The following is a 57671-nucleotide window of genomic DNA, read 5'->3' as shown; positions in this document are numbered from 1 at the left end:
TACGAGAAATACGTTGAATCCCCAGGTTTGCCCGCGCCGGTGCCGATCGTTCGGTGCAACGGCTCCACCGACGAAACCAAGGGCTCGTCCACCTGCTCGATAACCGTCACGGTGGCCGTCACCTCGCCCTCGTCGCCGAGCCCCGCCACATGGCCCGTCACCGTGAAGGTACCGGCGACCTGATAGTTGGTGTAGGGAATCGCATCCCAGTCCACATCGACAAGGGACACGGAGCCGTCCGCAAGGGTCACCGGTAGCTGCATGGGCAGCGTGGGCTCCATACCCACCTCGGTGGTAATGTTGAGCACATCGGCCAGCTCGTCCTCGGAGACCAGGCCTGTCGTCTCGACCACCGTGACCGGCACGGTGGCGCTCACCGTGGAGGAACCCACCGTGAAGGAGGCCGGCACCTCGAACTCCGCGCCCGCTTCCTGGTAGAGCCCCTCAGAGATCACGTCGCGCTGGAGTGTGACCACATGCTGGGTGCCCATCGTGGTCGTGACCACCACCTGGCCGGGAATCTCGGGCACCACGCCAGGCGCCGTGCTCACGCTCGGCACGTAGACGCTCTCGATGTCCGCGACCTCGACCGTCGCCTTCACCGGCGTATCGGTGCCCTCGATGACACCCGCCACGTCAAAGGTAGTATTGACCTTATCGGGCGCATAGAGCGCGGGGTCGATGCCCTCCCACGTCACGCGCACCTCGATGGGCTCGCTTGCGTCGCGCGCCCCGATGAGGCTCATCGCAAAGCTCGCGAACATCGCGAGCGGCCCCTGGTCGCCCGGAGTGATCATGATGGTCTCGGGAAGCACCGGCTCCACGCCCGGAAGCGTCCATTCGGAGACTTCCTCCTGCTCCTGAATCGCATCGAGCACCTCGAAGGTGATCGAGACGGGCATCTCGATGCTTCCCTGGCTCCCAGAGATCCAGCACGTGACCTCTTCGGTGTAGGTACCCGCCTCCTCGAAGGTGATTGGGTCGCCTTCGTACAGGCTGTACCAGACCTCGCGCGTGCTTTCCTGGCCCGAGCCGTCATCGACCGTCGCGGTAGCGGAGCCGTCGAACGTATCGATCGCGGCCCCCGCAAGCATGGTAACCGGCTCCGTGGCCTCGACGCTCAGCACGCGCATCGAAACGACCGTCATCGTCACGTCGTGCCCGCCGGCAACGCCGGTGAACGTGTAGGTGCCCGGCGTGGTGAGAAAGCCGCGCGTGAGGTCGTTCCACGTGACAGGCAGGTCGGCGTAGCCACCGCCCTCAATCGGCACGTAGATGGATGTGCCCAGCACGCTCTCCGGCTGCATGGTCCCGGCAGACTCGAGGTCGATGAAGTACTCGCGCTCGATATCGAAGACGTCCTCAGAGGCAGCCTCGCCCACATGCACGCGCGCGGTCACCGGGACCTCGGTGCCCAGAATCCGTCCCGAGACCTCGAAATCGCCCGCCTGGGCATAGCTCGCCGGATCGACCTCATCCCACGCGACGCGCCCGAAGATGTAGAACACATCGCCGTTATCCAGGGTTACGTTGATGTCCGAGGACAGGTTGGGGGCTACGCCCACGATGGTCGAGACCTCGGTCGCTGTACCGTCCTTCGCAGCGGCGCACACGGCCACCTCGGCCGTGACCGGGTAATCGGACCCGGCGACGTAGCCCTTGGCCTCGAAGGTCGTGCCCGCCGTTGCGTATTGATCGGGCGTGGGCTGCTCCCACTGGACGACGAGCTGCTGGCGAGATCCGTCCGACATGGTCATGGGCACCGTGTACGGCAGCGCCGGCGCCACGCCGACCAGGGTGGAGACTTCCACCGGCTCGCGCGCGGGCTGGGCCCACAGCACCTCGACCTGCACCTCGACCTCACGATTGGTGCCGAAGCGTGTCTGGCCCGTGATGGTGATGGGAGAGGCATCGGAGAGAATCTCGCTCGGATCCGGCACGGACCACTCGACCTCCTCCTCGCCGCGCGACCCGTCCGTGTAGGTGACGTCCACGAAATAGGGCAACTCAGGCACGACACCCTCGACCGTGCCGATCGAATCGAGTGCGTCGATTGACTGAATATCGACCATCGTCACATGCAGGGTGACCGGGATGTCCGTGCCGCTGATCACGCCCTCGACGTCGAAGGAGCCCGCGCGGTTGAAGAGGTCCATGTCCGGCCAGATCCAATCGACCGCGATATGGCTGCTCGAACCATCGGGCAGCTCGATCGAGATATCGCCCGGCAGATACGACTCGCCCACGGTGAGTTTCACACTCTCCTCGTAGCTCGACTCCGCAGGGTCAATCACCATCACGTGGCAGACCGCCTGGTTATCCGAACCGGGAATGGCGCCGTAGATATCGAAAGTACCCGCCTGCTGCAGGCGCTCGTCGCCCTCCTCCGGCAGGTCCCACGCAGGGTCCACCCAGTTCGTGTTGCCGAGCGCGTTCGTGACGGTAACGCCCGAGAGCCACGTAATGCTCCCGCCTACCGCAACGACCATGGTCTGCTCGGATACCGAGGTGACCTCGCTCACATACACCGTCGCCACGGCACGCTGGCTCGTTCCCTGCACCGTGCCCATGACCTCGAAGACGTTCTCGTGCTCGCAGTCGCTCGGGTCGATGGCGTCCCACGTGACGGGTATGGCCTGCTCCAGCCCGGTGGAACTCACGACGTAGACGTAATCGGGCAAGGTTGGCTCGAAGCCGGGCTCGACGAACGCTGTCGCACCGCGCACCTCGCGGATCTCCTGCACGCTCACCGTAGCCTGAACCTCGATGTTGGTATTCTGGATGACGCCCGTGATGACGTACTCGCCCGGCGTGCTGAGCCCCTCCTCGGCAGCCTTGCGCTCGTCCGCATCCCACGTGATCCATGCTTGGTAGAGAGACCCATCCGAGAGGGTTACGGACGGGGCGTCGATGGTACTCAGCGTGGTTGACCCCGCGATGCAGGTGACATCCAGATTGGGAATGGACGTCACCGAGAGCACGTTGATGTCGGCCTCGAAGGTGACATCGATAAACTGCCCGATGGAGGTCTGCAGCGTTGCCGCATAGGCGCCTTCAGCGGTGAGGCACCCGTCTGCGCCAACCGGAGCGGACGACTGCCAGGAGCTCGAGAAATCGCCTCCAGGCGTCAGGTGGTACTCCTCCACCTCGCCCGTATCCGTGTTGGTGAGCTCGACGAGCACGAGGCTGCCCACCGTGCTCGCCTGCTGGCCCACGAGCGCCGTGATCTGGGGACGCTCGTAGGTCCACGTCTGGCCCTCGTACTCCAGGGTCACGATATCGCCGTCCACCTGCGTGGCGACGTCGTTCGCCGCGGGGGCGCTGGCAGCGGGCGCGCCCTCGTCCTCAGCGGGGACGGCTTCCTCAACAGGCGCGGCCTGCGCATCCTGCTCGGGAGCTGCCTGCTCGTCGGCGATGCCAGGCGCGGTCGCCGCGCTAATGGTAAGGGTGAAGGAGGGCTGCTTGTCGGTGCCCTCGACGGTACCCGCCACCGTGTACGAACCCGGTTCCAACGCATTAAAGGCATCCTGCGATGATGCACCATCGACTTGCCAGCTCACCGAGCGGTCCTCGGTGGTACCGTCCGAGAGCGTGACCGAGACCGTGCCAGGAAGGGACACCGAGCCCGCCTCACACGTAATGTTGCCGGGCGATGCGACGGCGGTAATCGTCGGAGACGCTTGCTCGTCGGTCTCAGCCGCATCCCCCTGCGACGCCTCTTCCTGCTGCGTCGAGACACCCGCCGCAGCATCTTCCGTCGCCTGGTCGCTTGAAACCCCTTGCTCTGCCTGAGTAACGCCAGAACCCGACAACGCCTCCGCAATCGCCGGCGTGGGCACCGACCCCAACGAGAGCGCTGTCACCAAACCAGCGGTGACCGCAACATGAACCGTTCTCCGATGCACGTGGACCTCCCCCAGAAACCGCCCGTAGCAGCATGCGGGCACCGACGAGCCACCGCGCAACCGTGCACGGCAGCACGTCAAAAACATACACACACGCGATTTTAGGAGATTGCCCTCCCCCGACACAACCCATTAAGCTGGGTTTTTCCGCAAACGGAAACACAATACGCCCCACCGGGGACCCGTAGCCCGCGTACGCACAATGGCCGAAGGCCGAGGGCCCGCCCACGAGCCGATGCGCGAAGCGCAAGGCTCCCACCCCAAAGCTGAGCACAAGCCCAATACACGCCCGATGCGCGCAGCGCGAGGGCCCCAGGCCCCTCAGGGACACTACATCCAAACGCGCCCTAAAGGGCGAAAACGCAGGAAGCCCCCGGTTTCCTCCTAAGCGATTCCGCAGCAGTTCAGCTCTGCTGAACTGCGAGGACCAGCGAAGGAGGAAACCGGGGGCTTCCGAAGGGAGTTACAGCCCTTTGCGCTTAGAGCTTGATCTCGATGTCAACGCCCGCAGGAAGGTCGAGACGCATGAGCGAATCGACGGTGCCAGCGGAGGGATCGAGGATGTCGATGAGGCGCTTGTGGGTGCGCATCTCGAACTGCTCGCGAGAGTCCTTGTCCTTGTGCGGCGAGCGGATGACCGTGTAGAGGTTGCGCTCGGTGGGCAGGGGGATGGGGCCGGACACGCGGGCGCCCGTCTTCTGAGCGGTCTCGACGATGAGCTTCGCGGACTGGTCGACGATCTCGTGATCATAGCCCTTGAGGCGGATCCTGATCTTCTGGGTAGACAACGTTACCTCCTTGATGTGCGCGTGATACGCGCGATTGATACCTAATCGAGCGATCGCGCGTACTTACGCGTTGCCGCCAGCCTTGCTGACGACCTCGTCGGCGACAGACTTGGGCGCCGGCTCGTACGAGTCGAACTGCATGGTGTAGGACGCGCGGCCCTGCGTCTGGGAGCGGAGGTCGGTTGCATAGCCGAACATCTCGCCCAGCGGCACCTTGGCGCGAATGACCTTGTTGCCGGAACGATCGTCCATGCCCTCGATCTTGCCACGACGACCAGAGAGGTTGCCCATAACGTCGCCCATGTACTGCTCGGGGGTCTCGACCTCGACGGCCATAACGGGCTCGAGCAGGATCGGGTCGGACTTCTTGAGGGCGTCCTTGATGGCCATGGAACCGGCGATCTTGAACGCGGCCTCGGAGGAGTCGACCTCGTGGTAGGAACCGTCGAAGAGGGTCACCTTGACATCGACCACCGGATAACCGGCGATAACGCCCGTCTGCAGCGCCTCCTGGATGCCCTTGTCGATGGAGGGGATGTACTCCTTCGGCACCACGCCGCCAACGATGCCGTTGACGAACTCGTAGCCGAAGCCCTCTTCCATCTTCTCGAGCTTAATGACGGCGTGACCGTACTGGCCGCGACCGCCGGACTGGCGGACGAACTTGCCCTCGGCACGATCAACATCGTGGCCCGGGGCCTCACGGTAGGCAACCTGCGGCTTACCAACGTTGGCCTCGACCTTGAACTCGCGGAGCAGACGGTCGACGATGATCTCGAGGTGCAGCTCGCCCATGCCGGCGATGATGGTCTGGCCGGTCTCGTGGTCGGTGCGCACCTGGAAGGTCGGGTCCTCCTCGGCGAGCTTGGTGAGCGCGAGGCTCATCTTGTCCTGCTCGGCCTTGGTCTTGGGCTCGACGGCGACGTCGATAACCGGGTCGGGGAACTCCATGGACTCGAGGATGATCTCGTGGCCCTCCTCGCAGAGGGTGTCGCCGGTGGTGGTGTTCTTAAGACCCACGGCGGCGAGGATGTCGCCGGCGAAGGCGCCGTCGACGTCAACGCGGTCGTTCGCGTTCATCTCGAGGATGCGGCCGAAGCGCTCGCGCTGGCCGTTGGTGGCGTTCACCACGTAGGAACCGGCGTCAACGTGACCGGAGTACACACGGAAGAAGGTGAGCTTACCCACGTAGGGGTCGGTCATGATCTTGAAGGCGAGCGCGGAGAAGGGCTCGTCGTAGTCGGCCTTGCGCACGTCCTCCTCGCCGGTGTCGGGGTTGGTGCCGTCCACGGGCGGGATGTCGAGCGGGCTCGGGAGGTAATCGACGACGGCGTCGAGGAGCTCCTGCACACCCTTGTTCTTGTACGCGGAGCCCACGAGAACGGGGTTGAGCTCGTTGGCGAGCACGCCGGCGCGGATGGCGTCCTTGAGCTTCTCGACGGGGATCTCCTGCTCCTCGAGGATCATCTCCATGAGCTCGTCGTCGTAGTTGGCGGCGGCGTCAAGGAGCTCCTCGCGCTTCTCGGCAGCAATCTCCTCGAACTCAGCGGGGATCGCGTCCATGGGCTCGGGATAGGTCATGCCCTTGTCGTCGGCCTTGAAGTCCCACGCGGTCATGGTGACGAGGTCGATGATGCCCCAGAAGTTATCCTCGGCGCCCATCGGGACCTGGATGGCCACGGCGTTAGCGTTGAGGCGGTCCTTCATGGTGTCGATGGCATGCCAGAAGTCGGCGCCCACGCGGTCGAACTTGTTGATGAAGGCGATGCGCGGGACGTTGTAATTGCGAGCCTGGCGCCACACGGTCTCGGACTGGGGCTGCACGCCGGCCACGGCGTCGAACACGGCAACGGCACCGTCGAGGACGCGCAGCGAACGCTCGACCTCGGAGGTGAAGTCCACGTGGCCCGGGGTGTCGATGATCTGGATGCGGTAGGCGGGACCGTTCTTCACGTCGCCGCCCTTGTGCCAGAAGCACGTGGTAGCAGCGGAGGTGATGGTCACGCCGCGCTCCTGCTCCTGGACCATCCAGTCCATGGTGGCAGCGCCCTCGTGAACCTCGCCGATCTTATGCGTCTTGCCCGTGTAGTACAGGATGCGCTCGGTCGTGGTGGTCTTGCCGGCATCGATGTGGGCCATGATGCCGATGTTGCGGGTTTCGGAAAGCTTGTACTTAGCCTTAGCCATGAGTATCTACCCTTCCTGGATTACCAGCGGTAATGTGCGAAGGCACGGTTGGCCTCAGCCATCTTGAAGAGGTCCTCGCGACGCTTGATGGAAGCGCCGACGCCGTTCGAGGCGTCGAGGATCTCGTTGGCGAGACGCTCGGCCATGGTCTTCTCCTTGCGGGCACGCGAGAAGTTCACGATCCAGCGGATCGCGAGCTGCGTGGAGCGGCGGGAGTTGACCTCGACAGGCACCTGATAGGTGGCGCCACCAACGCGGCGAGGCTTGAGCTCGAGCGTGGGCTTGACGTTGTCCATGGCCTTCTTGAAGACGGCGAGAGCGTCCTGGCCGGACTTCTCGGCCACCAGATCGAAGGCGCTGTAGACGATGCGCTCCGCGACGGACTTCTTGCCGTCGAGAAGAACCTTGTTGATGAGCTGGGTCACGAGACGGTTGTTATACACGGCATCCGGCATAACCTCGCGACGATGAGTCTTAGATGCACGACGCGGCATAGTTTAATCTCCTCTAGCGTGAAAGTGTTCATGCGACGTTCGCCAGGCGACGCCGCAGGACGAATCTGGGTGGTTGCTTACTTCTTGGGACGCTTCGCGCCGTAGCGGGAGCGGGACTGCATACGGTTCTGAACCGCAGCGCAGTCGTAGGCACCACGGATGATCTTGTAACGCACACCAGGGAGGTCGCGCACACGGCCGCCGCGAACGAGCACGATGGAGTGCTCCTGGAGGTTGTGGCCCTCACCGGGGATGTAAGCGGTAACCTCGATGCCGTTGACCAGGCGCACACGAGCCACCTTACGAAGAGCCGAGTTCGGCTTCTTGGGGGAGGTGGTGAACACGCGGGTGCACACGCCGCGCTTCTGCGGGTTGTGCTGCAGTGCCGCGTTCTTGGACTTCGCGGGCTTAGACTTGCGGCCCTTGAGGACCAGCTGGTTAATTGTAGGCAAAGCGTACTCCTTCTTTAGATGATTCCAGCTTGTACGAGGTGCAACGGCTTGAATCGAGGCGTCAGCATCCACCTTCGAAACACGCAGTTCGCTAAGATACGCGCATTGACAAGCGATGTCAACAGACCACGCCTCCGGGCGTTTCCTTCTTTTCCTACAGTTCCTGAATTTCTTCACACATTTGTGGCTGGGAGGAGTCGCGAGGCACACCCGATCGCTCGGCTCGAGACCGGATACGCTCTGTGCAGGTTGATTGGCGCCCCTAGCTTCGCACTCGCATGGCCCAGTGCGCATTTTCTTGACGAGTGCTCAGCATAACTTTGCTGATGTTACCGATTTCGTGCATTTCGACAGGTTTGTGCGGTGCATTCGTCAAGAAAATGAACCCGAAAGGGTTTAGTGCGTCAAGCTTGCATTGCCGCTGCACCGCGCCCCTGCTCCGGTCGAAGCAGGCGGAAAGCGTACACGAGGGCAATGACGTTGGTTATGAGGAGGATGAGGAACGGCGCAGGCAGATAGCTGTAGATGAGGTCACTCCCCAAGGTTCCCATGAGGTTGTAGACGAGATGCATAAGCATGGCGGGCGCGATCGATCCACTCCGATGCGTCACGTATCCAAGTGCGAGGCCGAGCACGAAGGTGTATATGCCCTGCGTAAGATTCATGTGGAAGATGCCGAATGCGAGCGCCTGCACAATGTTCGCCACCGCAAAGGGCACTCCGGCGCGCTCCAAATAGGTAAGGCCCAGGCCGCGGAACCCCGCCTCTTCCACAAGAGGTGGCAGAACGAGCGTTGAGATGACCCACATGAGCCCGTAGGTCGTGATGCCCGAGCCGTCGACGAGCGTGTTGTACTCCTCCATAACAGAAGGAAGCAGTACGTTCACCAGAACCATGATGAGGGTTGTCACGATTTGCATCCCATACCCCATGAGCGCTGCCGCGACGAAATGTCTGCGGTCAACTCCCTGGATGCGTGCGTTCACCGTGGGCCTGGAATGCACTCTCCGACTCAGCTCGGTTTGCACAGAAGAAAAGGCTTGAGCTTGGGGCGCTCCCCCATCCTGAGCTTGGGGCACGCACCCACCCTGTGATGCAAGCTGCCATGCCACCGGGCGGTCACCATAGTAGATATAGCGCGCCGGCGGGCGGGGCGGCTCCGGGAAAGACGCGGACGTGAAATCGGTAGCCGATGCTATCGGGCGCTGCGAGGAATCAGCGCCCCCGGAAAGAGGCTGTCGCCCGGGAGCGGCGGCTGGCACGAACGGCTGCTGCTCGGCATAGGTATCATGGCTTTCCAAATACTGCTGCTCCAACTGCGCGTGGCGTAGGCGAGTGCGCTCTCGGTTGCGCATACCTCGCACCCAGAACAACACGGGAATCCCGAAGACGAGGTAGACGAGCGCAGAATACAGGTTCATGTTCTCGTTCATGAACGCAACGACGCGCTCGATTGCAGGCTCTCCCCCAACGAAGCCCGCACCATAGATAATGGCATACGAAACGACATAGCTCGCAAGGGTGGGCATCACGATCATGAGCGCGAACGCCAGCGCGGCGAGCAACAGGTTCTTCCAACGCTGCGACGCGTCCATCTTGGGCATAGGGCCTCCTTCCGCCTTCACTGGCCTGTCGCTTCTGCTATTTGCACATGCCTGCTGGCACATGTTGTGTCCCAGTGTACCCGTTTGCCCCGCACATCCATACGCTCTCGGGCGACTTCTGGACGCGCCCGGCGCTCTCGGGCGACTTCTGGACAGGCCCGGTGTTGCCGGGCGCAATTCGGACACTCCAGACGTTCTCGGACGTAATATCGCCATGTCACAGCGCTGAGGCGGCAGATTTTCGCCCGAAAACGCAGCGAGCATCCGAATGTCGCCCGAAAATGAATCGCCGGAATACGGGTCCCACAGGTCATCGCCCGAAAACGAGAATGAAACACCAGAACCTGGTATCCACGAACCAAAGGCGCTGAAACACAGTTACAACGAGCAACGTGTCAAATGGGGTTGATCATCATCGCTCGAGAATGAATACGATTCACCGGTACACGGTTCCGCCGAAGCATGTCAAATGGGTAATCAACGAATGGAATATCGGGTTGGGGGCCATATCGGGGACCGCCCCAGGCCAAGTCGGGAACTGCCCCCTGACCATATCGGGAACCGATCCGAGTCAAACCGAGCCCGTTCCGCACCAAATCGGGGACCGTTCCCTTGACAAAAGGCCCGCCTCCGAAGAGACGGGCCTTGTGCGAACGTTTCGCTACGGCTTATACCGCACGGAAAGTCTAGTCCTCCGTGCTGTTGTGGCCGTTCGGATCCTCGGGCGAGTCGCCGTCGTCGGTATCCACGAGCTTGTTGAGCAGAGCCTCCAGCGAGGGCATATCCTCGTTGATGATGCCCGAGCTTGCGGTATCGGCAGAAGAGCTCTCCGCCGGAGCACCGATCATCTCCTCATCGTCCTCGTAGTGGCGCGGCGCGCTCGTGCCGAGCAGAATGTCGTCCGGACCATCCGGCGAGAACACCATCTGGAGCAGCTGGGAGAGGTCCTCTTCGTCGGCCACATCCTCGTTGTTCTCGAGGATGTAGAGCAGGTTGTGCTCCTCGAGGCCGTCACGCAGCTCCTCGATCGCCTTAGCGCCAATGCCATCGATGCGAAGCAGGTCCTCCTCGCTCTTGCCCATGAGGTCGCCCACGGTCTCGATGCCCACCTCGCTGAACTTATTGGTCCAGCGCTGCGAGACGCCGAGGTCGTCGAAGAGGTACAGGCGCGCATCCTCGGCCGAAATCGTGCGGCCGTTGCGGGTGAAGGAGCCGTCGGCGCTGCCGAACTCGTCGTAGCCGGCGTAGCTCGTCTCCTGCGGCACCTGCTCGTCGAGCTCCTTGAGCTCGGCGGGGGCCCAATCCGGAAGGCTGCGCGCGGTCGGCAGGGTGGGGCCGTCCACATCCACATAGCCCTCGGGGGTGCGGTAGGTCAGCGTCGCGTTGGCATACGGCTTGAGACCGGTGCCCGCGGGGATCTTCTTACCCACGATGACGTTGGACTTGAGGTCCATGAGGTGGTCGACCTTGCCCTCGATAGCGGCCTCGGTGAGCACGCCCGCAGTGCGGATGAACGACGCGCTGGAGAGCCAGGAATCGATGGACGAAGCAACCTTCAGCGTACCAAGGATGACCGGCTCAGCCGAGGGCGCGGTGCCGCCCAGGCGGGCGACGCGCTCGACCTCATCGGCGAACTCATAGCGGTCGACGTACTGACCGAGCAGGTACTTGGAATCGCCGGGGTTGGTGATCTGAACGCGGCGCAGCATCTGGCGCGCGAGCACCTCGATGTGCTTGTCGTTCAGGTCGACGCCCTGCGAGCTGTAGACGTCCTTCACCGAGTGCACGAAGGTGTGCATGGTGGTCTCGATGTCCGTGAGCTTGCGGAGGTTGCGGAAGTTCACGAAGCCGCGGGTGATCAGGTCGCCGGCGCGCACCTCGCAGGTCTCGCCGTCGCGGAACCCGGGGCTCAGGTGCGCGGAGGACGGGATGTGGATCTCGTCGAGCACACGGGTCGGGTCGTCCATGTCGGTGATGGTGGCCACGTAGCCGCTCTCGTCGGTTCCGATGGTGACCATACCAGAGTGCGGCGCGAGCACGGCCTCGGCACCGAGAATCTTCTCGTTCACGTTGCCGACGATGTCGAACATACGCGAAACGGTCGGCAGACCCTGGGTGATGTCCTCAACGCCCGCGACGCCGCCGGAGTGAATGGTACGCATCGTAAGCTGCGTGCCGGGCTCGCCGATCGACTGGGCGGCGATGATGCCCACCGCGGTACCGATGGCAACCGGGCGACGGGTGGAAAGGTCCCAACCGTAGCACTTCTGGCACACGCCGTGCTTGGAACGGCAGGTGAGGAGCGCCCTCAGCTTCACCTTGGTGAGGCCGGCGTCGATCATCTTCTTGAGATCGGCCTCGCGCTCGATGTACTCGTCCTTGTGGAAGAGCACGGTGCCGTCCGCCGCAACGACGTCCTCGATGAAGCAGCGGCCCACGAGGTCGGCGTTGATGTCGCCGGACTCGAGAATGAGGTCGTAGGTCACGCCCTCGGTCGTGCCGCAGTCCTCCTCGCGCACGATGACGTCCTGGCCCACGTCGACCAGACGGCGCGTGAGGTAACCGGAGTCGGAGGTGTGCGAAGCGGTGTCGACGAGGCCCTTACGAGCACCGTAGGTCGAGATGAAGTACTCGAGAGGCAGCAAGCCCTCGCGGAAGTTCGCCTTAATGGGAAGGTCGATCGTCTCACCGGACATGTCGGCCATGAGGCCGCGCATACCGCCGAGCTGACGCAGCTGGGTCTTGGAACCACGGGCGCCGGAGTCGGCCATCATGTAAAGCGGGTTCTCCTCGTCGAACATGTCGAGCATGAGCGCGGAAACCTTGTCGGTGGCGTCGGTCCACACCTGGACCACCTCGTTGTGGCGCTCGCGGCTCGTGATAAGGCCGTTCTCGAAGTTCTCGTTGATCTGGTCGGCCTTCGCCTGGGTCTCGGCCAGGATCTCGGGCTTCTCATCGGGGATGAGCGCGTCCCACAGCGAGATGGTGAGGCCGGAGCGGGTGGCGTAGTGGAAGCCGGTGTACTTGATGTTGTCGAGCATCTCGGCAACCTCGGCCTGCGGATAGCGGTCGCAGCACTCGGCCACGAGCTTCTTCACGTCGCCCGAGCCCATCTTGTAGTTGACGTACTCGTAGTCGCGCGGCAGGCACTGACGGTTGTAGATGATGCGGCCGATCGTGGTCTCGAAGCGAGCGGTCTTGTTGCCCGTCACGTCGAGCTCCAGCACGTCGCCGCCGCCGTTGTTCACGCGGAACAGGCGGGTGCCGTCCTCGTTCTCGACGTTGGCGTCCTCGCCGGCCACGCGCACCTGGATCTTTGCCTGAAGGTCGATCTCGGTGCGGGCGTCGTAGGCGTTCATGGCGTCATCGAAGCTCGCGAACACGTGCCCCTCGCCCGCCAGCCCGTCGCGGGCCTGGGTGAGGTAGTACACGCCGATGATCATGTCCTGGCGCGGGGTGTTCACAGGCTTGCCGGATGCCGGCGAGCGCAGGTTGTTGGAGCTGAGCATGAGCACGCGGGCCTCGGCCTGCGCCTGCTGCGAGAGCGGCACGTGCACCGACATCTGGTCGCCGTCGAAGTCCGCGTTGAAGGGCTCGCAGACGAGCGGGTGAAGGTGGATGGCCTTGCCCTCAACGAGCACGGGCTCGAACGCCTGGATGGAGAGGCGGTGCAGGGTAGGTGCGCGGTTGAGCAGCACCAGGCGACCGTCGATGACCTCTTCCAGGATGTCCCAGACGAAGCTCGCGTTGCGCTCGATGGCGCGCTTGGCGCCCTTGATGTTCTCGACCTTGCCAAGCTCCACGAGGCGCTTCATGACGAAGGGCTTGAAGAGCTCGAGGGCCATGGTCTTGGGCAGGCCGCACTGGTGCAGCTTGAGCTTGGGGTCGGTAACGATAACCGAACGGCCGGAGTAGTCCACGCGCTTACCGAGCAGGTTCTGGCGGAAGCGACCCTGCTTGCCCTTGAGGGCCTCGGCGAGCGACTTGAGCGGACGACCGCCGCGGCCGGACACCGGGCGCCCACGACGACCGTTGTCGAAGAGCGCGTCCACGGCCTCCTGCAGCATGCGCTTCTCGTTGTTCACGATGATCGCAGGGGCGTCGAGGTCCAAGAGGCGCTTCAGGCGGTTGTTACGGTTGATCACGCGACGATAGAGGTCGTTCAGGTCGGACGCGGCGAAGCGGCCGCCGTCGAGCTGGACCATCGGGCGCAGATCGGGCGGGATCACGGGGATCACGTCGAGAATCATGTTGGCGGGGTCGTTGCCGCCCTTCAGGAAGGCGTCCACGACCTCAAGGCGCTTCACGGCCTTCTCGCGCTTCTGCTTCTGGCCGTCCTCGTCGGCGATGATGGCCTTCAGGGTCTCGGCCTCCTGCTTGAGGTCGATCTGCGAGAGCAGGTCGCGAATGGCCTCGGCGCCCATGTCGCCGGAGAAATACATGCTGTAGTAGCGCTTCATCTCGCGGAAGAGTGGCTCATCGGAGATGAGGTCGCGCTCGGAGAGCTTCATGAAGGCCTCGAAGGCGTCCGTGCGGAGCTGCTTCTCGTCCTTCGTCTCCTCCTCGATATCGATGATGCCGGCGGCGATCTCTTCCTCGGTCAGGGGCTCCTCGTCGCTGAACTCATCGAAGTTCTCGGGGTTGCCCTGGGCCTTCAGGCTCTCGATCTGGCGGGTGCACTCGGCATCGAGCTCCTCCAGGTCGGCGGCGAGCTCTTCGCGCAGGTCGTCGGCATCGGCTTCACGAGCCTCGTAATCCACGTGCGTGATGATGTAGCTCGCGAAGTAGAGCACCTTCTCGAGGTCCTTGGACTTGATGTCCAGAAGACGGCTCATGGGGAAGCTGGTGGGGCTCTTGAAGAACCAGATGTGGCTCACGGGAGCCGCCAGCTCGATGTGGCCCATGCGCTCGCGGCGCACCTTGGAGGTGGTCACCTCGACGCCGCAGCGCTCGCAGACGATGCCCTTGAAACGGATGCCCTTGTACTTGCCGCAGGAGCACTCCCAGTCCTTGGAAGGTCCGAAGATCTTCTCGCAGAACAGGCCGTCCTTCTCCGGCTTCAAGGTGCGGTAGTTGATGGTCTCGGGCTTCTTGACCTCGCCCTTGGACCAAGAGCGAATCTGGTCGGCGCTGGCCAGCGAGATCTTTACCGCGTCAAAATCAGTAGCTTCGAAATCTGCCACAGTCAACTACTCCTTATCTGTGGTCGTGGCGGCGAGGTCGGGAAGCGAGACCTCGGCGGCATCGGCGATCAGATCGTCGTCACCGAGCACGGCCTCGTCGGCGAGGGGGTCGACGGGCAGGGCCTCATCGGCCTTATCCGCGACCTGCGCCTTCGCAGCGGGCTCCGCCTCATGCAGCGGCTCGATGTCGAGCGCGAGCGAGCGGATCTCCTTGACGAGCACCTTGAACGACTCGGGGATGCCGGCCGTGGGGATGTTCTCGCCCTTGACGATGGACTCGTAGGCCTTCACGCGGCCCACGGTATCGTCGGACTTAACGGTGAGGATCTCCTGCAGCACGTTGGAGGCGCCGTACGCGTAGAGCGCCCAGACCTCCATCTCGCCGAAGCGCTGGCCGCCGAACTGAGCCTTGCCGCCCAGCGGCTGCTGGGTCACGAGGCTGTAGGGGCCCGTCGAGCGCGCATGGATCTTGTCGTCGACCATGTGGCCGAGCTTCAGGATGTAGGAGGTACCAACCGTGATGGGCTCGCGGAACTCCTCGCCGGAGCGGCCGTCGTACAGCGTGGTCTTGCCGCGCTCGTCGAGCTGGGTCACGAACTTGGGGTCCATGTGCTCGCCATAGCGCTCGGTGGCAAGGTTGAGCATGTTCTTGTTGGCACGGCGGATGACCTCGGCGATCTCGTCCTCCTTGGCGCCGTCGAAGACGGGCGTCGAGACGAAGAACGGACCGGGCACGTACTTGTCGGAATCGGCGTCGTCCACATCCCAACCAGCGGCAGCAGCCCAACCGAGGTGGCACTCGAGGAGCTGGCCCACGTTCATACGCGAAGGCACGCCGAGCGGGTTCAGGATGACGTCCACCGGGGTGCCGTCGGCCATGTAGGGCATGTCCTCGACCGGCAGGATCTCGGAGATAACACCCTTGTTGCCGTGGCGACCGGCGATCTTGTCGCCCTGCTGGATCTTACGACGCTGGGCAACGTAGACGCGCACCTGCTCGTTCACGCCGGGTGCAAGGTCGTCGCCGTTCTCGCGGCTGAAGCGCACCACGTCGATGACGCGGCCGTAGGCGCCGTGCGGCATCTTGAGCGAGGTGTCGCGCACGTCGTGGGCCTTGGCACCGAAGATGGCCTTGAGCAGGCGCTCCTCGGCGGTCTGGGTGCTCTCGCCCTTCGGGGTGACCTTACCCACCAGGATGTCGCCCGGGCCCACCTCGGCGCCGATGCGGATGATGCCGTCATCGTCGAGGTTCGCGAGCATGTCCTCGGAGAGGTTCGGCACCTCGCGGGTGATCTCCTCGGGTCCGAGCTTGGTATCGCGCGCGTCGATCTCGTGACGCGAGATGTTGATGGTGGTGAGCAGGTCCTCGGCCACCACGCGCTCAGACACCACGATGGCGTCCTCGTAGTTGTAGCCTTCCCAGCTCATGTAGGCCACGGTCAAGTTCTGGCCGAGCGCGAGCTCGCCATGATCGGTCGAGGGGCCGTCGGCGATGGGCTCACCGGCGGCAACCGTGTCGCCCACGCGCACGAGCGGGCGGTGGTTGATGCAGGTCGACTGGTTGGAGCGCTGGTACTTGGGCAGGCGGTACTCCTCCAGGCCCGCGGAAGTCTTGATGGTGATCTTCGCGGCGTCGGCGAACACGACCTCGCCGTCGTGCTTGGCAAGCGTGACCTCGCCCGAGTCGAGCGCGGCGCGGCGCTCCATGCCCGTGCCCACGTACGGGGCGGCCGGGTGGATGAGCGGCACGGCTTGGCGCTGCATGTTCGCACCCATGAGGGTACGCTTGGCGTCGTCGTGCTCGAGGAACGGAATGAGGGTTGCAGCGACCGAGATCATCTGGCGCGGCGAGACGTCCATGTAGTCGACTTCCTCGACCAGAACGTCTGCGGGGGCGCCGAACTTTCCGTCGTAGTCACGCGTACGGGCCACGATGGTGTGCGGGCGCACGATGTTGCCGTCGATGTCGGTGGTCACGAACTCGTTGGTCTTGGGGTCGACCGGGGTGTTCGCCGGCGCGATGATGTGGTTCTCCTCCTCATCGGCGGTCATCCAGTCGATCTGGTCGGTGACGCGGCCATTCTCCACGCGGCGGTACGGAGCCTCGATGAAGCCGTACTCGTTCACGCGGGCATAGAGCGCGAGCGAGCCGATAAGGCCGATGTTGGGGCCTTCGGGGGTCTCGATCGGGCACATACGGCTGTAGTGCGAGTTATGGACGTCGCGGACGGCCGTGGGCACGTTGGTGCGGCGGCTGGAGCCGGACTTGTGGCCCGCAAGACCGCCGGGGCCGAGGGCCGAGAGACGGCGCTTGTGGGTAAGGCCCGTGAGAGGGTTCGCCTGGTCCATGAACTGGGAAAGCTGCGAGGAACCGAAGAACTCCTTGATGGCGGCCACGATGGGGCGGATGTTGATGAGGCTCTGCGGGGTGATCTCGTCGATATCCTGAGAGCTCATGCGCTCGCGCACCACGCGCTCCATACGGCTCATGCCGATGCGGAACTGGTTGGCAACGAGCTCGCCCACGGTGCGCACGCGACGGTTGCCGAAGTGGTCGATGTCATCGGTGTAGAAGCCGTCCTCCCCCGCGGCGAGCGCAAGGAGGTAACGGAGCGTGGCAACGATGTCCTCGTCGGTGAGGATCTTGACCTCTTCCTCGGTAGCGAGGCCGAGCTTCTTGTTCACCTTGTAGCGGCCCACGCGTGCCAGGTCGTAGCGCTGCGGGTTGAAGAGCAGGCCCTCGAGGAGACTGCGGGAGGCATCCACAGTGGGGGGCTCGCCCGGACGCAGGCGACGATAGATCTCAATGAGGGCATCCTCGCGGGTAAGCGCGGTGTCGCGCTCGATGGAGCGCTTGACCACGTCGGAGTTGCCCAGGAGCTCGAGAATCTCGTCGTTGGTGGTCGCGATGCCGAGCGCGCGCAGGAACATCGTGGCAGACTGCTTGCGCTTGCGGTCGATGGACACCATGAGCTGGTCGTGCTTATCGACCTCGAACTCAAGCCAGGCGCCACGGGCCGGGATGACCTGCGCCTTGAAGATGTCCTTGGGGGTCGTCTTGCCGTTGGCGTCCGTGACCACGCCGTCCTGCTCGCTCGAGAAGTACACGCCCGGCGAACGGACGAGCTGGCTCACGACGATGCGCTCCGTGCCGTTGATGATGAAGGTGCCCTGATCGGTCATCATGGGGAAGTCGCCCATGAAGACGAGCTGCTCCTTGATCTCGCCCGTCTCCTTGTTGGTGAGACGAACCTCGGTGAGGAGCGGCGCCTGGTAGGTCATGTCCTTGGCGCGGCACTCGTCCTCCGTGTGGGGAGCATCGCCGAACTGGTGATGACCGAAGGTGACCTCCAGCACATGGTTCTGGCTCTGGATGGGGCTCGACTCCTTGAACGCTTCGCGGAGACCCTCATCCATGAAGCGCTGGAAGGATTCCTTCTGCACGGAGATGAGGTTGGGAAGCTCCATGGAGGGCGCGATCTTGCCAAAGTTGACGCGAGCGCGCTCCGTCGGTGTTGCCTGCGGAATTAATGTTGCCACCAGGTTGTTCCTCCTTCTTGAAAAGGCGGGTTTGTTGGCCTCATGGGCGGCATGGCCGGAAGCGCTCGCGGGGCATGCGCGCCCGCCTTGAGCGGCATAGCCGCCCTCTCACGCTTTCCGGACCCAATCCACCTGATGGGGCCAGTTTCGCAACCTATAAGTTTACCAATCGCCTACCGTTTAGCAAGATTTTCCTTGACGCAGGCACTGTTTTGGGGTAGCAAAAAACTTCACTATTAAATCCGCAGGTTGTTGCTGATATATCGAACATTTGTTCATGAGTTTTGTGTGAGACGATGTGCCCAACGCGAACAGGACACCGCCCAGCGGCATGCGAACGGCGTGCGAACTCTTATGTCCGATGCGGCCAGAAGCGCACGCGGACTCCAGAATCCGAGGCTACGTGCGAAACACCGGCACGGCCCACAACATGAGAAGCAACACCGCGCAGGCCACGCGATACCATCGTTGACGACTCATCTCCGTCCCATCTGCCACGCGTTGCCCCCTCACACGTCGCCGCGTACTGATTCCCCTGCATCCGTCGGCGCAACTTGAGCAGGCCGAGAACTGCCATCACCTTCGAAGCTCGTGCGCTCGGAGATGATGTAACGCGGGCGTGCCTTGGTCTCGAGATAGGTCTTGCCTACATATTCCCCGATGACACCGAGGCATATGAGCTGGACGCCGCCCAAAAGGCATATCACGCTGATCGTACTCGCCCAACCGGATACAGCCCATCCAAGCAACGCATTCGCCACCGCCCATACGATACCTAAGAAGCTAGCGATAGAAATGACAATGCCCAATGCCATGACCAGGCGAATTGGCTTGATGGAAAGGCTCGTCACGCCGTCAAGCGCAAGCCCCATCATTTTCACCAAAGGATAGCGAGACCTTCCGGCGATGCGCTTCGAACGCTCGTAAACGACTTCGCAGCTTTTGAATCCCACGAGAGGGACCATTCCCCGTAGATAGATGTTCACCTCGTGAAAACCCGATAGCTCCCTCATCACCGGGGCCGAAAGCAAACGATAGTCCGCGTGATTGTATACCACCTCGGCACCGAGCCATCCAAGCAGTCGATAGAATGCCTGAGCGGTTGTGCGTTTGAGCCACGTATCGGCCTTGCGGCTACTGCGCACACCGTACACGACATCAAAGCCCTCTTGGTAGCGCGAAATCATCTCATCCATCGCATCGATATCGTCTTGCCCATCGCAATCAATGGAGATGGAAGCGTCGCAACGGTCCCTCACCTCCATAAGGCCGGCAAGCAGGGCATTCTGATGGCCGCGATTCCTGCTCTGGCGAATGCCGCGCACGCGGGAGTTATGCCGAGCGAGTGTACAGATTATGTCCCATGTCGAATCCGACGATCCATCGTCAGCGAGCATGAGGAAGCTATCTTCAGCCACCTGATTGTTACGTATGAGCTCGCCAAGCTTTGCGAGGAACCGAGGAAGCGTGTACGGAAGCACTTCCTCCTCGTTGAAACAGGGGACTACGATGGCCAGCGTGGGTTTTGTCCGCATGAGCTGCTCGAGGGCCTACCGCGTGAGGCCGCCACGCACCTCAATGGCATCCCAGAACTCGTCACGGAAACGCGGGTCGGAAGCGGCCATGAGGGCATTCGTGGCCATCCAGCCGGACGGGGTGCCCGTATCGTAGCCGCTGAGCGGGTCGATGACGACGGCATACATGGTCTCGCGGTCAAGCGAGCGCGCCATGGCATCGGTGAGCTGGACCTCTCCGCCCGCACCGGGAGCCTGATCGGCGAGCAGGTCCATCACGAGGGGCGAGAGCAGGTAGCGACCAACGATGTAAAGGTTCGAGGGGGCGTCGGCGGGATCGGGCTTCTCAACGAGGCCCGAGATGCGCCACACGGCACCGGGTTCGCAGTCGGCAACGTCCTCCGCGCCGGCAAGCGATCCCGCGCGCTCGCCCGCGATCACGCCATAACGCGAGACCTCCTCCGGAGCGCAAGCCGCAACAGCGATAACGCTCGCGCCACCATGGGCGCGGCTGACCTCGAGCATCTTGTCGCAGATGTCGCGCGCCGGCACCACGTAGTCGCCGAGGAGCACAAGGAAGCTCTCCCCCGCCACGGCATCGGCCGCAGAGCGGATGGCATGACCGAGGCCGTTCGGCTTGTACTGGAAACGGAAGTCTACGGGAAGGCCGCCGGCCTCGGCAACGGCATCGGCATAAGCGGTCTTTCCACGAGAACGCAGAAGCTGTTCAAGGGCCGTATCAGGCTGGAAGTAGCTCAGGAGCTCCGGCTTGTTGGGGCTCGTCACGATGATGGCGTCCGTAACCTCCTCGGGTTCGAGCGCCTCCTCTACCACGTACTGGATAACCGGCTTGTCAAGCACGGGAAGCATTTCCTTGGGCGTGCACTTGGTCGACGGCAGGAAGCGGGTGCCCAGGCCCGCGGCGGGGATGATGGCCTTCACAGATGCGTTCCTTTCAACGTGCCCGGTTCGGGCGACATCGCCGGCATGCGGCGTGAAATAACTTCGCACAGCATAGTAACGCGACACATGAGACGCACGGGAAATCTCAAGCAAATTCCAAGGCTCCCCCTCATATGTCTACCGCGAACGGTCGCCCTCCGCGTGTGAATGGATGCCTGGAGAGCTATCGAGGCCCGCGCCGCCCTGATCGCCCACCACACGGCGCAATTGGGGTCCTGGATTTTGCCGTTTCTCACCCAAGAAAAAGCAAGATCAAGGACCTCAATTTGCGAAATGAAGCGCAGCCTTAAGATAAGGAAGCAAGCGCAAAAAAACGGGGTCCGAGACGAATCTCGAACCCCGTAGTGCAACACATGGGCTGCAGCCGATCATGCGGCATGTCCGAGCAGGCGCTTCGCCTGCCCAAACTTACTTGAGGGAGACGGCAGCGCCGGCGGCCTCGAGCTTTTCCTTGGCAGCGTCGGCGTCCTCCTTCTTGACACCCTCGAGCACGGCCTTCGGAGCGTTCTCGACGACCTCCTTGGCCTCCTTGAGGCCAAGGCTGGTGAGCTCGCGGACGACCTTGATGACCTGGATCTTGTTGTCGCCGAAGCCCTCGAGCACGACGTCAAACTCGGTCTTCTCCTCCTCGGCGGGAGCGGCGGCAGCGGGGCCGGCCACAACGGCGGCGGGGGCGGCGGCGGAGACGCCGAAGGTCTCCTCGATGGCCTTGACGAGCTCGGAAGCCTCGAGCAGGGTCATTTCCTTAAGAGCCTCGATGATCTCTTCGTTGGTAAGCTTAGCCATGGTAAGCAATCCTTTCGGTTACCACGCCCAACGCTGGGCGCGGAGCTGAAACTTCACGTGGCGCGCGAGCGCGCCGGGGTGCGTGGCCGGGCCACGCGCGGCTGCTAGGCAGCCTTCTGCTCGGAGATCTGCTGGACGGTACGGGCGAGACCGCTCGACACGCCGTTGACGCAGACCGCGATGTCGCGAGCGAAGCCGTTGATGAGGCCGGCGATCTGGCCAAGGAGCTGATCCTTGGTGGGCAGGTCGGCCATGGCCTTGGCGTCCTCCGCGGTAATAGCCTTACCCTCGGAGATACCGCCCTTCACCTCGATGACACCCTTGGCCTTCTGGGCGAAGTCCTTGAGCACCTTCGCAGAGCTCACCGGCTCCTCCTTGTAGAAGACGTAAGCCAGCGGGCCGGCGAGGATATCGTCGATCTCGGGCTGCTCCTGGTTCTTGAGGGCGAGGCGGACGAGATTGTTCTTGTAAACCTTCATCTCCGCACCGGCCTCGCGAAGCGCGTGGCGCAGCTCCTGAGCCTGCTTCACGGTGAGACCGTTGTAGGACATCACGTACAGGCCAGCGCTGGCCTCCACGCGCTCCTCGATCTCGGCGACTTTGTCGATCTTGTACTGCTGTGGCATTCGTTACACCTCCTCGTTGCTTTCCGGGCACGGGCCGCCGAAGACTGTGGCGGGGATGCCTCGGAAATGAAACGCAGAAACCGGGTTTCCGCGTTTCAAAAAGAAACCCCCGCGCTGCGTGAGCGACGGGGGCGAGAAGACATGCAAAGTTGAGCTATCTGCTCGACCACCTCGGCTGGCGGGTTTCCCCATTGAGCCTTGGGTGTGCACCGAAGTGCTCCCCGCGGCACCGGCTGTCTCTGGCAGCGGGTCCGTGCGTGAACCGGGTGTTAGTATGCCGCGTTGCAGAACGCGCGTCAACCGACAAGCGGCAGTGGCGCAGGAAATGTGCACATATTTTCCTCGTTGATGGCCTTCTACGCTCCATTCAGACGATGCGCAAGCCGAATTGCTTTGCCTGCAGGCCAAGTTTGGCTAAAAATGTCGATTTATGGCAATCCGCGCGTGCGTCGAGGGGGCGTCGCGGCCTTCATGGAACCCCCTTGGCGGATCGGAGACGCGTATCCTGCCTGTTAGCCGTCTCGCAGCCCCGCAAATTGCGCTATGGGGCGAGCCCGTCCCATCCAGCTTCTCTTCTGCCATCGCCAGAAATCGACATTTTTAGCCATTTTTTGCTTTCGACACAATATTTTGGCTTTGCCGGACGATTCTAGCCGCACATATCTATCCGCGAGCGATGCCGAGTGCTCCTCCAACCGGAGAAAACAATGCCAAGCAAACCGTTACAGACCGCGCGCCGCGCCCAATGACCTCGTTCTGCACTTGCGGTACCATACCGGGCAAAACTCGTTGAAAGGAACGCCGTGTCCAGCCGTACCCCCTCCGTCACGCGCCGCACGCTGCACTACTTTTGGGGCGTCACGCGCATCCAGCTCCCCATGTTCGTCCTCGATGTCGCCGTGACGCTTGGCTACGTGTTCTTCCTCACTTTTGCAAGCCCGCTCATCGTGGGCCAAATCGTAGACATGGTAGGCGCAGGCGGCGTGGGGCCGGACGAGGTCCTAACCGCTTTCGGGCCATACATCCTGGCGCTCATCGGCGTGAACATCGCCGGCCAGGTTTGCAGCAAGCTGCAGGACTACGCCTGCGCCAAGCTTGAGATCCGCGCAGGTTACGAGCTGGGGCGCCTGGCCTTCGACACCCTCTCCAACCAATCGATGACCTTTCATACCAACCGCTTCGGCGGCTCGCTGGTAAGCTCCACGCAGAAATTCATATCCGCATACAGCCTGCTCATGGACAATTTCACCTACTCGGCGCTACCCACCGCAGCGACCGCGGTGCTCACCATATGCATGCTTGCGCCACTTGCCCCCGCCTATGTTGTGGTGCTCCTCGTGGTGCTCATCGCATACGTGGCCATCGTATTCAAGCTGTACCGCAAGATTCTCCCCATCAATGCAGCAGCCTCCGCTGCACAGAACCGCCTTTCCGGCGAGCTCTCGGACTCTATCACTAATATATTGGCGGTGAAGACAGCCGGACGCGAGGCATACGAGCAGAGCATCTTCGAGCAGGCCAACCAAGAGGTCAAGGCCGCCGACAGCCAGCGCATGCGCCGCACGGTGAAAACCGGCGCGGTCACGAGCTCGCTCATCGTGCTCATGATGGGGCTTGTCGCGGTGTTCATCGCCGGCGGCAATGCGTGGTTCGGCATCAGCGCGGGCACGCTCGTCATGATGTTCACGTATACCAATTCGCTCTCGGGGCGCTTCAACATGCTTTCCCAGATGTTTCAGCAGATCAACCGCTCGTTCGGCGAGGCGCACGATCTCACGGTGGCGCTCGACGAGCCGCGTCTCGTGGCAGACGAACCCGGCGCGCCTGAGCTCGCCGTACCGGAAGGCGCCATCGATTTCAGCAACATCGATTTCCATTATGCCGATGCCAGCGCCGACGACGCCGTGTTCCGCGGTTTCAGCCTGCACATCCCCGCGGGACAGCGTGTGGGTCTGGTGGGTCGCAGCGGCTCCGGTAAGACCACGCTTACCACGTTGCTGCTTCGCCTGGCAGATCTCTCGGGTGGCAGCATACGGATAGACGGGCAGGACATCGCCCACGTGAGCCAAGTAAGCTTGCGCCAGCATATCGCCTACGTGCCGCAGGAACCGCTCCTGTTTCACCGCACCGTGCGCGAGAACATCGCCTACGGCCGGCCCGATGCCTCGGAGGAGGAGATTATGCAGGCGGCACGTGAGGCCAACGCGCTCGAGTTCATCGAGAAGCTGCCGCGCGGACTCGACACGCAGGTGGGCGAGCGCGGGGTGAAGCTCTCGGGCGGGCAGCGCCAGCGCATCGCCATCGCGCGCGCCATCCTCATGGACGCGCCGATCCTCGTGCTCGACGAGGCAACGAGCGCGCTTGACTCCGAGAGCGAGAAGCTCATCCAGGATGCACTCGAAAACCTCATGCGCGGCCGCACATCGCTCGTGATCGCCCACCGGCTCTCCACCGTAGCCGCGCTCGACCGCATCGTGGTGATTCGCGACGGCGAGATCGTGGAGGACGGCCGTCATGCCGACCTGGTACACGCTGGCGGCGAGTATGCGCAGCTGTGGAGCCGCCAGTCGGGCGCGTTCCTGGGGAGCGAATAGGGCTCGATCGCGGTGCACGGGATGGTGTTTGAGCACGGCAGAAGGTGCTTCAGCGCGGTGCCGGGTGCTTCAGCGCGGTGCCGGGCGCTTCGTCGCGGCGTTGGGTTTTTCAGCGCAACGCCAGGCGTCTCGTCGCGACGCAGGGTTTTCTGCACAGCGCAGGGTGCTTCACCGCAACGCCAAGCGTTTCGCCGCCCCGCAACCGCAAGTTGCACAATTGCAAGGCGAACATGGTGGCGCGCGCGGGCACGGCGCATAGACTATGTGGTAAGCGACATCCACGCCGCATCGCCTGATCGCATCGTTTGACCGGGAGGCTCCCATGAACGGACAACTTGCCCAACGCCTGTACGGCCTCCGCCGCGCCAACGGCTTGAGCCAAGAGGAACTCGCGCGCAAGCTTGCGGTGAGCCGCCAGGCGGTTTCCTCCTGGGAATGCGGCGACGCCCTGCCGAGCACCGAAAACCTGTTCGCGCTGGCCGAGCTCTACGGAGTGGGCATGGAGACGCTCATGGATGACGTTCGGAACGACGCCCGCGAGGAAGACAGGCGCGCCGGGTACGACGTAGAGCCTCGGGCCGCTTGCAGCGAAGCCGGAACGGCAGCCGACGCCGACGTGCCAGGCAGCGACTCCGCGCCCCCTGCGCGCCAAAAACCATCCGGCCGATGGCTCAAGATCGCTTGCCTGGCCTTGCTCGGCATCGTAGCCGCCACATTCATCGTCTGCTGCGTTGCCGCAAAACCCGACCTGCACGTCATTGAGGGAACCGTGGTGGCGAGCGACCGGGCCAGTGACGACTTCGTCGTAGACCTCGGCCGCGGGTATGACTACCGTTACTGGGTTATTTCCGTTGACAGCAACACCATGTACTCGCACGCCATCGAACAGGATGGCGAGGTGCCCGAAGAGACCGAGACCGATCCCCTTGCGCCTGCGGTAGGCCAGCACGTGCAGGTATCGATCAAGACGCACGCGCAGAATGCCCCGCAAGCGACCAACCTCGCCGAAAGCGTCTGCGTCATCGAGCAGGCGGAGGGGGAATCGTGACGGCCGCTACGAAAGGGGCGCGCGAGGCAACGGGGCTGCGCGTGGGGCTTATCGAGCTTGACGAGGGCTGCGAGTCTCGGCACCCCGGCCAGGTTTGCGGGTCACGGCACGCTGGTGAGGGCAGCGGGCCGCAGCACCCCGGCGAAGACCCAAGCCCTAACCCGAGCCCCGCAGCGTTATTGCTCGACGACTTCGCAGATGCGCTCGCTGCGTACACGCGTATATCGGCACGGCAGAATGGAACAGCAGCGGTTGCGCCACGGTTTGTTCGGGCTCGCCTTGAAGCCGGCCACCGCTTGCCGGCGACCTTGGAAGCGGGGGGCCTCACAGGCTGCGACGTTGTGATTTGCGCCGCGTGCTGCACAACAGGGGCACCGGATGCCGCAGCAACGTTATGCGTGGCACTGCAAGACGGCAGCGCGGCGGCGAACGACGCGGTCCGCCCCGGCACTCCCATCGGCATGCTCGCCGCGGGGAACGCGCACGACGGCTCAGACGCGCGCGAAGTTGTCGCGCGCGCGGCATCTGCCTGCCAAAGCGCGGGGCACCCCTGGATCGGCGGCGTCATCGTAACCGACGGAGCGCTGCTCCCCCGCCTGATGAGAACGCCGCGGCTCGGTGCGTGGCGCCGAGATGTTTCCGAGGCCGTCGATTGCCTGGTCGCCGCCGTGAGGCTCGGCCGCTCGCTTGACGAGCTTGAAGACATCATGGGCGCCGGCGCCGAAAACCTTGATGCCAAGCACCGAGCCCCGAGCGTCATCGTTGCCTCGCCCCACACGTTGTGGCGCTCCGTGGTATCCAAATGTCGAAGGCTTGGCGAATAGCCCTCGCCGGCAGGCACCGGCGAATCACCAATCAACCGGCAGGCAATGGTGAGCAGCCACTCAGAAGGGTGCCGGTTTATTTCCGCCCCGCTATCGGGCGACAGCGAATAGCCCTCGCCGGCGGGCGACGGTTAGCCGCCGATCCGTCAGCGGGCAAGCTCGTCGAACGCTTGGGACCACCGCTCCACCAAGCGCTCGAGACTCCACGACGCGTTCGCCGGGCTGGTCGAAGGCAGCACCACTGCCGGAATTCCGGTCCGATCTTGCAGGTACCGACGATATAACCGCCCTGCCGTGCCGCCGTTGCAAAACACCGCCACGATGTGCGCCGAGCCTACGATGCGCTCGATGCGCGCGGGCACCACATTTTTAATGCTTGCGTCGGAAGAGCCCTTGATATCGCAGCTCTCGATGACATCCCAGAGTGCGATGCCGTGCCCAAGCAGCAGCTCGCGCTTTGCCTCGATGGAAGCGGCGAGCGAAGCGGGGATGCCGCCCGGGAGGGCATCGCCCTCGTTCGGTGGAACGGGTGCGCCCACGCAAGCCGCGATCACGCGCCAGAAACGGTTTTGCGGGTTACCGTAATAGAACGCGTTCTCACGCGAAAGCACCGAGGGAAACGACCCCAGCACCAGCACGCGCGAGCGCTCATCGAAGACCGGATCGAATCCATGCGTGATGTGCTGGTACTCCCCCATCGCCTAGCTCCTCTCACCACGTGACCGGCAGGTTACGGCGCATCGGTAGCTCGCCGCGCGCCCCTCCTCTTCTGCTACCATGACGCAAACACCATCCCCATGCAAGGAGGCTCCATGGCTCGCAGATATCTCATCGTCATCGATATGCAGAACGACTTCGTGACCGGCACGCTCGGCTCCGCCGAGGCACAGGGGATCGCCCCCGCGGTCGTCGAAGCTGCGCGCGCGTTCGATGGCGAGGTGCTCTTCACACTCGACACCCACGGCGAAGATTACCCCGAGACGCAGGAAGGCAAAAACCTCCCCGTTCCCCATTGCATCAAGGGCTCCGAGGGCTGGCAGCTCATCCCCGAACTCGCCGACGTCCAGCGCGAGCGCGATGCCCGCGTGTTTGAGAAGCCGACCTTTGGCTCCACGGAACTTGTCCACTACCTGACGCACGCCAACGCAACCGAGCCGATTGAGTCCATCGAGCTTATCGGCGTGTGCACCGATATCTGCGTGGTATCGAACGCCCTGCTTATCAAGGCCGCACTGCCCGAGGTGCCCATAAGCGTAGACGCGCGCCTGTGCGCCGGCGTCACGCCCGACGCGCACCAGGCCGCGCTCGCGACCGTGCGCAGCTGCCAGGTTCAGGTGGCCGGCGCGTAGCACCGCGTCCCGCTGCCGCACTTTTTGCGTGAAACGCGTTTTTTGTGGCAGTTATTTCAACTATGAACGATGAGGCGCGGGTTTTGCCGTGCCTCATCGGGGCCACGGGGACGGCCAGCCAACAAAATCCTGCGATTTTGACACACGCATAGGCATCGCGGGGGCATCGACAGCTGCCGATGCCCCCGCGAATCGTTCATAGTTGAAATAACTGCCAGAAATACAGGCTTTCGGAAGAAAAACTACGTGACCGCTCCCAAAATCGCCATACCAGCCGCTACGCCAAGCCCAGCGCCAAGCCAATCAGCCGCACGGCCAAGGCCACCAGCCACGCCACGCCGCACTGCATGAGGACCACGGCGCACATCATGCGCGTGCCAAGCTCGTTTCGCACTGCGGATACCGCTGCCACGCAGGGCGTGTACAGCAGGACGAATGTCAGGAACACATAGGCCGTCAGCGGCGTGAAGAGCGTAGCGAGGCCCGCAACCGATCCGCCCATGAGCACGGTAAGCGTCGCCGCGACGTTCTCCTTGGCCCCAAAACCCGCAACGATGGCAGCAGCCGCAATCCAGCTCCCAAAGCCAAGCGGCGCGAACAGCGGCGCGATGAACGTGCCCAGCCCCGCAAGCATGCTCTGGGACTGGTCTGCCACCACATCGAAGCGAAGGTCGAACGTTTGCAGGAACCAGATGATCACGCTCGCCGCGAAGATGATGGTGAACGCCTTGGTCACAAAGCCCTTGGCTTTATCCCACGCCAGGCGGATCGTCGTCTTGGCCGAGGGCAGACGGTAGTTGGGAAGTTCCATCACAAACGGAACGGGGTCGCCCTTGAACGCCGTCCCCTTGAGCACGAGCGCCACAAGCACGCCCACGACCATGCCCATGATATAGAGCGAGACCATAACGAGCGGAGCATGGTCGGGGAAGAACGCCGCCGAGAACAGGGCGTACACCGGCAGCTTGGCTGAGCAGCTCATAAACGGCGTGAGCATGACCGTCATCTTGCGGTCGTGCTCAGAAGGGAGGGTGCGCGTGGCCATGATGGCGGGCACGCTGCAGCCGAAACCGATGAGCATGGGCACGAAGCTCCGCCCGGAAAGGCCCAGCTTGCGCAGGATCTTATCCATCACGAAGGCAACGCGCGCCATGTAGCCCGAATCCTCTAGGATGGATAGCAGCAGGAACAGGACCACGATGATGGGCAGGAACGAGAGCACGCTGCCCACGCCGGCGAAGATGCCGTCGATCACGAGCGAGTGCACGACCGGGTTGAGCCCGAACGCCGTGAGCGCTTGATCAACCACGCCGGTGAATGCCTCGATGCCGAGTTCGAGCAGATCGGAGAGGCGCTGCCCCACCGCGTCGAAGGTAATCCAAAACACGAGCACCATGATGAGGATGAACACGGGTATGGCCGTGTACTTGCCGGTAAGGATACGGTCGGCGGCAACAGAGCGCAGGTGCTCGCGGCTCTCATGGGGCTTTACCACGCTCTGGTCGCACACCCCCTCGATGAACGAGAAGCGCATGTCGGCGAGGGCAGCCATGCGGTCGGTGCCGGCTTCCTCCTCCATCTGGCAGATGATGTGCTCTACGGCGTCGAGCTCGTTCTGCTCGAGCGCGAGGGCCTGCGTAACCAACCGATCGCCCTCGATCAGCTTGGTCGCGGCGAAGCGTACGGGTATGCGCGCCGCTTGGGCGTGGTCGTCGATCAGGTGGCAGATGCCGTGGATGCAGCGGTGGAGCGCACCGCCGTCCGGACCGTCCGCCGCGCAGAAGTCGAGCCGGCCAGGGTGCTCGCGATACCGCGCCACGTGCAGCGCGTGCTCGGCGAGCTCGCCCGTGCCCTCGTTCTTTGCCGCCGAGATGGGCACCACCGGTATGCCGAGCGCTGCCTCGAGCGCGTTCACGTCCACCGTGCCGCCGTTCTCGGTAAGCTCGTCCATCATGTTGAGGGCGAGCACCATGGGCCGATCAAGCTCCATAAGCTGCAGGGTAAGGTAGAGGTTCCGTTCGATGTTCGTGGCGTCCACGATATCGATGATGGCATCCGGCTGCTCTTCCAGGATGAACTGGCGGCTTACTACCTCCTCGCTCGTATAGGGCGAAAGCGAGTAGATGCCCGGCAGGTCGGTGATGGTGGCGTTTGCGTGCCCCTTGATCTGGCCGTCCTTGCGGTCCACCGTCACGCCCGGGAAGTTGCCCACATGTTGGTTGGAGCCGGTGAGCTGGTTGAAAAGCGTCGTTTTGCCGCAGTTCTGGTTACCGGCGAGGGCAAAGCGCAGGGGCGCGGTCTCGGGAAGGGGCGCCGACCCCTCGCGGCGCGGGCGCGCGGGCTCCTCACCGAACGCCGGATGAGCCGCCGTGCTCGCCTGCGGGTTCTTGCGCGGGCAGTCATGGGCGTCGTGCACGTTCGCGAGCGAGATGCGCGCGGCGTCGGCTCGACGCAGCGTGAGCTCGTAGCCGCGCAGGCGAATCTCGAGCGGGTCGCCCATGGGGGCGTACTTCATCATGGTCACTTCGGTGCCGGGGGTGAGCCCCATATCGAAGATGTGCTGCCGCAGGACGGCATCGCCGGAATCGACCGATTCGATGATGGCGTCCTTGCCGATTTCTAGCTCATCGAGCTTCATGCAATATCTCCTCTGCATGAATCTGTCCAAAGATTTCTACGGTGAATTGTAATCGCAATACATCGACCTAGCGCAATATCGTTAATTATTTATATTTGAACATATGTGCAGATAGTATCGTATTGCCACTGTTCGCCCCTCATGCGGCCGTTGGATGTCGCTACGCGCCATAGCCCTCTCGTCACTTCATGGCAAGGCATTTCCAGAGCCCTTTTCGATGGTCTCCGCATTACAGCAGGCCACAGCGGCTTCGAATCGATTTGAGCAGAGGGAACTTTCTTCAAATCAAAAATCATCGCAGAGGTCTTCAACCGTGCTGGGATATGAATTGGAATGAGCGCCCCCTTGCGTTCGCACGCTGCCCAAGTGCACGGGAATGCCAATTACTTCGACAGTTCAGGATGGCGGCAGCGACACATTGCCCGCCGGAATCTCGCGCTACCGACATCCGAGACAAACGGGCTGACCAGCGGCAAGCATTCACATCTGCCGCATGCCGCCCAATCCTGTCGCAGCGAATGGACATGCCCCGAATTAAGACACAACGCAACGAACCGGCTGCAATCGCGCGCGGCATGCGTCCCTCGCTGAGACCCCACGGCGCAACGTTCACCACGCGAAACGGCACGAGCTGAACGGCCGTACAGGCGCCATTTGCCCGACCTTTCAACTTTTGGGCACTCCATGGGGATCAAGCGAAGTAGACGGGAAAGTGCCAGCGTCCCTACCTGCGCATTCCCCGCACACCGCGCCGCGTCTACTCCGACGCTCCCCGTTTACGTGCCCAAAAGTTGAAAACGCTTCTCAGCGAGGAGGGAACCGGGCGCGAAATCCAGCTCGAAGCCCCTTAGAAGCTCTTGGGGGCGACGCATCGCCACCCCAGCGCTCCCCTAGCGCGCGAGCAGATGACCATACGCCCGCTTAAGCTCTTTAATGCGGTCGAGGGTTTCGAGCGCCGGCCCGTCTAGCTGCGCCGCAATGCCCACCACAAGCGCGTCGACCAACGCCACCGCGCTCGCCATCGAATGATACGCACGCGGCTCCCCGCGGTAGGTATAGAGCTCGATCGTCGCTCTCGGTCCCGCGCTGCGCACATAGCGATCGGTGAAGAGCACCGTCGTGCAGCCAACCTTCTCGCCATGGTCCAAAAGCGCCTGGCCCTCGGGCGACACGCGCTGGAAGCCGAAGGTCACGAGCACGTCGCTCGGCCCCGCGTGCACGAGGCCCTCCATGAGCTCCGTGCCGCCCGCAGGCAGCAGCTCCACAAGCATCCCGTAGCGGTTGAGGCGGAAGCGCAGCAGCTCGGCCACGCAGGCCGAGGCACCCTTGCCGTGCAAGAAGATGCGCCGCGCTGCCACGAGCGCATGCACCGCCCTGGCAAACGATTCCTCATCGAGCCCCTCGAGCGTGCGATCGACGTTCGCGCGCTGCTGGCGCAGAAACGCCTGCACGTCGCCCGCGCCCTCGTCGATACTTGCCGACATTTTATCCGCGGGCCCCAGCGAGCGCGCCGCGACGGCATTCTTCAGCGTTTTGAAATCGCCGAACCCCGCATGGCGCGCGAACCGCGACACCGTGGCCTCGGAGATGCCGAGGCTCGCCGCCACGTCTTGAATCGACTGCAGAAGGAACTCGCGCGGCTTCTCGACGATGTGGTTGATGATGAGCTCCTCGGCGGGCGTGTAAGCCACGCCCGTGGGAAAAAGCGACGGATCGGTCATGGCTCCCCTACTCTGCCCCCGCTATGAGCGTCTGCACGTAATCGCCGCCCAAGCGGTCAATCTCCTTGAGCGCACGCTTGAGCATGCCCGCCGTCTTGACCTTGAAGGCAAGGTCGGACGCGTAGGAAATGCGGTAACTCCCCGAAAGTACCTGCGCACGCAGGTCGGCTACGGTCGTTACGCGCTCGCTCATGACGGTGACGGCGCATCCATACTGAAATGCCTGGTGCGTGTCGCTCCCCGAGACCACGGGCACGCCGAGCTCTTGCGCGAAGGCGTAGGTCTTCGCGATCGTTCCCTCGAAGTCGTGCGCGAGGTCCTTGCCGTTCAGATCGACGAACTGGAACGCCGCGAGCGCCTCGCGCGGCTGCTCGGGAATGTGGCCGGGCGCCCGGAACGGATGCGCCGCGCCAAAGAAGAGCCCCCGCCGGCGGACCTCTTCCGCAAGTTCCGCGAGCGGAAGAAAGGACCCCTTGGACTTATGGGGCTCGAGCGCCCTATTGAAATCGAGGATCTCTTCCATCGTACCGAGCACGAGCGTATGGCCGCTCTCCGCAACATCCACCTCCATGCCCGGAAAGACCAGAAGGCCGTTCACGTTGAAGGCGTCGCCCTCCCGGGGGAAGCGCGCCGCGATGTCGGCATACACCTGGTCGAATCCGAGCGTGTTGAAATGCTCGGTGAGGCATATGGCATCGAGGCCGGCCGAGGCCGCCTCGCCAAAGAGCCAATCGGTGTACGCCGGCGAGAATGCCAGGTACTTAGCTAATTTTCCATGTGTGTGAAAATCGATGTTCATTGATTTCCCCTCTATTGATTGCCGTTGGAGTGGCCGGTGCGCCCGCCCGGTGCTGGTATGTCGCGCGCCTACTTGAGCACGCCCGCGTGGGCAGGCGCGACGCGCGCCCACAGCAGCACGCCCGCCCGGCGCAGGCACAATGCGCGCCTACAAAAGCACGCCCGCGAGAGCGGGCAGCGCGAAGCAAAGCGCGGCCCAGGCGATCGAGACGGCAGCGAAGATAAGGTCGTTCCGGCCGATGGCAAGCGACGAGAGCTTGATCTTGAGCACGGCCATATTGGACGATGCGTACCGGTACCCCTTGAGCTCGAGCGCTTCCACCGTGGTGCGCGAGCGCTTCGCCATGTTGAGCGTGAGCGGGTAGAACGACTGGACGATGGTCTTCACCTGGTACACCAGCCAGCGCAGCTTGCCCATGAGCGTATCGTGCGCCGGCGCCTGGCCGCGGAGGCGGAAAGAGAGCAGGATGTTCTGCAGCTCCTCGAACATGATGGGGAGAATCCGGTAGGCAAACGAGATGGAGAACGAGAGGCGCTCCGGGCAACCAAACCAGAGAAGCCCATTCGAGAGGCGATCGGGGTCGAGGCCCGAAAACACGGTAATCGACGCAAGCGAGCAGGTGGTGACCTTGAGGGTAAGCACGAGCAGGGGAACGAGCGTCTCGACGCTGCCGCCGAAGAAAAGCGCCACGATGAACAGATAGCCCGTCTGCGAGAACACGCCCAGCGCAAATACGAAGAGCACGAGCGGCGCGACGCGAGCGAGCCTTGTGGTGACGGCGCAGAAGAGGAAGAGCCCCAGCAGCACGGTCACGTCGGAGAGGAACCACGGCACGAGGCCGAAGAAGAGATACCAGACGATGAGCACGCGCGGGTCGAGCTTGGCGATGGGCGTGTCGTCATTGCCGTACGCGTTCCTGAGCACCTGGTTGCGCAGGAAGTCGATGGACACCTTATCCATGACGTTCTCTGAGAGTTTTTCGAGCATCGAGCTCGCATCTCCTTTCCATGTCACATAGGGGGGCAGCCCCTTGTTTGACGCTCCGGATTTACCCGCCGATGGCAGCAAGCGCCAGATCGCGGTAGCCGTCGAAGCACATGAGGAAGTCCTCGATATCGAAGCAGGTTGCCCGCGCATCGAGCGCGGCGCCCATGGCATAGATCTCGGGCGGGCAGATGCCCGACGCCTCGACCACAGCTTCGTTGTGGAAAATCTCCTCCGGCGTGCCGTCGCCGATAACCTCGCCTTGATTGAGCACGATCACCCGGTCAGCGAACTGGCACACAAGCTGCATGTCGTGCGTCGCGATGACCACGGTGTCCGTAACGCCGCGCAGGTCGGCGATGGTGCGCACAATCTCGCGCCGCGTGGCGATGTCGAGGTTTGCCGTGGGCTCATCGAGCAGAAGGATCGGCGGATTGAGCGCGATGCCAATGGCGAGCGATGCCCGGCGCATCTGGCCGCCCGACATGAGGCGCCCGTCACGATCGGCGAGGTCGCCCAGCCGGAAACGGTCGATGAGCTCCTGGGCGCGCTCCTGCCAGCCCGCCACCCCGCGTGCGCGCATGGCAAACTCCACATCGGCGCGCACGGTGTCCTTGATGAACATCTGCTCGGGATTCTGGTAGACGAGCGAGATCGCACCGGAGATGTCTTCCGGGCTCATCGCGCGCGTGGCCACGCCGCCGAGGCGCACCTCGCCGGATGTGGGCTTGATGAGGCCGCACATGAGCTTCATGAGCGTGGTCTTGCCCGCTCCATTGGAGCCCACGAGCGCGACCTTCTCCCCCGGCTGTATGGCGAGGTCGAGGCCGTCGAATACCGTGTGCGGCGCGCCCTTGACGCTTCGGTATTGCACGTGCACGTCGCGGAAGGCCACGGCGGGCTCTGCGCCGGGCGCGTCCGAGGGGTGGACGGGCTCTGCGCCGGGCGCACCCGAGCCGCGGCCACGCCCCTCGGCCATCGCATCGCCGCAAGAGGAGTGCGCCTGCGGTGTGAACCCAAGCCCTGCAAATGCGCGTACGCCCTCGTCCACGGTCGTGGGCAGCTCGATGCAGCGCTCCATGATGCCCGCGCTCTTGAGCTCGCGCGCGGCCGAGGCGATCTGCGGTGGATAGATATCGCTCGCCGCAAGGTCGTCCAGCTGACGCAGCGCCTCGCGTGCCGGGAGCTTCCACGATACTGCGCCGTTCGCCATAAGCACCGCATGCTTGCAGTAGTCGGCGATGAAGTCGGTATGGTGCTCGATCACGATGATCGTCTTGCCGTGATGCTCGTTGAGGCCACGCAGCACCTCATAGGTCTGACGCGCATGATACGGGTCCAGCTGGGCGATGGGCTCGTCCAAGATGATGACCTCGGGCTCCAGCGCGAGCGCTCCGGCAAGCGCGAGCAGGTGCTTCTGCCCGCCCGAAAGCGCCCACACATAGTCCTGAGCCTTTTCGGCGAGCCCGCAGAGCTCGAGCGCCGCCATCCCGCGCTCCAGGTAATCGGGCTGGGCGTAGTTGAGGCTCGCGAACGATGCCTCGTCGAGCACCGTCGGGCGCACCAGCTGGTTCTCGAAATCCTGGTATACATAGCCCACGTGCTGGGCCAACTCGCCGATAGGGGTATCGCGCGCCTCAAGGCCGGAAACCATGAGCGAGCCGGTCATATCGCCCGCGATGAACTGCGGAATGAGCCCGTTCATCGCTTTGCAAAGGGTCGATTTGCCGCAGCCGTTGGCGCCCATGATGGCAAGGAAGTCACCCTCCTCCACCTCGAGGTCAAGGTGGCGGAGGGTGGCATCATGGGCACCGGGATACGTGAACGTGAGGTCCTTGATGGAGATAATCGACATATCCTGGTCCCTTGGGGGCTACGCGCGGCTTAGGGTCGCGTTGCGGTGCAGGCAGAACGCGGCGATGATCGCAATTACCGCCGCAACGCCGAGCCCGGTGAAGATGGCGCCGGTGCTCTCGGCCCACTCGGCCTCCCACTCGATGAGGGAGAATCCCGCTTTCGAGAGGCAGGCGGCGAGCACGGCCACCACGAAGCACGCCACGGCGCCCAGAACGAGCTTGGCAGAGGGGGCCTCGGGCGCGTCCTCGGCCGTACGCGGCTTCATGCCCAGGAGCGGCTCGATCTTTCCATAGAGGCGCGGGACCAGGAAGAGCGTGGGGAGCAGGCAGAACAGGATACCGCTGAAGAGCAGGTCGTTCAGGAAGGCGAAGCCCTCGGTGAAGAAGACCGACTCGGGAAGGCCCGGTACAGCCTCGAACTCCTCGACTGCGAAGACGACCTTCAGGATGTCCACGCCGGCGCTCATGGCAAGCTGGAGCGCCGTCGCGCCGATGGCGGCAGCGGCCACGGCCTTGAGGTTGCGGGGATCGCGAACCAGGGTGCCTGCGATGTAGATGGCGATGGTGACGGTCAGGAACTTCTCAAGCTCGCCGATGCCTCCGAACTGGCCGAGCATGATCTCGCTGAAAACGAGCTCGCCCGTTGCGGCGCCCAGCGCCACCGAAAGCGGGTCGAAGAGCATGGCTAGGGTAAGCGGGATGAACAGGAAGAACTCGACCGAGAACTCAACAATGCCTACCTGGACGGAAGGGATGAGCTCGGAAACGAGCGTGGCGAGGCCGTAGAGCGACATGCTGAGGACGAAGACCATCAGCTTGTGCGCCTGGGCGCCCTTAGAAACCGTAGTTGTCATGGGATTCCTCTCTCTTTCTGCGCCGGCGAAAGCGCATTGGTTCGAGGGACGTGGCAGCGTGCTCGGCGTGCCGCGCGCGGCATTGCGAGCGATAGCCCGGCATGACGCCGCAGACAGCTGCCCACGCGGGGGCCACGGTCCCTGCCGATGTGCTCGGCAGGAAGCATCATACGCAGCTGAACTGCGGAAATGGGTTAGCCATGCGTAAGGTGAAAATAAAGTTTCGCTGGCTGGTTTGATGAAAATTCTGCATGCACCCGCAGGTGCGGCGGGGTGCTTTCTCGCACGTCTCATGAAAATGCGAGCGATTTCGCACTTTACATAGCGCTGATATTGGCACTTGCCCCGAGTTGCCGGGTGGGAACCAGACGCCGGCTGGGCTTCCGAGCGGGTTTTGGGCATCGCAAGGGCCGCCCGGCGAGATCCGGACACCGCTCGCGTTGCCGGGCGAGATCCTGCCGCAGCCCCGTTCTTGGGCGACTTTCGGACACCGCCGGCGTTCTCGGGCGACATTCAGACGCTACGAGGCTCTCAGATGGCGAAACCCCGCCCGAGAAACTGAGAAATATCCGAATGTCGCCCGATGTCGGTGCCGTCAGCAAATGGTGAGACAGTTGTGCCGGGTACAACTGTCTCCAACTGTCTCCGAGACAAATGTACCTGGCACAACTGTCTCCCGGCGCCTACGCCGTCATCTCACCTAGAGCAGCAGGCGCTCACACGCGCGGCAAGTAATGAGATAATACGCACCCATAATCGCAACCGTGAAGCCAAGCACGCCCGCCACCACCAACGCAAACGACGCGCTTCCCAGCACCAGCGCAAGAAAGGCAACGAGCACCAGGCCGAACACGTCGTGAATGAGAGCTCCCGCAAGAGGCGCCGCAAAGCACAGGCGCACCTGCGCGCGCAGCGATACCCGCGCCATGGCGCGTTCGCACCCCAGCTCACGCAAGGTTTCGAACGCCTGCCGCGCGTCGGCCGCCCCCGAAAGCTGCTGCAGCGCGAGAATCGCCGCCGCCGTAACCAAAAACGCCGCCCCGTAGAAGATGCCCACGAATCCGATAGGCGCAAGCGAGCTTGCATTCTCGATGAGCGCACCAGGGCCGCGCATTCCCACGCTAAACGCAAAGCCCGCGCAGGTCATGCACACCGCCGCGGCAACAAGCACGCACACGCACGAAAGCGCTGCGGCGGTGCTCGACACCCTCGCCTCGACCTGCCGCACCGTGAATGCGCGAAGGCCCGTCCAATATACCTCGGCGTGGCGCCGCGCCCGCGCTCCCCAACGCCACGCAGCCGATTGCATCACCAGGTACGTCGCCCCGAAAGCAGCAAACCCCATGGGAATGATGAACACGACGAAATACATGGGCTGGAACACGCAAGTTCCCCATACGATAGCGAGAAGCGGAAGGGCCGCGACAAACTGGATGCGCGCCGCGCGCTTCGTGCCAAATGCCAGGTGCTCGGGCGCACGCTCGGCGCACATGAGGTCAACGAGCGGCCGACGCAGCACGTCTCGCGCGCACGCAGCGGCGCCGAGCGCGGTGATGGCCACGAAGCAGCCCGCTGTCCAGGTTGCGGCACCGGGCGAAAAGCTCGCCTGGAATCGCCATGGCGCATCGAACACAAAGGCGGCAATGGCGCTGAACACGGGCGAGAGCAGGCCGCCTAGGATTATCCCCGCCGCCAGCGAGGCTGCGCCCACCACGAGGCCTTCGAGCGCAAGAACCGCCGCGACCCCATGGCGCGGCATACCGACAAGCGCATAAAGCCCGAACTCCCGCTTGCGCCGGCGCACGATAAACCGGTTGGCATAGGCAACCAGAAAGATGAAGATGACAACCACGAAGACCGAAAAACCCTCGAGCACCGTACCCGACTTCGCATAGATGGAGCGCTGGTCTGGGGTGAGGTCGAGCGCGAGCAGGTAATCGCCCGAAGCGATGAAGCTATAGAGCAGGCAAGCGGCGAGCGCGAGCGTTGCGAAGTAAACGGAATAGTCGCGCAGGCTGCGCCGCACGTTGCCCAAGGCGAGCTTGATGTACATGAGACTCCTCGCAGGAGATTTGCGGGTAATTCCATGGTTCATTGTCGACCGGACGCTCCACCGGCGCCATCGATTTGACTTACGCTCGGCTTACGTTTTTGCAACGTAGCGCTAGTTCAGCCGCGGTGTCCTCGACGTGTGAAAACCCTGCCGTGCCACCCGCGGAAGCCACGCGAGCACAAGATATGCAGCGCCCTGTATGAGAAACCCCAAGCCCGCGGCGCTCTGCACGGCCAGGGTTCGCCTATGATAGAACCAGCTCGACAGACTGCGCGCGAGCGACGGGCCGAACGGGCCCAGCAAGCCGGACGTGGCCGACGGACTTGACCTGCTCAGTGGATTGAGCTTGCTCGGCAGGGTTGCATCATTTCTCAGGAGAGGAAGTTTCCATGACGTCTTCCATTCGCAACGTCATCTTCGACATGGGCGGCGTGCTCATGACATTCGATAGCAAGCGCTTCGCAACCATCTTTACCGACACCGAAGAAGACGCCGAGCTGCTCGACCGCGCGCTCTTCGACCGCAATGAATGGGCGCTCCTCGATGCTGGGGTCATCAGCCACGAAACCATGCGGCGCATCGCAGAGGCTGCTCTGCCCGAGCGGCTCCTCCCCAACCTGCACGAATGCATCGCCCACTGGCCCGAGCACTCCGAGCCCATCGCACCCACCAACAGCTTCGCCGCACAGCTCAAGGAGCGAGGCTTTAGCCTGTACCTTCTCTCCAACGCAAGCACGCACGTCGACGAGCAGCTGGGCCACTGCCCCGCCTATCCGCTCATGGACGGGCGCGTGGTCTCGGCAGAAGAGCGTCTCATGAAACCGGACCCGGCCATCTACCAGCTGCTCTGCGAGCGCTATGGCCTCGATCCCGCAACATGCATCTTCGTGGACGACAATCTCAACAACTGTCACGGAGCAGAGGTGGCCGGCATGCAGTCGTTCCATTTCATCACGGATGATGCCGCAGCGAGCGTCGCCCAGTTGGAGCGGATTCTTGACCTCTAGGTTTACAGTGGAACCGAGCTGCCGACGATTACCAATACCATCCTGGCGGACCTGATTACCTCAGCGCTCACCATTGTTGTAAACCGCATCATCGTTTATGACACGTCAATATGCTCAACGCTATGCATGCGGCCCTCAGTACAAGGAATCCAGCGGCGAGCCTCACCTACGAGCCACGAAAAAACTCGCAAATTCAGCCGTCCACACAGTTCTGAATCAAAACTCTCGCCAAAGGATCGAATTTCACGACATGGCCCGAGTACAACCGATGAAAGCTTCCAAACTACCGCAGGTAGACGCATCGGAGCTTCGCTAGCTACTTTGCCCAGGCCCCATAATTCGATCCTTTGGCGAGAGTTTTGATCTGCGCCGGGCTACGAGAGTGCCAAACGCGCCCCTTAAGGGAAAACTTTGCGCCTGAAAGCCCGCTGACGCGACTCCACACGCCACGAAGCGCCCTTCCGAACGGCGGGGGCGCACTTTCGCGCGGCGCAGAGTTGACGATTTCCGCGCGGCATGCCGGCGGTGTATAACGCGACGACGAAACAAGGAGCATGCCGATTGGCATATCGCCCGCGACGCAGAGCGTCGTCAACGCTCGCACTGCGCGGCGTGGCGCAGGGCACGCGATGTCGGGTATCATGTGGCCGTATACGAAACACGCCCAAGAATCGAGGACTACTGTGGACCGCACTAAAATCGTCCAGCTCTATACGCACGCCGAGGAGTTTGGTGACCAGACCGTCACCGTCGCGGGTTGGATCAAATCTGTCCGCGACATGAAGAACTTCGGCTTCGTGACCGTGAACGATGGCAGCTGCTTCAAGGACCTGCAGATTGTCATGAATCGCGAAGCGCTCGCCAACTACGACGAGATTGCGCATCAAAACGTCTCGGCAGCCATCACCGCCACGGGCACGCTCAAGCTCACCCCCGAGGCGCCCCAGCCCTTCGAACTCACCGCCGAGACCATCGAGGTCGTAGGTGCCTCCGCGCCGGGCTACCCGCTGCAGAAGAAGCGCGCCACGGTGGAGTTCCTCCGCACCCAGCAGCACCTGCGCCCGCGCACGAACCTCTTCCGCGCCGTGTTCCGCGTGCGCAGCGTCGCGGCAGCCGCCATCCACCGCTTCTTCCAGGAGCGCGGCTTTGTGTACGTCAACACGCCGATCATCACGGCGAGCGACTGCGAGGGCGCAGGCGAGATGTTCCGCGTGACCACCATTGACCCGGCGAACCCACCGCTCGTGAGCGAGGAGCAGGCCGCCGCGAGCAACGGCGAGCTCACCGCCGGCGAGGTGGACTGGAGCCAGGACTTCTTCGGCGTGCCGGCAAGCCTCACTGTGTCTGGCCAGCTCAACGCCGAGAACTTCGCCATGGCGTTCGGCGACGTGTACACCTTCGGCCCCACCTTCCGCGCAGAGAACTCCAACACAACGCGCCACGCAGCGGAGTTCTGGATGATCGAGCCCGAGATTGCCTTTGCCGACCTGGCAGACGACATGAACCTCGCCGAGGACATGCTCAAGTACGTCATTCGCGATGTCATGGCCACATGCCCCGACGAGCTGGGCATGCTCAACAAATTCGTTGACAAGGGGCTCATCGAGCGCCTCGAGCACGTGGCGAGCTCCGACTTCGCCCGCGTGACCTATACCGAGGCTATCGAGATTCTGGAGCAGGCCGTGGCTGCGGGCCAGAAGTTCGACTACCCCGTGAGCTGGGGTATTGACCTGCAGACCGAGCACGAGCGCTTCCTCACTGAGCAGCACTTCAAGCGCCCGACCTTCGTGACCGATTATCCTGCCGAGATCAAAGCCTTTTACATGCGCCTGAACGACGACGGCAAGACTGTGGCCGCCGCGGACTGCCTGGTGCCCGGTATTGGCGAGATCATCGGTGGAAGCCAGCGCGAGGAGCGCCTGGATGTATTGGAGCGCCGCATCGAAGAGCTCGGCATGGACAAGGAGCAGTACAAGTACTACCTTGACTTGCGCCGCTACGGAACGTGCCCGCACGCGGGCTTTGGCCTGGGCTTCGAGCGCCTGGTGATGTACCTCACCGGCGTGGGTAACATCCGCGACGTGATTCCGCACCCGCGCACGGTGGGCAACGCGGAGTTCTAACTCATCGCGCCGAGCTTTGGCCAGCCAAACGTGTAGATACGGTGCATGATTAGGATTCCGTTCGGCTGGCAGCCCATGTTGAAAATTCGCGCGCCCGTTCGCCGAGCTTAAGCGACCGTCCAGAACCGCGGGCGGTCGCTTTTTCGTACACGCTCGTATGCTCGCAGCATCAATCAACGGTCCCCCACCGCTGCGAGGTGCCCATGAACCAAAGCTATCATCTAGAACACGATATCTTCGTTAACGCCCCTATTGAGACCCTGCGAGATAGGCTGTACGCCGCGCGCTGCGTCGCTTCGGAGCCCTTCGAGCGCGGCGCTGACTCGGAGCTCGCCACGTACGAAGGCGGCAGAGAGTTCTACGTGCCCAGCTCCCACTCGGGATCCGCTTTGTACGAAGGCAACCAAGAGACCGCCGCGCTTAACGCCAGCCCAGACGCTGCCTTTCATCACGCTGACCGAGAACCTGCCGATTACCAAGATGATTGGGGGCTCCCCGCATTACCCGATGAGGAGGCGCCCGCATATGGCAAGTTCGACCGAACGCGGGCGTACGATACGCGTACGCTGCGCATCCTTGCGATTCTGGAAGAGCACACCGATGAAGAGCACGCGCTCAGCGCGCCGCGCATCAAAACCATGCTCGACGCACAGGACCACCCCGGCACTCGACCGCCACGCGTCACCACCAGCTCGATACGCTACTCAATCCAGATGCTCCGCTCCTTTGGGTTGAACATCGCGGGCAACAACCATCGCGGCTATGCCCTGCTTTCGCACCCCATCCCCACCGAAGATGCTGAGCTCACCCTCAGCACCATATGGAACAGCGCAGCGCTCACCTCGATCGAACGCCGGAGGCTTGTAAAGAATCTGCTCCCTCTCGTCGCGCCCACGGTTCGGCATCGCTTTGAGAAGAGCATGGAGCAGCCTTCCGGGAATGCAGCGCTTCCCGCTCGCGTAAACATGCGCTTTCAGCTTGCCACGGCGCGGCAGATCATCGAGCGCGCCATACAGCTTAGCGCGCCCGTCACGTTTGTGCTCGCCGCAGCGCATGGGGAAGCGGGGGCGTCGAGCCATCGGTTTTGTCTCTTCCCCGAAGCGCTTGTTGAATCAAACGGCACCGTCTTCGTGCGGGGACGCCTCGCCCAAGCGGCGCGCTCGAACAGCACCGATCCCGCAGGCGTTATCGATAGCGGGCGCACCTTCCGGCTCGACCGCCTCCAGGCGCTCTCGATGCGCGACGGAGATGATGTCATGTACGTCGCGTCCGCGCCGCAGGTAGCGCCACCGGTACCGCAGGCCATCTCGCCTGCGCCGCAGGTAGCCTCGCCCACACCCGCGCTGCAGGCCATCGCGCCCGCGCCGCAGGCCGTCTTGTCGGCATCGCAGTTCGCCCCATCCGCGCCGCAGGCCGCCGCGCCCGCGCCGCAGGCCATCGCGCCTGCACCGGAAGCCCCCACCGTCCACGATTCCAATCGTTAACAATCTATAACAAGACCTCCACATGTGCCTGCATCCAGCGCATCTCGCTATGATGAAAAAACCCGCGCTACCGTGGGGATTTTTATCATCCGATGCCAGGGGGAACTGCCTTCGGCTGATTTTTGGAGGAACAATGGAACGGACTACCGTCTCGCGCCGCGGCCTCATCGCCTCGCTTGCCGCCGCTGGCTCGCTCTCACTTGCCGCCTGCGCCAACGACACCTCTGGCGGAGGCTCGGCGGGCAGCGCGAGCAGCTCGGGCACCTACAGGATCGGCGTCCTGCAGCTCACGCAGCATGCCGCGCTCGATGCTTCGAACGAGGGCTTCATCGCCGCTCTCGACGATGCCGGCATCTCCTACGAAGCGGACCAGCAGAACGCCAACAACGAGCAGTCGACCTGCACCACCATCGCCTCGACCTTCGCGAACGACGGCGTCGACCTCATCCTGGCCATCGGCACGCCCGCAGCCCAGGCCTGCCTGAACGCCACGACCGAGATCCCCATCGTGGGCACCGCCATCACCGACTTCGCAGAGTCCGGGCTCGTGGAGTCGAACGACGCTCCGGGCGGCAACCTCACCGGCTCCTCCGATATGACGCCCGTCGCCGACCAGATCTCCCTGCTCACCCAGCTCGTGCCGGACGCCGCGCAGGTGGGCCTGCTCTACTGCACCGCCGAGAGCAACTCCGAGATCCAGATCCAGATGGCAGAAGAGGCCCTGGACGATGCGGGCCTGGGCCACGAGCGCTACTCGTTCTCCTCCACCAACGAGCTCCAGACCGTCGTGGAGACCATGGTCGGCCAGGTTGACGCCGTGTACGCCCCCACCGACAACACCGTGGCGGCCGCCATGGCGCAGGTTGCCTCGACCGCCGACGCCGCGGGCATTCCCACCATCGTGGGCTGCGACACCATGGTCGAAGACGGCGGCACCGCCTCGTACAGCATCAACTACCGCGACCTCGGTTACCGCGCGGGCGAGATGGCCGTGCAGATCCTCACCGAGGGCGCCGACCCGGCAACCATGCCGATCGAGTATCTGGAGGCCGAGGACTGCACGCTCATCGCCAACCAGGCCTCGGCCGATGCCTGCGGCGTCGACCTCTCCGTGCTCGACGCCCCCGAAATCGTCTAACGCGCCTCGCAACCCTGGCAGTGAACCCTGCTGCCTTCGATGTAAAGGAGAAGAACCATGAAGTCCGCAATTTCTCGTCGCACCTTCGCAAAGGGCCTCGCAGGCACCGCCGTAGCGCTCGGCGGCCTCAGCATCGCCGGCTGCAGCGATAACGCAGCCTCCGGATCTGCCGCAAGCAGCGGAACCACCTACCGCATCGGCGTCCTGCAGCTCACGCAGCACTCCGCCCTCGACGCGGCGAACGAGGGCTTCATCCGCGCCCTCGACGAATCGGGTATCTCCTACGAGGCGGACCAGCAGAACGCCAACAACGAGCAGTCCGCCTGCACCACCATCGCGTCCACGTTCGTGAACGACGGCGTGGACCTCATCCTCGCCATCGCGACCCCGGCCGCGCAGGCCTGCCTGAACGCCACGACCGAGATCCCCATCGTGGGCACCGCCATCACCGACTTCGCAGAGTCCGGGCTCGTGGAGTCGAACGACGCTCCGGGCGGCAACCTCACCGGCTCCTCCGATATGACGCCCGTCGCCGACCAGATCTCCCTGCTCACCCAGCTCGTGCCGGACGCCGCGCAGGTGGGCCTGCTCTACTGCACCGCCGAGAGCAACTCCGAGATCCAGATCCAGATGGCAGAAGAGGCCCTGGACGATGCGGGCCTGGGCCACGAGCGCTACTCGTTCTCCTCCACCAACGAGCTCCAGACCGTCGTGGAGACCATGGTCGGCCAGGTTGACGCCGTGTACGCCCCCACCGACAACACCGTGGCGGCCGCCATGTCGCAGGTATCCGCCACCACGAACGAGGCGGGCATCCCCACCATTTGCGGCGAGGTGGGCATGGTCGAGAACGGCGGCCTTGCATCCGTTTCGATCAACTACGAAGAGCTCGGTTATCGTGCGGGCGAGATAGCCGTGCAGATTCTCACCGAGGGCGCAGACCCGGCGACCATGCCGGTGGAAACCATGGGCGCCGATGAGTGCGACCTGGTTTACAACCAGCAGACCGCCGACGAGATCGGCGTGGACGTCTCGAGCCTGGCCAGCGACGGCGGCACAGACGTGAGCGCTGAGGCGTAAGGCATCTCGAGATCCGAATCGCCTAGCTTCACATACTGGGCAACAAGCGTAGCGCTACGTACTATGCGGGCTCCGTTCAAGAGGACGGAGCCCGTTTTCGTTCATGCGAAGTGGAGTTGGCAGACAACGCCGCCCGCCCCCTGAGTCGAAATGTGACGAGGCGAAATGGGACGAGCAAGACAAGATTGCCCATGCGCCGTCCAGGCAAAAGTACCAACCGAACAACGCCGCGTTCCCCGCTTGGATGAAGTAGCACACGGACTAGACGGTGCCCGCGAGCCGCCTCCATGTCTCCGTGTGCTTCTTACCAACCTCCGTCGCGCGATACCTGTTGCCGCGTTGGGCGCCATTCGGCATGAACTGCGGCTGCGACTCCACGAGCCCCTGTTCGCGCAGGCGGTGCACCGCACGGTCGAGCGACCGCGGGCAGCACCCTAACCAGCTTGCCATCTCCTTTTTATTGAATATCACGCCGCCTGCTTGGTTGGTCTCCCGCACGATGTACTCAAGCACGCGCTCATGCACGAAGGCATGCCGCTTGTTGATGCTCACGCTAATGCCGTCGAGCGGGCTCAAAGCCTCCTCGTTGCGTTCCATACACCTCTCCTTTTTCATGCTGCCCCGTCGCCTGCAAGCGCGGGCACAGCCGCTTACCTTTTGAAATGCCTGCCGTCGGAACGATTGCGCGGGCGCCCATCGGGAGCGTCGCGCGAAAGCCCGCCTGCCTGTTTCCAGCGACCGGCGGCATGGTGCCGCCATCGCCCCCAGTCTCCCGCGCATCCGTTCCCTCTGGAGGCCCTGCCGCGTCTCTCCTGCTTCCTTTATGCGAAAACCTCCGGCTGGCAGCTTCTGCCGACCACCGTTCCCCGAAACGGCCCCCGAGCGGCACATGCCGACGATCACGTGGTCCGCACCCCTTGGCCGCTTGATTATACCACTCCATTACAGACGCTCCGGTCCGTGGCGTTCACAGCGGAGCGTGATACACTTTTGGCGTTATTTATGCAGGATTTCTTGCATCGGCCCCGGCGGGTTCGCTCGCCGGGGTTCGTTGCCTTACGGAAGAGAGGGGCTGCTATGGGACTCGCCATGCTTGGTGCCGTCTCGCAAGGCATTCTCTGGGGCGTCATGGTGCTCGGCGTCTTTATCACCTATAAGCTACTCGACATCGCCGACCTCACCGTCGACGGCAGCTTCGCCCTGGGCGGCAGCGTATGCGCGGTGCTCGTGGTGAGCGGCGTGGACCCGGCGCTCGCTATCTTCGCCGCCATGCTCGCCGGCATGCTCGCCGGAGCGGTAACGGGATTCCTCCACACGGTCTTCGAGATTCCCGCCATCCTCGCCGGCATCCTCACCCAGATCGCGCTGTGGTCGGTGAACCTGCGCATCATGGGCAAGTCCAACACGCCGCTTCTTCGCGTGGACACGCTGTTCTCGAGCGTCACCGATGCCACCGGCCTCCCGCAAAACGTTGCCTCCATCATCGTGGGGCTCATCTTCGCCGTCCTGATCATCGTGGCGCTCTACTGGTTCTTTGGCACCGAAATCGGCTCTGCCTGCCGCGCAACCGGCAACAACGAGGCAATGGTGCGCGCACTCGGCGTCGACACGAAGGTCACCAAGATGATCGCGCTTACCCTTTCGAACGGCCTCGTGGGACTCTCCGGCGGCCTCATCTGCGAGAGCCAGGGCTACGCCGATATCGGCATGGGCACCGGCGCCATCGTGATCGGCCTCGCCGCGATCGTGATCGGCGAGGTGCTCGGTCGCCTTACTCCCGGCAAGCTCCGCTCCTTCGGCAGCCGCCTTACCGCCGCCGTCGTGGGCTCCGTGGTGTACTTCCTCATCCGCGCGATCGTGCTGCAGCTCGGCATGGACGCGAACGACATGAAGCTCATCTCGGCCGTTATCGTCGCGCTCGCGCTTTGTATCCCCGTGGTGTGGGAGAAGTACCAGCTGCGCCGCGCCTACGCGCGCTCCGCGAAAGCAGCGCCCGCGACCCCTGCCGCCAACTCCGAAGGGGGGCGATAGCGCATGCTGACGCTCAACGGTGTGTGCAAGACCTTCAACGCTGGGACCATCAACGAGAAGCGCGCCCTCGTGAACGTTGACCTTCACCTCGAAGCAGGCGATTTTGTGACCGTCATCGGCGGCAACGGCGCCGGCAAGTCGACGCTCATGAACATGATCGCGGGCGTATACCCCATCGACGCGGGAACGATCACGCTCGACGGCCAGAACATCTCGCGGCTCTCTGAGCCCGCGCGCGCGAAGTACCTCGGCCGCGTGTTTCAGGATCCCATGATGGGAACCGCTGCCGACATGCAGATCATCGAGAACCTTGCCATGGCAAAGCGACGCGGCAAGACGCGCACCCTTGCCTGGGGCGTCACGCGCTCCGAGAAAGACGAGTACGCCGAGCGCCTGCGCGAGCTGGGGCTCGGGCTCGAAAAGCGCCTGACCGCCAAGGTGGGCTTGCTCTCGGGCGGGCAGCGCCAAGCGCTCACGCTGCTCATGGCAACACTTACCGACCCCAAGCTGCTGCTGCTCGACGAGCATACCGCGGCGCTCGATCCCAAGACGGCAGCCAAGGTGCTCGACCTCACCGAGAAGATCGTTGGCGAGCACCATCTCACCACGCTCATGGTGACGCACAACATGAACGATGCCATCCGCTTGGGCAACCGCCTCATCATGATGCACGAGGGGCGCATCATCTACGATGTCTCCGGCGCCGAGAAGGCAGCGCTCACCGTGGCCGACCTACTACAGAAATTCGAGGAAGTTTCGGGCGGCGAGCTCGCAAACGACCGCATGCTGCTGAACTAGGCGTGCTGAGCGAACTGTCGGAGAATATCGGGGCGAGGCCGAGGCTTCGCCCCGTTTTTCGTTCTGGGGCACGTGCTGCTGATTCATCTGCAGCACGTAATTCGTTCAAACCGCGATTGCTCCTCCGGCACGCCCGAGGCTCGAACTTCTACTCTAGCGTGCGGACCGTACAAAAAATGCCCGACAATCTTATACTGGCCGTATCAACGATTCGGCGAGACCCGACCATCCTCGCCGCAGCTTCGCCAGGAGGCACCATGAGCATGCGGAACGAACTTGCCATCATTGCGGATCCTACATATCGGGAGTTTCAGGCCAAGCTGGTGCCGACCGTCGAGCCGGAAAGCATCCTGGGCGTGCGCACACCGGAGCTGCGGCGTTTTGCCCGCACGCTCTGGAAGGACCGGCCTGCGGAGGCGAAGGCTTTTCTTGATGAACCCCTCCCCCATGAAACCTATGACGAGATGAACCTTCACGGCCTGCTCATCGGCATGGCGGCGCACACGCCGAGCGAAGCCATCGATCTGCTTGACCGGTTCTTGCCGCACGTCGATAACTGGGCCACCAGCGACCTCATACGCGTGCCCGCGTTCAAGCGCGATCTGCCCGCCGCCCTCGTACAGCTGCGAGCTTGGATGCAGGCCACAGGACCGTATACGGAATACGTCGTGAGATTCGGCGTGACGCAGCTCATGGAGCTCTTCCTGGGCGACGCGTTCGAGCCCGAACAGCTCACGTGGGTCGCAGCAATCGAGCGGCCCGAATACTACATCAACATGGCGCGCGCCTGGTACTTCTCGTACGCTCTCATCAAGCAGCCCGAGGTCACACTCCCCCTCTTCGAACAAAGAAGCGCCCAAGGCGAGCCGATGCTCGATCCTTGGACGCATAATAAATCGCTGCAGAAGGCGCGCGAGTCGCGTCGCATGAGCCCTGAGCAGAAAGCCTATCTGCAGTCGCTCAAGGTGTAGCGCCGGGCCCGCGGCGTGCACAGAACGCGAGGGGCACCCTCGCCATCGCGCTCGTCGCAAAACCTATTCGCCGCCGAAAATCTCCATGATGTCGCCCAGAGCAGAAAGCGGGCTCTGCTTCTTCTTGCTCTTCTTGTCGTAGCGGGCGCGCTCGTCGTAGCGCTCGTCATAGCGATCTTCGCGCCGGTCATCCCGCCGCTCTTCGCGACGATACTCCTGCCGCTCGCTCTCGCGATACCCGTCGCGCGCGTCGCGGGCGCGATCGATAATCTTGTCGAGCTCGCCCCTATCGAGCCAAATGCCACGGCACTCGGGACAATAATCGATCTCTACGCCGTTCTTCTCGCTCATGAGCAGGGTCACATCTTTGCAAACGGGGCATTTCATCGGGCGTTCCTCCATGGGTCGCTCGGCACACGTGGCCGCATGAACACATGGCAGGTTTATACCCTGAAGCCCCGACGCTGATCATTCGGATGCGCAGGCAATTAGAACCAATCGATATCGTGGCGCAGGTACACGGCAATCTGGCCGCTGTCGTCGAGGTCGGCGACCATGGTCACCGTCCAGTTGCCGGCATCGAACACCGCTCCGCCGTCGTCGGTCACGATAACGAGGTCGTTGGGGTCGATGCCGTACGATTCGAGAATCCGCAGCGCGTTCGACCATTTCTCGTTGATGATTCCCGTGAGGTCGGCAGCGGTAACGCGGTTGCCATCCGCATCGTACACGCCGGGCTCGTCTTCCTCGCCCTCTATCGAGCTGGACGAGGAACCGCCACTAGAGCCGCTTTGGGCTCCAGAGCCGATAGACCCAAAGACATCGCCCCCGTCCTGTGATTCCGACTCGTTCTCAAGAGAGCCGGCATCCGATTCGCCTGAGCTCTCCTGTGCTTGTTCGAGCGCAGCGATCGCGCTCTCCTGCTCATCAATCTTTGAAGACAAGACGACCCCCATAGCGATGGTCGCCGCGGCGAGCACAACGACAACGCCTGCGAGCACCCCCATGAGCACGCGCATGCGGCGGCAGCTTCGCTCGAGCTGCGCCACGCGGTCCTCGCCCGACGGTCCCGAGCCTGGTTGCGCCGCCCCAGCATGGCTGGCATCGGCCGGTGCAGGCGCGGGCGCCGGCATATCGATTCGCTTCGTCCAATCGACCTTGGTGTCGTCCATGTGCCCCTCCCTCAACACGCCCTTCGCAGCGATTCCAATGCAAAGCCGCCTAGCAGGGCATTTCGAGAATACCCCGCAAGGCGGACTTATAGACAGGAGGCTCTATTCGTGCAGAAGTGATGGCGGTCTATGAGCGAGCAGCCGCATTCGCACAGGGCACCGATAGGCCTGTAGGCGGGCGGACCCATGGATGATGGACCCATCCGCGGGGCCCCGGCGAGCTTGCGGGCAAGCGGCTCCATCCGCAGAGAAACCATGGAGGGCCTTCGCAGGTAAGGCACTAGGGAAACGCTGATTATATCTTCGCGGGCGATCGTGATTTCAGCTTTTGGGCACTTCAGGGCGGAGGGCCCGGGTAGCCGCATCGCGACCGTGAGGGCGCCGGCAGCCTCAGCTGCGGCTTTCCCTTCCCCTCGCTTTCCTCTACCCGCCCGCCGAACGGGGAACTGCCCAAAAGTTGAAACCTTGACGGGACAGACAGCTCCGGTGCCCAATAATCAGCGTTTTCCTAGCAGAATCGGACCGACTCGGCCCCCTCGATCACCATGCTCGCCTCAAAGAACGCTTGAAGCGCCCGCGTGGCAAGGCGCACGTCGCGCGTGCCCGCCGTCTCGTACGTGGAGTGCATGGCAAGCTGCGGGCAGCCCACGTCAACGGCGTGCATGCTGGCCTGGATGTTCGAAAGGTTGCCGAGCGTCGACCCGCCCGCCATGTCGCTACGGTTGGCGAAGGTCTGGCACGGCACGCCCGCGCGTTCGCATAGGGCCAGGAACGCGGCGCGGCTGAAGGCATCGGTGCAGTAATGCTGGTTCGCCGCCTCCTTGACCACGATGCCGCCGTTCAGGCGGCAGCGATTGGCCGCGTCGTACTTCTCGGGCCTGTTGGGATGCACGGCGTGAGCGTTATCGCAGCTCACAAGCATCGACTTCGCAAGCGCGCGTCGATAGTCCTCAGGCGTGAGGCCGAGCGCCTCGGTCAGACGTCCAAGCACATCGGGCAGGAAGGTCGACATCGCACCCTGCTTGGTGTTGGAGCCCACTTCCTCGTTATCGAAGCAGCAGAAAACCGTGACGCAGCCGGGGTTTTCGGCAGCGAGAAATGCCAAGAGAGAGGTATAGGCGCACATAAGGTCGTCGAGTTTAGGCGATGATACGAACTCGTGCGCGGCGCCCCACACCCGTGCGGGCTCCCGGTTCACAAGGAAGAGGTCGCGGGCGAGCACCTGCTCCGGTTCTACGCCGGCTTCGGCGGCAACGAACTCGTCGAAGCTTCCCGCGCCGAGCTCGCCGGCAGACACGAGTGGGCAGAGGTCGGTCGCGCGGTTGGGCGAGAAGCCGTCGTTCATGCCGCGGTCGAGATGTATGGCGAGGCTTGGTATGAGCGCGATGTCGCGGTCGGGCGCGATGAGGCGGCTTTCCACGCGCTCGCCCTCTGCGGTTGCCGTGCGCACGAGCACACGGCCCGCCACGGAGAGCGGGCGGTCGAACCAGGTGTAGTCGATCATGCCGCCATATGCCTCGACGTCGAGGCGCAGGGAGCCCTCGGGGCCCTCAAGCTCGGGCGCGGCCTTCACCTTGAATGTCGGGGAATCGCCGTGAGCAGCGGTGAGCTGGAAGTGGAAGCGGTCGGGGTCGGCCGCGGCGGCCTCGCCCACTTTGAACGCGATGATGCTCGAGCCGTTGCGCTCCGCATAATAGCGTCCTCCCGGCTCGAGCCTCCCCCGCCACGCATTGCCTTCGAGCAGACGCACGAAACCCTGCGCCTCGAGGCGCGCGGAAATCGTTGCCGCCGTATGGAACATGCTCGGGCACTGCTCGATAAACGAGATGAGACCCTCGGCCGCTTTAACGTCCTCTTCTGCAACCATGTCTATTCCTCCACTGCTTACACGTAGCAGGCGCGGCACGCCTTCTGTAAGCTACGCGCTCAACGAGCAACGCGCCTGGTGATGCGTCAGGCGCCCGCTCTGGAATCGGCGGGCCCGGCTACGCCGCCAGCCAGGCTACACCGCCGGCTGCCGTTCCGGAATCTCCCAATACGCCGCAACAGCGCGGGCATCCAGCGATGCCGCAGGTGCCCGCCATGAAGCCGGCCAGCGCGCTGCGGCACGTTGTGCGCTCGGGGCTGCTACACCAGCTTGCCCGCGCAGTGATCGATCGCGTGCTGAACAATCTCGGCCGTCCAACCCGAGAGGCGCTTGGTGCGGCTCACCAGATTACCGTTCGCCACCACCTGGTAGCCCACGGTAATCATCTGGAAGCGCTTCACCTCGCTAACCTCTTCAAGCGAAAGGCAGCTCTCCTGAGCCTGATACGGCTGGGCAGCGATCTTGATCTTGGGGTTGAGCATCACGAACGTGCGGCCGTTGTCTTCGTAGGCAATGATGGCCTTGGTCGAACCGATCTGGTTCGCTGCAAGGCACACGCAGTCGTCAAGCGCCTCGATCGTGTCTCGAAGATCCTGCACGACCTCAGCGTCATCGGCGGTCGCAGGCTCTGCGGGCTTGCTCAGGAAGTCGCGGTCCTTCACGATCTCTTTAATCATCTCGGTCCTTTCATAATCATGCGCCGCCCATGCAGCGCAAACATGCGCACCAACCATAACACAGCACATCGAGCCCCGATGCCGCAGCCGTCCCGTCTCCAGGCGAAATCAAGGTGGAGGGGCGTTGCCGGGCGCGATTCGGACGCCCCTGTGGTTCTCGGGAGAAAACCGCACGCTCGCCGCTCTGCCGGGCGAGAGCTGGACGCTCGAAGCACTTTCGGGCGAAATTCGGAACTTGCCGCCTTGCCAGGCGAAAACTGGACACAACAGTGCACTCAAAGGATTCTCGGGCGAGATTCGGACACTGCTGGGATCCTCGGGCGAGATTTGGACACTCAAAGGCCCCTGAGCGTCCAAATGTCGCCCGAAAACCCTGCGAGCGTCCGGATATCGCCCGGCGATTCGCGGCGTGTCCGGATGTCGCCCGACAACGCCAAGAGGCGAGACAAAGCGAGCGCGGCAGGGCACCCGAGACGGCACGCTCGCCTTCTGCGCCTCCTATCCTGTGAAGCCGGAGACAGGCACTCGGCTCACGAACCTGCTATCAACAGTGTAGCTCTTCGGCCACATAACGGCCCGTGATGCTCTCGGGACACGCCGCCAACTGCTCGGGCGTGCCTGCTGCCACCACGCGCCCACCGGCAGCGCCACCACCAGGACCCATATCGATGACCCAGTCCGCGTTGGCAACCATATCCAGGTCGTGCTCGATCACCACCACCGTGGCACCGTTATCGATAAGCCGCTGCAGCACACCGAGGAGCACCTCCACATCAAGCGGATGCAGGCCAATCGTAGGCTCGTCAAATACGAAAAGCGCGTCTTCCTGGCTTCGCGTGAGCTCGCTTGCCAGCTTGAGGCGCTGCGCCTCGCCGCCGGAAAGCGCCGGGGTGGCCTCGCCGAGCGTAAGGTACCCAAGCCCCAAGTCGGAAAGCACCGCAAGCTTGGCCTTGGCCGAACGCAGGCCGATCTCGGCAAGCGCATCACGCGCCTGGTCAACGGTATAGGAGAGAAGCTCCGGCAGGCTGATGTCGTCCGCCAAGCGAACCTCGGCCGCCGCGCTGCCATAGCGCGAGCCCCCGCAATCCGGGCAGGGAATGTCCACATCGGGCAAGAACTGCACATCAAGCGAAATCTGGCCCGTACCGTCGCAGGTGGGGCACCGCAAGCTCCCCGTGTTATACGAGAACGCGCCCGCTTTGAGACCACGCTCCTTGGCCTCGGGCAGCTTGGCATAGGCGCGGCGCAGGTCGTCGAGCACGCCGGAGTAGGTCGCCACCGTAGAGCGCACGTTAGCCCCAATGGGCGTGGCATCGATGAGGTTGGCGCGGCGCAGCCCCTCGGCCTCCACGGCCTGCACATGCGCGGGCAGCTGCTCGCCCGCGATGGCTGCGCGCAACCCCGGAATAAGGCTCTCCAGCACAAGCGTCGTCTTACCGCTGCCCGAGACCCCTGTGACCGCGGTGAGCCGTCCTCGCGGAATCTCGACCGCAAGCGGCCTCACCGTGTGAATCGCCCCCGTCTCGAGCCGCACCGCGCCATGGACGAACATATCGCTAGCCGCCGCGCGCTCACGCACGCGCACGCTCCTTGCACCCGAGAGGAACGGCCCGATGCGCGTGGCCGGCGAGGACTCGACCTCCTCCACCGTGCCCTGGGCAATAATGCTTCCTCCATCCGCACCTGAACCGGGGCCAATCTCAATCAGATGGTCCGCGTGGCGGAGCACCCGCACGTCGTGGTCCACGAGCACCACGGAGTTGCCGTCGTCCAAGAGGTCGTCTACCACGCCGAGCAGGCCCTCGACGTTGGAAGGGTGCAGGCCGATGGACGGCTCGTCAAGCACGTAGAGCACGCCGTTCGTGCGGTTGCGCACGGCACGGGCAAGCTGCACGCGCTGGCGCTCGCCCGTAGAAAGCGTGGAGCTCGCGCGGTCGAGGCTCAGATAGCCGAGCCCCAGCTGCTGCAGGCGGCAGATGGGCTCCGCCATCTCGGCCACGATGGCCTGGGCCATGGGCTGGAGCTCCTCCGGCATGAGCGCGGGCACGCCAGGCGCCCATACCGCGAGCTCATCGAGCGTCATGCGTGTGGCGTCGCCGAGCGTCATGCCATCGATCACCGGCCCGCGCGCAGCCGCAGAAAGGCGCGTGCCGCCGCAATCGGGACACACGTCCTCGCGCAGGAACTTGGCCACGCGCGCGAGCCCCTTTTCGTCCTTGGCCTTGGCGAGCGCGTTCTCCACCGTGTAAACAGCATTGAAGTAGGTGAAGTCCAACTCCGCGAAGTTGTCACCCTTCTTGGCGTGGTAGAGGATGTGCTTCTTCTCCGCCGGGCCGTGAAAGACGATATCGCGCTCTTGGGGCGTGAGCTCGCAGAATGGCACATCCGTGCGCACGCCCATCTCCCGCGCGACCTGCTTCATGAGGTCCCACATGAGGGTGTTCCACGGAGCCACAGCCCCTTCGTCGATGGAGAGGGACTCGTCCGGCACGAGCGAAGCCTCGTCCACCGTGCGCACGATGCCCGTTCCGCCGCAGGTGGGGCATGCGCCCGCGCTGTTGAAGGCAAGGTCCTCCGCACCGGGGCCGAAGAACTTCCGGCCGCATGACGGGCACGTGATGGGCTGCATGAGCGCCACGGCCATGGACGGCGCGGCATGCGCGCCGCAATGCGGGCAGCGGTGGCTACCCAAGCGCGAGAACACAAGACGCAGGTAGTTGAGAAGCTCGGTTGAGGTTCCGAAGGTTGAGTGCACGCCGGGAATGCCCGGGCGCTGGCGCAGTGCGAGCGCTGCCGGCACATGGCGCACTTCGTCTACCGTGGCGCGCGCGGACTGGCTGATGCGCCGGCGCGTGTAGGTGGAGAGCGCGTCCAAATAACGGCGACTCCCCTCGGCATAGAGCGTGCCCAGCGCGAGCGAGCTCTTGCCCGAGCCCGAAACGCCCGCGATGCCCACGAGCTCGCCAAGCGGAATGTTGACATCGATGTTCTTCAGGTTGTGCACCCGTGCGCCGCGCACGTGGATATGCGTCGGCTGCGGGCGCCGTTCGCGATGCGCCATATTTCCCCTATCGAACCTCGAACATGGATAACAACGGATTTTGGACCGAGCGTAGCCGTGCGCCAACGATATGCGGCGCAAACCGCGCCCCGCTACACCTCGCTCGCCCAGCTGCCCGGGCCCTCGGCCATGGCGATCACGCCCCGCACACCCTGCTCGACCATGCTGTTCACATTGGTATCGGTATAGAACGCCATGTGCGGCGTGAGCACCACGTTGGGAAATTGCCGCAGGTACGCCATATCGCGGTTGCGGATGATATCGTTCACGCGGCTCTCGTGGTAGATGCCCACCTCGTCTGCGAACACATCCATGGCGAGTGCGCCGATCTTCTCGAACTCGATGGCGCTCGTAACAGCCGCAACATCGATGAGCTCACCGCGACTCACGTTGACCAGCACCACGCCATCGCGCATCTGGTTGATGGCCTCGGCGTCGATCATGCCGCGGTTCTCCTCCGTAAGCGGAACATGCAGCGTCACGACATCCGAGCGCCGGTAGAGCTCTTCGAGCGGCACGTACTCGAACCCTGCCGCGCGCGCCACGTCGCTCGGATAGGGATCGTAGCCGAGCACCTTGGAGCCAAAACCGCCCAAGATACGTGCGACCTGCTGGCCGATACGGCCCGTGCCCACGATCCCCACGGTAAGGCGGCCGAGTTCGCGCCCCTCGAGCCCGCCGAGCGAGTAGTCGTTCACCTGCTGGCGCCAGAGCGACGGCTTGTAGCGGCGCAGCACGATAAGCATGAGCATCACGGCGAACTCCGCCACGCCCTCGGGCGGGTAGCCGGTGTTGCAAACGCGCAGCCCGAGCTCGTGCGCATGCGCCACGTCGATATGGTCAACGCCTACGGTGCGCGTGGCGAGGTACTTCACCCCGAGCTCCGCGAGCCGGTCGAGCACCTCGGCCGTCATAGCGCTCCTGCCCGAGATGACCACCGCATCGAAGCCCTGAGCGCTCGCCACGTTCTCGAGCCCAAGCTCGTCGGGAACGGCATCGATCGTGATGTCGGACGGGGCCGCGCACGTCTGCAGAGCAGCGCCCCGCTTCGGAGCGTCGCTCGCCTGCGGGGCCGCGCCTGGTTTCGCAGCGTTGCCTACCCGCGAGGCCGCGCCCGTGCCAACCGGCTCGTCGCCCGCCACCTGGGTGCCGCCTGCCACTTGGGCGTCGCCCGCCATCCGAGCGTCGCCCCCAACTCGAGCGTCGCCCCCAACTCGAGCGTCGCCAGCCCCGATTCGAGCCATGACCTCGGCCAACGCCGGCTTCTCGTCTTCCCGCAGCTCGTAGAGTTTAATGTTCATGCTCGTCACTACCCGTCACATCAATCGCCCTGGCTGCTCCTGTCAAGCTGGATTCTAACATTGCCGTCAAGATCCAGCCCGCCCGCAACCCGAACAGATAGCGCCGCCCGCTGCCCGTCTCGTGCCCGACCTGCTGCGCAAAGTCCACCGCACCCGCGGCCCGCTGCCCCCGATACCGCCCCATCGGCCAAGACTGGAA

At 63.5% G+C, this 57671-nt stretch carries 40 protein-coding genes (1 of these 40 running past the window's edge); 12 read left to right on the top strand and 28 right to left on the bottom strand.

What is annotated here, in order from left to right:
- From AC1VS5_RS02755 to rplJ, 12 genes are all read right to left on the bottom strand, one after another.
- Positions 1–3905, bottom strand: part of the annotated coding region (locus tag AC1VS5_RS02755) for an Ig-like domain-containing protein (RefSeq protein ID WP_481217620.1) (this coding region is incomplete at its 3' end). Its footprint begins 1295 nt before the window's first position; 3905 of its 5200 annotated nt are in view.
- Positions 3906–4384: 479 nt separating this feature from the next.
- Positions 4385–4693: a 30S ribosomal protein S10 gene (gene rpsJ / locus AC1VS5_RS02750; RefSeq protein ID WP_019127877.1), complete on the bottom strand. Its 309-nt coding sequence runs from the start codon at positions 4691–4693 to the stop codon at positions 4385–4387.
- A 63-nt stretch (positions 4694–4756) separates the two neighbouring features.
- Positions 4757–6880, bottom strand: a complete 2124-nt coding sequence (gene fusA, locus AC1VS5_RS02745) for an elongation factor G (RefSeq protein ID WP_087186737.1) — start codon at positions 6878–6880, stop codon at positions 4757–4759.
- A gap of 20 nt (positions 6881–6900) precedes the next feature.
- Complete coding sequence (gene rpsG / locus AC1VS5_RS02740) at positions 6901–7374, bottom strand: 30S ribosomal protein S7 (protein ID WP_276767152.1); 474 nt, start codon at positions 7372–7374, stop codon at positions 6901–6903.
- Positions 7375–7451: 77 nt separating this feature from the next.
- Positions 7452–7826, bottom strand: a complete 375-nt coding sequence (gene rpsL, locus AC1VS5_RS02735) for a 30S ribosomal protein S12 (RefSeq protein ID WP_019127874.1) — start codon at positions 7824–7826, stop codon at positions 7452–7454.
- A 404-nt stretch (positions 7827–8230) separates the two neighbouring features.
- Positions 8231–9430, bottom strand: coding sequence for a CPBP family intramembrane glutamic endopeptidase (locus AC1VS5_RS02730; protein WP_481217619.1), 1200 nt, complete (start codon positions 9428–9430; stop codon positions 8231–8233).
- Between the two features lie 686 nt (positions 9431–10116).
- Positions 10117–14613, bottom strand: a complete 4497-nt coding sequence (locus tag AC1VS5_RS02725; protein WP_481217618.1) for a DNA-directed RNA polymerase subunit beta' — start codon at positions 14611–14613, stop codon at positions 10117–10119.
- 6 nt (positions 14614–14619) lie between these two features.
- Positions 14620–18156, bottom strand: coding sequence for a DNA-directed RNA polymerase subunit beta (rpoB, locus tag AC1VS5_RS02720; protein ID WP_481217621.1), 3537 nt, complete (start codon positions 18154–18156; stop codon positions 14620–14622).
- Positions 18157–18662: 506 nt separating this feature from the next.
- Positions 18663–19688, bottom strand: a complete 1026-nt coding sequence (locus tag AC1VS5_RS02715; protein ID WP_481217617.1) for a glycosyltransferase family 2 protein — start codon at positions 19686–19688, stop codon at positions 18663–18665.
- A gap of 15 nt (positions 19689–19703) precedes the next feature.
- Positions 19704–20609: a UTP--glucose-1-phosphate uridylyltransferase gene (locus tag AC1VS5_RS02710; protein WP_019127869.1), complete on the bottom strand. Its 906-nt coding sequence runs from the start codon at positions 20607–20609 to the stop codon at positions 19704–19706.
- A gap of 429 nt (positions 20610–21038) precedes the next feature.
- The gene (rplL, locus tag AC1VS5_RS02705) at positions 21039–21416 is read right to left on the bottom strand and encodes a 50S ribosomal protein L7/L12 (protein WP_019127868.1); all 378 of its coding nucleotides are present in this window, start codon (positions 21414–21416) and stop codon (positions 21039–21041) included.
- A gap of 104 nt (positions 21417–21520) precedes the next feature.
- Positions 21521–22042, bottom strand: a complete 522-nt coding sequence (gene rplJ / locus AC1VS5_RS02700; RefSeq protein ID WP_276869341.1) for a 50S ribosomal protein L10 — start codon at positions 22040–22042, stop codon at positions 21521–21523.
- Positions 22043–22845: 803 nt separating this feature from the next.
- Between rplJ and AC1VS5_RS02695 the strand changes: the two genes are divergently transcribed.
- From AC1VS5_RS02695 to AC1VS5_RS02685, 3 genes are all read left to right on the top strand, one after another.
- Positions 22846–24636: an ABC transporter ATP-binding protein gene (locus tag AC1VS5_RS02695; RefSeq protein WP_481217616.1), complete on the top strand. Its 1791-nt coding sequence runs from the start codon at positions 22846–22848 to the stop codon at positions 24634–24636.
- Positions 24637–24958: 322 nt separating this feature from the next.
- Positions 24959–25684, top strand: coding sequence for a helix-turn-helix transcriptional regulator (locus tag AC1VS5_RS02690; RefSeq protein ID WP_481217615.1), 726 nt, complete (start codon positions 24959–24961; stop codon positions 25682–25684).
- Positions 25681–26508 carry a hypothetical protein gene (locus AC1VS5_RS02685; RefSeq protein WP_481217614.1) on the top strand — a complete coding sequence of 276 codons (828 nt, stop codon included), beginning with the start codon at positions 25681–25683 and terminating at the stop codon, positions 26506–26508. The genes AC1VS5_RS02690 and AC1VS5_RS02685 overlap by 4 nt, the downstream gene beginning before the upstream one ends.
- A gap of 146 nt (positions 26509–26654) precedes the next feature.
- Here AC1VS5_RS02685 and AC1VS5_RS02680 read toward each other — a convergent pair whose 3' ends face one another.
- Entirely contained in the window at positions 26655–27206 is a 552-nt protein-coding gene (locus AC1VS5_RS02680; RefSeq protein ID WP_481217613.1) for a uracil-DNA glycosylase family protein, read from the bottom strand.
- A 114-nt stretch (positions 27207–27320) separates the two neighbouring features.
- On the opposite strand from AC1VS5_RS02680, the gene AC1VS5_RS02675 reads away from it, so the two are divergent.
- Entirely contained in the window at positions 27321–27857 is a 537-nt protein-coding gene (locus tag AC1VS5_RS02675; protein WP_481217612.1) for a cysteine hydrolase family protein, read from the top strand.
- A 277-nt stretch (positions 27858–28134) separates the two neighbouring features.
- Here the strand turns inward: AC1VS5_RS02675 and feoB are convergent, their stop codons facing one another.
- The 7 genes from feoB to AC1VS5_RS02640 form a co-directional block, all read right to left on the bottom strand.
- Positions 28135–30495: a ferrous iron transport protein B gene (gene feoB / locus AC1VS5_RS02670; protein WP_481217611.1), complete on the bottom strand. Its 2361-nt coding sequence runs from the start codon at positions 30493–30495 to the stop codon at positions 28135–28137.
- Between the two features lie 890 nt (positions 30496–31385).
- Entirely contained in the window at positions 31386–32216 is an 831-nt protein-coding gene (locus AC1VS5_RS02665) for a MurR/RpiR family transcriptional regulator (protein WP_481217610.1), read from the bottom strand.
- A gap of 7 nt (positions 32217–32223) precedes the next feature.
- Positions 32224–33015 (bottom strand): PHP-associated domain-containing protein, encoded by a 792-nt coding sequence (locus AC1VS5_RS02660; RefSeq protein ID WP_481217609.1) that lies wholly within the window; start codon positions 33013–33015, stop codon positions 32224–32226.
- Between the two features lie 147 nt (positions 33016–33162).
- The gene (locus tag AC1VS5_RS02655) at positions 33163–34002 is read right to left on the bottom strand and encodes an energy-coupling factor transporter transmembrane component T family protein (RefSeq protein ID WP_481217608.1); all 840 of its coding nucleotides are present in this window, start codon (positions 34000–34002) and stop codon (positions 33163–33165) included.
- Positions 34003–34063: 61 nt separating this feature from the next.
- Complete coding sequence (locus AC1VS5_RS02650) at positions 34064–35854, bottom strand: ABC transporter ATP-binding protein (protein WP_481217607.1); 1791 nt, start codon at positions 35852–35854, stop codon at positions 34064–34066.
- Positions 35855–35872: 18 nt separating this feature from the next.
- Positions 35873–36709, bottom strand: a complete 837-nt coding sequence (locus AC1VS5_RS02645; protein WP_481217606.1) for a DUF8171 family membrane protein — start codon at positions 36707–36709, stop codon at positions 35873–35875.
- A 700-nt stretch (positions 36710–37409) separates the two neighbouring features.
- Positions 37410–38762 (bottom strand): FtsX-like permease family protein, encoded by a 1353-nt coding sequence (locus tag AC1VS5_RS02640; RefSeq protein WP_481217605.1) that lies wholly within the window; start codon positions 38760–38762, stop codon positions 37410–37412.
- 389 nt (positions 38763–39151) lie between these two features.
- Between AC1VS5_RS02640 and AC1VS5_RS02635 the strand changes: the two genes are divergently transcribed.
- From AC1VS5_RS02635 to AC1VS5_RS02615, 5 genes are all read left to right on the top strand, one after another.
- Positions 39152–39769: an HAD family hydrolase gene (locus tag AC1VS5_RS02635; protein ID WP_481217604.1), complete on the top strand. Its 618-nt coding sequence runs from the start codon at positions 39152–39154 to the stop codon at positions 39767–39769.
- A gap of 683 nt (positions 39770–40452) precedes the next feature.
- A complete protein-coding gene (gene asnS, locus AC1VS5_RS02630) occupies positions 40453–41892 on the top strand; it encodes an asparagine--tRNA ligase (RefSeq protein ID WP_481217603.1) in 1440 nt (479 codons plus the stop codon).
- A 203-nt stretch (positions 41893–42095) separates the two neighbouring features.
- On the top strand, positions 42096–43376 hold the full coding sequence (locus AC1VS5_RS02625) for a hypothetical protein (RefSeq protein ID WP_481217602.1): 1281 nt from the start codon (positions 42096–42098) through the stop codon (positions 43374–43376).
- Between the two features lie 133 nt (positions 43377–43509).
- A complete protein-coding gene (locus AC1VS5_RS02620) occupies positions 43510–44514 on the top strand; it encodes an ABC transporter substrate-binding protein (RefSeq protein WP_418742620.1) in 1005 nt (334 codons plus the stop codon).
- 57 nt (positions 44515–44571) lie between these two features.
- Positions 44572–45594: an ABC transporter substrate-binding protein gene (locus tag AC1VS5_RS02615; RefSeq protein ID WP_481217601.1), complete on the top strand. Its 1023-nt coding sequence runs from the start codon at positions 44572–44574 to the stop codon at positions 45592–45594.
- Between the two features lie 261 nt (positions 45595–45855).
- Here the strand turns inward: AC1VS5_RS02615 and AC1VS5_RS02610 are convergent, their stop codons facing one another.
- The gene (locus tag AC1VS5_RS02610; protein ID WP_481217600.1) at positions 45856–46191 is read right to left on the bottom strand and encodes a MarR family transcriptional regulator; all 336 of its coding nucleotides are present in this window, start codon (positions 46189–46191) and stop codon (positions 45856–45858) included.
- 480 nt (positions 46192–46671) lie between these two features.
- Here AC1VS5_RS02610 and AC1VS5_RS02605 point away from each other — a divergent pair, with 480 nt between their 5' ends.
- The 3 genes from AC1VS5_RS02605 (at position 46672) to AC1VS5_RS02595 (ending at position 49394) form a co-directional block, all read left to right on the top strand.
- Complete coding sequence (locus tag AC1VS5_RS02605; protein ID WP_481217599.1) at positions 46672–47625, top strand: ABC transporter permease; 954 nt, start codon at positions 46672–46674, stop codon at positions 47623–47625.
- Positions 47626–47628: 3 nt separating this feature from the next.
- Positions 47629–48423 (top strand): ABC transporter ATP-binding protein, encoded by a 795-nt coding sequence (locus AC1VS5_RS02600; RefSeq protein ID WP_087186759.1) that lies wholly within the window; start codon positions 47629–47631, stop codon positions 48421–48423.
- A gap of 257 nt (positions 48424–48680) precedes the next feature.
- Positions 48681–49394, top strand: a complete 714-nt coding sequence (locus AC1VS5_RS02595; RefSeq protein ID WP_481217598.1) for a DNA alkylation repair protein — start codon at positions 48681–48683, stop codon at positions 49392–49394.
- 63 nt (positions 49395–49457) lie between these two features.
- Here the strand turns inward: AC1VS5_RS02595 and AC1VS5_RS02590 are convergent, their stop codons facing one another.
- The 7 genes from AC1VS5_RS02590 to AC1VS5_RS02560 form a co-directional block, all read right to left on the bottom strand.
- Positions 49458–49781 carry a TFIIB-type zinc ribbon-containing protein gene (locus tag AC1VS5_RS02590; RefSeq protein WP_144687996.1) on the bottom strand — a complete coding sequence of 108 codons (324 nt, stop codon included), beginning with the start codon at positions 49779–49781 and terminating at the stop codon, positions 49458–49460.
- Positions 49782–49882: 101 nt separating this feature from the next.
- Complete coding sequence (locus AC1VS5_RS02585; RefSeq protein ID WP_481217597.1) at positions 49883–50566, bottom strand: hypothetical protein; 684 nt, start codon at positions 50564–50566, stop codon at positions 49883–49885.
- A 508-nt stretch (positions 50567–51074) separates the two neighbouring features.
- Positions 51075–52433, bottom strand: a complete 1359-nt coding sequence (locus AC1VS5_RS02580; RefSeq protein ID WP_481217596.1) for a M18 family aminopeptidase — start codon at positions 52431–52433, stop codon at positions 51075–51077.
- A gap of 260 nt (positions 52434–52693) precedes the next feature.
- Positions 52694–53110, bottom strand: a complete 417-nt coding sequence (locus tag AC1VS5_RS02575; RefSeq protein ID WP_019127843.1) for a peptide deformylase — start codon at positions 53108–53110, stop codon at positions 52694–52696.
- 544 nt (positions 53111–53654) lie between these two features.
- Positions 53655–56171 (bottom strand): excinuclease ABC subunit UvrA, encoded by a 2517-nt coding sequence (locus AC1VS5_RS02570; protein ID WP_481217595.1) that lies wholly within the window; start codon positions 56169–56171, stop codon positions 53655–53657.
- A 92-nt stretch (positions 56172–56263) separates the two neighbouring features.
- Positions 56264–57472 (bottom strand): NAD(P)-dependent oxidoreductase, encoded by a 1209-nt coding sequence (locus AC1VS5_RS02565; protein WP_481217594.1) that lies wholly within the window; start codon positions 57470–57472, stop codon positions 56264–56266.
- A partial coding sequence (locus AC1VS5_RS02560) for a hypothetical protein (RefSeq protein WP_481217593.1) occupies positions 57462–57671 on the bottom strand: 210 nt, incomplete at its 5' end. The genes AC1VS5_RS02565 and AC1VS5_RS02560, both read right to left, overlap by 11 nt.

This window comes from Enorma sp., from assembly GCF_982429025.1.
Note: the sequence above shows the minus strand (reverse complement) of the source record. Positions and strands in the feature narration are given on the sequence as shown.

Excerpts from the sequence above, each read along its gene's own strand:
- fusA (WP_087186737.1), bottom strand. The coding sequence starts at position 6,880 with ATGGCTAAGGCTAAGTACAAGCTTTCCGAAACCCGCAACATCGGCATC.
- rpsG (WP_276767152.1), bottom strand. The coding sequence starts at position 7,374 with ATGCCGCGTCGTGCATCTAAGACTCATCGTCGCGAGGTTATGCCGGAT.
- AC1VS5_RS02730 (WP_481217619.1), bottom strand. The coding sequence starts at position 9,430 with ATGCCCAAGATGGACGCGTCGCAGCGTTGGAAGAACCTGTTGCTCGCC.
- AC1VS5_RS02715 (WP_481217617.1), bottom strand. The coding sequence starts at position 19,688 with ATGCGGACAAAACCCACGCTGGCCATCGTAGTCCCCTGTTTCAACGAG.
- rplL (WP_019127868.1), bottom strand. The coding sequence starts at position 21,416 with ATGGCTAAGCTTACCAACGAAGAGATCATCGAGGCTCTTAAGGAAATG.
- rplJ (WP_276869341.1), bottom strand. The coding sequence starts at position 22,042 with ATGCCACAGCAGTACAAGATCGACAAAGTCGCCGAGATCGAGGAGCGC.
- AC1VS5_RS02690 (WP_481217615.1), top strand. The coding sequence starts at position 24,959 with ATGAACGGACAACTTGCCCAACGCCTGTACGGCCTCCGCCGCGCCAAC.
- AC1VS5_RS02680 (WP_481217613.1), bottom strand. The coding sequence starts at position 27,206 with ATGGGGGAGTACCAGCACATCACGCATGGATTCGATCCGGTCTTCGAT.
- AC1VS5_RS02675 (WP_481217612.1), top strand. The coding sequence starts at position 27,321 with ATGGCTCGCAGATATCTCATCGTCATCGATATGCAGAACGACTTCGTG.
- feoB (WP_481217611.1), bottom strand. The coding sequence starts at position 30,495 with ATGAAGCTCGATGAGCTAGAAATCGGCAAGGACGCCATCATCGAATCG.
- AC1VS5_RS02665 (WP_481217610.1), bottom strand. The coding sequence starts at position 32,216 with ATGACCGATCCGTCGCTTTTTCCCACGGGCGTGGCTTACACGCCCGCC.
- AC1VS5_RS02660 (WP_481217609.1), bottom strand. The coding sequence starts at position 33,015 with ATGAACATCGATTTTCACACACATGGAAAATTAGCTAAGTACCTGGCA.
- AC1VS5_RS02655 (WP_481217608.1), bottom strand. The coding sequence starts at position 34,002 with ATGCTCGAAAAACTCTCAGAGAACGTCATGGATAAGGTGTCCATCGAC.
- AC1VS5_RS02650 (WP_481217607.1), bottom strand. The coding sequence starts at position 35,854 with ATGTCGATTATCTCCATCAAGGACCTCACGTTCACGTATCCCGGTGCC.
- AC1VS5_RS02645 (WP_481217606.1), bottom strand. The coding sequence starts at position 36,709 with ATGACAACTACGGTTTCTAAGGGCGCCCAGGCGCACAAGCTGATGGTC.
- AC1VS5_RS02640 (WP_481217605.1), bottom strand. The coding sequence starts at position 38,762 with ATGTACATCAAGCTCGCCTTGGGCAACGTGCGGCGCAGCCTGCGCGAC.
- AC1VS5_RS02635 (WP_481217604.1), top strand. The coding sequence starts at position 39,152 with ATGACGTCTTCCATTCGCAACGTCATCTTCGACATGGGCGGCGTGCTC.
- AC1VS5_RS02625 (WP_481217602.1), top strand. The coding sequence starts at position 42,096 with ATGAACCAAAGCTATCATCTAGAACACGATATCTTCGTTAACGCCCCT.
- AC1VS5_RS02620 (WP_418742620.1), top strand. The coding sequence starts at position 43,510 with ATGGAACGGACTACCGTCTCGCGCCGCGGCCTCATCGCCTCGCTTGCC.
- AC1VS5_RS02615 (WP_481217601.1), top strand. The coding sequence starts at position 44,572 with ATGAAGTCCGCAATTTCTCGTCGCACCTTCGCAAAGGGCCTCGCAGGC.
- AC1VS5_RS02610 (WP_481217600.1), bottom strand. The coding sequence starts at position 46,191 with ATGGAACGCAACGAGGAGGCTTTGAGCCCGCTCGACGGCATTAGCGTG.
- AC1VS5_RS02605 (WP_481217599.1), top strand. The coding sequence starts at position 46,672 with ATGGGACTCGCCATGCTTGGTGCCGTCTCGCAAGGCATTCTCTGGGGC.
- AC1VS5_RS02600 (WP_087186759.1), top strand. The coding sequence starts at position 47,629 with ATGCTGACGCTCAACGGTGTGTGCAAGACCTTCAACGCTGGGACCATC.
- AC1VS5_RS02595 (WP_481217598.1), top strand. The coding sequence starts at position 48,681 with ATGAGCATGCGGAACGAACTTGCCATCATTGCGGATCCTACATATCGG.
- AC1VS5_RS02590 (WP_144687996.1), bottom strand. The coding sequence starts at position 49,781 with ATGAAATGCCCCGTTTGCAAAGATGTGACCCTGCTCATGAGCGAGAAG.
- AC1VS5_RS02585 (WP_481217597.1), bottom strand. The coding sequence starts at position 50,566 with ATGGACGACACCAAGGTCGATTGGACGAAGCGAATCGATATGCCGGCG.
- AC1VS5_RS02580 (WP_481217596.1), bottom strand. The coding sequence starts at position 52,433 with ATGGTTGCAGAAGAGGACGTTAAAGCGGCCGAGGGTCTCATCTCGTTT.
- AC1VS5_RS02575 (WP_019127843.1), bottom strand. The coding sequence starts at position 53,110 with ATGATTAAAGAGATCGTGAAGGACCGCGACTTCCTGAGCAAGCCCGCA.
- AC1VS5_RS02570 (WP_481217595.1), bottom strand. The coding sequence starts at position 56,171 with ATGGCGCATCGCGAACGGCGCCCGCAGCCGACGCATATCCACGTGCGC.
- AC1VS5_RS02565 (WP_481217594.1), bottom strand. The coding sequence starts at position 57,472 with ATGAACATTAAACTCTACGAGCTGCGGGAAGACGAGAAGCCGGCGTTG.